The sequence below is a fragment of the Curtobacterium pusillum genome (assembly GCF_007680845.1).
Classification (GTDB): domain Bacteria; phylum Actinomycetota; class Actinomycetes; order Actinomycetales; family Microbacteriaceae; genus Curtobacterium; species Curtobacterium pusillum_B.
Genome location: NZ_VEIY01000005.1, coordinates 113,266 through 170,936, shown reverse-complemented (window position 1 = coordinate 170,936; position 57,671 = coordinate 113,266). Strand labels below are relative to the sequence as shown.

Here is a 57,671-nt window from a genome sequence, read left to right as displayed (position 1 = left end):
GCGGCTACGAGACCGTGTTCCGGAGCTTCGTCAACATCATCGCCACGCCGAAGGGCGGCACGCACCAGACCGGGTTCGAGGCCGGGCTCGTGAAGGCCGTGCGCACCCAGGTCGAAGCGAACGCCCGGAAGCTCAAGGTGGGGCAGGACAAGCTCGAGAAGGACGACGTCCTCGCCGGTCTCACCGCCGTGTTGACGGTCCGCCTGCCCGAACCGCAGTTCGAAGGCCAGACGAAGGAGGTCCTCGGCACGCCGGCGGTCCGGAAGATCGTCGACCAGGTCGTGTCGAAGCAGCTCACCGAGATCCTGACGTCGACGCAGCGGACCGAGAAGGCCCAGGCCGCGACGCTGCTCGACAAGGTCGTGCAGGAGATGAAGACACGCATCTCGGCCCGCGCCCACAAGGAGACCCAGCGCCGGAAGAACGCGCTCGAGAACTCCTCGCTGCCGACGAAGCTCGCGGACTGCCGCTCCCAGGACACCGAGGGCACCGAGCTCTTCATCGTCGAGGGCGACTCGGCGCTCGGCACCGCGAAGCTCGCCCGGAACAGCGAGTACCAGGCGCTGCTCCCGATCCGCGGCAAGATCCTCAACGTCCAGAAGGCCTCCGTCTCGGACATGCTCTCGAACGCCGAGTGCGCGTCGATCATCCAGGTCATCGGCGCCGGTTCGGGCCGGACGTTCGAGATCGACCAGGCCCGCTACGGCAAGGTCATCATCATGTCCGACGCCGACGTCGACGGTGCCCACATCCGGACCCTCCTGCTCACCCTGTTCTTCCGGTACATGCGGCCGATGATCGAACAGGGGCGGGTGTTCGCCGCCGTGCCGCCGCTGCACCGGGTCGTCGTGATCAACCGGGGCAAGCCGAACGACACGCTGTACACCTACTCGGAAGCCGAGCTGCAGGCCGTCCTCAAGAAGCTCGAGAAGCAGGGCAAGAAGTACCAGGAGCCGATCCAGCGGTACAAGGGCCTCGGCGAGATGGACGCCGACCAGCTGGCCGAGACCACGATGGACCGGACGCACCGGACCCTCCGCCGGGTGCAGGTGCCCGATGCCGAGAGCGCTGCGAAGGTGTTCGAGCTGCTGATGGGCAACGACGTGGCGCCGCGCAAGGAGTTCATCCTCGCCGGCGAGGGGCTCGACCGCGACCGCATCGACGCGTAGGCGCGCGGTTGCGCCCGCGCGCTGGTCGCTGCGCGGCCGGCGGTGAGTGCTGCGCGCGCATCCGGCTGGCCGGGCGGCCGCGCGGCGCCGAGTCTCGGGCTCAGCGACAGTTCTCGGGCTCCGGGCCACGAGATGTGTCGCTTACGCCGAGTCTCGCCGCCGCCGGGCCGAGTCTCGGTGCCGCGCCGCCTGCCCACCGACGCGCCGGCCCGGGCGCAGCCGCGCCGTCCGGCCGCCGACGGGCCGGCCGGCCGGGCCGGGGTGCAGCGACTCCGTGCCGCGATGGCGACAGGGTGCCGCCACCGGGCGCCGTCCCTTCCGCCAGAGCGACAGAGTCCCGCGAACTGTTCGCGGGACTCTGTCGCTTTCGCGAAACCGCCGCGGCCGCGCGGTGCCTACGCGTCGCCGGCGGTGCCGTCGAGCGCCGCCGCACTCCCGCCGATCGTGCCGATCAGCGCGTCGAGCGGCGCCCCCGACCCGTCCCGCTTCGACAGCCAGTCCGGCAGGGTCCGGGCAGCGCCGTCCGACCCGACCGCGTGCGGGGGAGCGATGCCCGCCCACGCCACGGTGAGGCCGTCCTCGCCCTTGAGGAACGCGTGCGCCCGGACACCTTGGGTCGCACGGCCCTTCGCCGGGAACTCCGACAGTGCGGAGACCTTCGCCCGGCCGGTGTCGGTGCCCGGCAACGCGGTGGAGGACGACGACACGGTGGCGACCACGGCGTCGTCCGACGGGGCGACGGAGCCGAACCAGATCACCGACGCGCCGGCAGCCAGCGCGACGCCGGCGACCCCTCCAGCGGGCAACCCCTGCGGCCGGACGCCGGACGCCGGGAACCGCAGCAGCTGTGCGTTCGAGGTGATGAACACGAGGTCGTCGGACTCCGGTGCCTGCGCGGCCCCGACCACGGCGTCGCCGGGCTTCAGGCCGATCGCGAGGAACTCGGGCTTGTCCGGCCAGGCTCCGGGCACCACGCGCTTGACGGTGCCCTGCACGGTGCCGATGGCGAGGGAGTCCGAGGAGGCGCCGGACAGGTCGACGAGGGCGACGACCTCTTCGCCGCGGGCGACCCCGAGGAAGTCGGTCACCCGGACCCCGGCGTCGAGCCGCACCGAAGCCGGCGGCACCGCGGGGACGTCGACGGGCGACATCCGGAGCACGCGCCCGGTCGAGGTCAGCGCGCCGACCTGCCCGCGGACGCTCGACACCACTGAGGAGCGCACCGCGTCGTGCTTGGAGCGCTTCGGGATCCGGACCACACCGAGGTCCGAGGTGGGGATGTCCACCCGTACCAGCCGCCCGGTCGTCGAGAGCAGCACGCGGCACGGGGCGTCGGCGATCTGCAGCGACTCGGGGTCCACCGCGGCCTTCTTGCCACCGCGGACCGGGGCGTCGGCCTCGGTCAGGAGCGTGCGGCGCGGGGTGGCGAAGCGGTCCGACACCTCGGTCAGCTCGAGCGCCACCTGCGCCCGGAGCCGTTCGTCGGAGGCCAGCAGTTCTTCGAGCGCGGTGATGTCGGCGAGCAGCTGGTCGCGCTCGCCCTCGAGCTCCATCCGCGAGAACTTCGTCAGGCGTCGCAGGCGCAGTTCGAGGATGTACTCGGCCTGCACCTCGGACAGGTCGAACACGTCGCGGAGCCTGGCCCGCGCGGCTTCGGAGTCGTCCGAGGTGCGGATGACCTGGATGACCTCGTCGATGTCGAGGATCGCGATGAGCAACCCCTCGACCAGGTGCAACCGTTCGCGGCGTCGCGCCAACCGGTACTGCGAGCGACGGGTGACGACGGCGAGCCGGTGCTGCACGTACACGTCGAGGAGCTCGCGCAGGCCCAGCGTCCGGGGTGAACCGCCCACGAGTGCGACGTTGTTGATGCCGAAGCCGTCCTCGAGCGGGGTGTGCTTGTAGAGCTGTTCGAGCACCGCGGTCGGGTTGAAGCCGCTCTTGATGCCGATGACGAGCCGGAGCCCGTGGTTGCGGTCGGTGAGGTCGTTCACGTCGGAGATGCCGACGAGCTTCTTCGACTGGACGCCGTCCTTGATCTTCTCGATCACGCGCTCGGGCCCGACGAGGTACGGCAGCTCGGTGACGACGAGGCCGACCTTGCGCGGCGTGAGGTTCTCGACGGTGACCTTCGACCGCGTGCGGAAGGAGCCTCGGCCGCTGGCGTAGGCGTCCCGCACGCCGGACAGCCCGACGATCGTGCCGCCGGAGGGGAGGTCCGGGCCCGGCACGAACTCCATGAGTTCCTCGAGCGTGGCGTGCGGGTTGAGCAGCAGGTGCTTCGCCGCCTCGACCACCTCGCCGAGGTTGTGCGGCGCCATGTTCGTCGCCATGCCGACCGCGATGCCCGACGCCCCGTTCACCAGCAGGTTCGGGAAGGCCGCGGGCAACACGCCCGGCTGCATGATCTGGTTGTCGTAGTTCGGGACGAAGTCGACGACGTCCTCGCCCAGCCCCTCGGTCATCGCCATCGAGGGCTCGGCCAGTCGGGCCTCGGTGTACCGGGCGGCGGCCGGCCCGTCGTCCAGCGAACCGAAGTTGCCGTGCCCGTCGACCAGGGGGACGCGCATCGTGAACGGCTGCGCCATGCGCACGAGGGCGTCGTAGATCGCGCCGTCGCCGTGCGGGTGCAGCTTGCCCATCACCTCACCCGTGACGCGCGCGCTCTTCACGTGCCCGCGGTCGGGACGCAGCCCCATCTCCGACATCTGGTAGAGGATGCGCCGCTGCACCGGCTTCAGGCCGTCGCGCGCGTCGGGGAGTGCCCGGGAGTAGATGACGGAGTACGCGTACTCGAGGAAGGAGCCCTGCATCTCTTCCGAGACGTCGACGTCCTCGATGCGTTCACCGTCGGGCAGGCCGACTGCTTCCGTGCGTGCCATGGCACCCTTCTGCGAGACTGGGGGAGATGGGAACAAGCGTACCGACGGCCCCCGACGCCACCGCGAACCTCGCCGACGTCTTCCCGAGTTGCCTCGTCGCGCTCGGGGCTGCGGACGACGCGTGGCTGCGTTCCACCGGACTGGAGGCGCGGATCACCCTCCGTCACGCCCGTTCCGCGATCGTCGTGCTGGTCGACGGCCTCGGTTCGGGTGCGCTGTCGGCTCGCGCCGGGCACGCGCGCTGGCTCACCGCCGCGAAGGGGACCGGCACGCTGAAGCGACTCCGGAGCGGGTTCCCGACGACGACGGCGGCGGCGCTGACGACCCTGACGACCGGACGGTCGCCCGGGACCCACGGCGTGGTCGGCTACAGCGGCTGGAACCCGGACACCGGCCGCGTGATGAACCTGCTCAGCGGGTGGGACGACCAGGTCCCCGCCGGCTGGCTCCTCGCTCCGACCCTGTTCTCCGGGGCCCCGGCGCTCGGCATCGACCCCGTCGTGGTCGGACCGGGCCGGTACCGCGCCTCGGGCATGACCGCGAACGTCCTCGGGGGAGCGCGCTACGTCTCGGCGGACTCGATCGCCCAGCGCGTCGACGCCGCTCTCGCCGAGACGGCTTCGGGCCGGTCGCTCGTGTACCTCTACGTCCCCGAGCTCGACTCGATCGGGCACAAGCACGGGTGGCAGTCCGACCGGTGGACGGCGTCGCTGGAGACCCTCGACGGCGAACTCGCCCGCCTCGACGCGCGCTCGGCCGGGGACGTCGGGATCGTCGTCACGGCGGACCACGGGGTGCTGGACGTCCCCGACCACGCGAACATCGCCATCGATCCGCTGCTGCTCGAGGACGTCGTCGGTGTCGCCGGCGACCCGCGCTGCCGCCAGCTCTCCGTCGCCCCGGGGACGGACGTCCGCGGGCTGGTCGGGGCGTTCCGGGCGCGGTACGGCAAGAAGGCGTACGTCGCCAGCCGCGACGAGGCGATCGAGGCCGGGTGGTTCGGGGCGGTCGTCCCCGAGGTCGTGGACCGCATCGGCGACGTCGTCCTCGTGGCGCGGAGCTCGTGGGCGTTCAACGACGACCGGGCGCTCCGCGACGGCGAGGACCCGAAGCGGATGATCGGGCAGCACGGCGCGATGACCGACGACGAGACGATGGTGCCGCTCCGACTCTCGGGCGCGTTCGCGAGCTGAGGGCCCGGGACGGACGGACCCCGGGACGCGAGGATGCGTACCGGGGCCGAGCCGCGCCTCCCGTCAGAGGCGGTGGGGACCGATCAGGCCGGGTCGTCGTCCGGACGGGTGCCGAAGACGATCTCGTCCCAGCTCGGCATCGACCGGCGGTTCCGCTTCTTGCGGTCCTGGCGGCCGTTCTCGGCCTCCGGTGCCGAACTCGGGCGGGCGTCCGGTTGCGGGGCGGTGTCGGAGGATTCTTCGAACCCTTGCAGGGGGATGTCGACGACGCTGATCGAGGTGCCGCGCGGCTCCTCCTGCTGCTCGCCGAACGCCGCGGCCTCACGCTCGCCGCGCCGGCGGCGGAGGGCCTCGAGCAGGTCGGCGGTCTCGTTGCCGGGGGCGCGCTCCTCGACGGCGGCGCCGATGCGCGGGAGCGGTGCGCGGAGCGGGCGCTCCTGGACCTCGGGGTTCGTGACGTCCTCGTCCGGCTCGTCGACACGGAACGCGCCGGAGTCGAAGCGGGTGCCGTCGGCGTCCTCGTGGTCGAACTCGACGGCGCGGAGGCGCGGCGCGATGCCCTCGTCCTCGGTGTGCGACAGGCGGTGGGCGTCGCCGTTGTCCGGCGTCAGGGTCGACGTCTTCGGGTCGAACCGCCACTGGGCGTCGTGCTCCACCTCGGCCGCGGTGTAGCGGACGCGCACCTGCCAGCCGCTCTCGACGTGCTTCCACGAGCCCCACGCGATCGCCGAGGCCTCGCCGGCCTCGAGCTTCGCCGTGATGGCGTCCCCGAAGGTGTCGGGCGACTCGGCGTCGACCGGGGTCACGGGGACGCGGTGCGCGGCGTCGAGGATGAACGCACGCTCGGCGAGCACGGGGCCCTCGAAGCGGCGGACGTACTCGACGTCGACGTCGAGCGCCGCAGCGACCTCGGCGGCGTCGGCTCCACCGCGGATGCGGGCCTGGACGTCCTTCGGCGACACGCGTTTCTGCGGTCCGGACTCGGGGTTCGCCTGCCGCACCTGACCCGGAAGCGACGAGGTGACGGGCAGCCGGAACTCGGTCCCGCCGTCGGTCGCGAGGAGGAGTGCCCCGGACTCCACTCCGATGACTCTCACGTCTTGCATGGTTCCGCCTTCCGAGCGTCGCGTACGGTCGTGCGTCGTACCCCGGAAGTATGCAGCCGCCTGGGCCCGATCCAGCGGAGGCGCACGGGCGTGCCGTGGACTGTCGGACGAACGTTTCCGCACGACGGGAATGGACGGGCGACGTCGCGGGTTGCAGCGCCATGACGACCCGCCGGACACCTCGGTTTGCGCTCTGGCGGGACGTGGTGCAAACTGTCGCCGCCGATCACCGGCGACGACCTCTCGATACGAGAAATGGATGGGCATGGCCACCGATTACGACGCCCCCCGGAAGACCGACGACAACTCTGACTCGGAGTCGATCGAGGCCCTCAAGGAGCGCGTTCCCGACAAGATGTCGGGGGTCGTCGATGATGATTCCGACAACCCCGGCAGCTTCGAGCTGGCCGGACAGGACCTCAGCGACGTCGACCTCGACGTCGTCGTGCTCCCGCCCCAGGTCGACGAGTTCACCTGTGTCGAGTGCTTCCTCGTGAAGCACCGCTCGCAGCTCGACCACGAGTCGAAGCTCGGTCCGGTCTGCGCGGAGTGCGCAGCGCTCTAGGGACGCACGAGACACGCTCGGCCCGCTGCTCTTCGGAGCGGCGGGCCGTTCGTCTTGCCCGGGGGCCGGCGGTTCTGCGTGCGGGGCGGGGCCGGGCCCCGGGGGCGCCGGGCGGAATCGGGCGTACCTGGTGGAATCGGGCGTACCCGGTCGGAACTTCTCGCCCGGTACGCCCGATCCGACCAGGTACAGCCCGCGCCGGGACGCCCTGCGCCCGCGCCGCGCCTCCCCGCGCGGATCAGGACTGCAGCGCCGCCACCACCGCGGACGGGTTCCGGACGCTGACCAACCAGTACGGCGTCGGGTCGGCGGCGTCCGTGACCTCGACGCGCACCACGCCGCGCACGTACCCGCGGAAGAGCGTCCACGCCCGGGCGTCGAGCTTCGGCCCGCGCTGGGTCGTGGCCTCGGCACCGTCGAACCCGGCGACCTCGCCCACCAGGGTGCGGGGAAGGTGCGCCCGTCCGGCGCGGAACTCGGTCTCGGTGACCTCGATCGTCGGGGCGAGCGCCCACAGCAGCACGATCACGCCGAGCTCCATGCCGATGGCGACGAGCACCCCGGTGAGCACGCTGATGGGCAGGAACACGAGGAGGCTCGCGGGGATGACGAGCGCGGTCGCCAGGTAGAGGACGGGCGGAGCCCACAGTCGTTCGCGGTACAGGGTCACGACACCATTCGACCACGACTCGGGGCAGGTCACGGAACGATCACGGTCTGCACTACCCTCAACACGTGACCGAACCAGTCGACGTGCTCTGGACCGGGGAGAACGCTCCCGGCTACGCCCATCCCGGCGACGCCGGTGCCGACCTCGTGTCCACCGAGGCCTTCGTCCTCGAACCCGGCGAGCGGCGCCTCGTCGGCACCGGCCTGCGGATCGCGCTGCCGGAGGGGTACGCCGCGTTCGTCGTCCCGCGCAGCGGTCTCGCGGCGAAGCACGGGATCACGATCGTGAACTCGCCCGGCACGGTCGACTCGGGCTACCGCGGGGAGCTCAAGGTCTCGCTGCTCAACACCGACCGGACCGAGCCGTACGAGGTGCACGTCGGCGACCGCATCGCCCAGATGATCGTCATGCCGGTCCCTCGTGTCGCCTTCACCCGCGTGGACGAGCTGCCCGACAGCGTCCGCGGCCAGGGCGGGTTCGGTTCGTCGGGCTACGGTGACCGGAGCGGCGCCGCCAGCGGTGCCGCCGACAACGCTCAGGAAGGAACGCGCGCATGAAGTTCGGCCGACGCAAGCGCGACGAGGTCGAGGTGGCGGAAGCCGTCGTCGACGACGTCGAGGTCGCTGACACCACGCCGGAGGTCGACATCGCGACCGACGCCGACGCAGACCTCGACGAGGTCGACGCCGTCGCGCCGACCGACAAGTCCGCCCCCGAGGACCGTTCCGAGAGCGGCCCGCACGACGAGACCGAGGCGAACCTGGTCCGCCCGTACGTCGACCTCGGCGGCGTGAAGGTCCTCCCGCGGGAGGGCCTGCACCTCCGGCTCGAGGTCGAGGAGGGCTCGCAGCGCGTCGTCGCGGTCGGGCTCGACTACGACGAGTCGACGCTCCAGGTCCAGCCGTTCGCCGCCCCGCGGTCCACCGGCCTGTGGCACGAGATCCGCGGCCAGATCGCCGAGCAGATCGAGCGCCAGGGCGGTGTCGTGACCGAGGTCGACGGCCCGTTCGGCCCCGAGCTCCGCGCCCAGGTCCCCGTCGTCACGGACGGCAGCGGCGTCACCGACGGTGCCCGCCCGGCACGCTTCATCGGCGTCGACGGCCCGCGCTGGTTCCTGCGCGGCGTGATCGCCGGCAAGGCCGCCGAGCAGCCCGACGACGCCAGCGAGATCGAGGACCTGTTCCGCAGCGTCGTCGTGGTCCGCGGGACCACGCCGATGCCGCCGCGCGACCTCATCCCGCTGCACATGCCGAAGTCGACGCAGTCGGCCATCTGAGCCTGGAGGCACGGTGCCGGACCACGACGACACCACCCGTCCCGACGGGGTCGCGTCGGACGCGACCCCGTCCTTCAACGACCAGTTCCGTGCGGCGGTCGCGAACACCGGTCTCGGCAAGGTCGCACCGGGTGAGGCGCCGTCCGGACAGGCCCTCGTCGCGGCCATCGGCGGCGTCCGCGGGCTCGTCGAGTCGGTGCTCCCGGGTCTGGCCTTCCTCGTCGTGTACGCGATCACGAAGGCCGTCGTCCCGAGCGTCCTGATCCCGGTCGCGATCGGCGTCGTCTTCGTGGTGCTCCGCCTGGTGCAGCGGCAGTCGATCGTGATGTCCTTCGCCGGCATCCTCGGCGTGGCCATCTCCGCCGGGCTGGCGCTCATCACCGGCCGGGCCGAGAGCAACTTCATCCCCGGCATCGTCATCAACGCCGTGTGGCTCGTCGGACTGCTCGTGACGCTCGCGGTCCGCCGCCCGCTCATCGGGGTCATCGTCGGGTTCCTGCTGCCGCCGGACGCGGACGGCACGCCCCAGGACTGGCGGGCGGACCCGGCCAAGCGCCGCGTGCTCACCGTCGCGACCTGGCTCTGGGTGGGGCTCTTCGCGATCCGGCTGCTCATCGAGGTCCCGCTGTACCTGACGGCCCAGGTCGAGCTGCTCGCCGGCATCAAGCTGATCACCGGCGTGCCGCTCTACGCGGCGTTGCTCTGGGTCACCTGGCTGCTCGTCCGGACGGTGTTCAAGCGCGAGGTCGACGCTCCCGCGGTGTAGAGTTGTCTCGACATCGAGACAATTTCCCACGGCCCTTCCCGGGCTGGCGGGATTAGGTTTGCCTTGCTGGTGGGACGCCCTGCGCCCCGCTTTGATGGGGGCACACCGATCAACCAGGGAGGCGGCACAGTGGCTGCAGTCAACAGCTTCGGCTCGAAGGACACGCTGAGCGTTGGGGGTGTCGACTACGCGATCCACCGGATCGACACCGTGCCCGGGCACGAGAAGCTCCCGTACAGCCTCAAGGTGCTGCTCGAGAACCTCCTCCGCACCGAAGACGGCAAGAACGTCACCGAGGAACAGATCCGGGCCCTCGGCTCCTGGCGGCCCGACGCCGAGCCGGACACCGAGATCCAGTTCTCGCCGGCGCGCGTCGTCATGCAGGACTTCACGGGCGTGCCGTGCATCGTCGACCTCGCCACCATGCGTGAGGCGATGGCCGACATCGGCGGCGACCCGAACAAGATCAACCCGTTGTCGCCGGCCGAGATGGTCATCGACCACTCCGTCATCGCCGACCTCTTCGGTCGGGAAGACGCCCTGCAGCGCAACACGGACCTCGAGTACGAGCGGAACGGTGAGCGCTACCAGTTCCTCCGCTGGGGCCAGACCGCGTTCGAGGACTTCAAGGTCGTCCCGCCGGGGACCGGGATCGTCCACCAGGTCAACATCGAGTACCTGGCGAAGGTCACGTACACGCGCGAGTTCGACGGCGAGCTCTTCGCGTACCCGGACACCCTCGTCGGCACCGACTCGCACACCACGATGGTGAACGGCCTCGGCGTGCTCGGCTGGGGCGTCGGCGGCATCGAGGCCGAGGCGGCCATGCTCGGTCAGCCCGTGTCGATGCTCATCCCGAAGGTCGTCGGCTTCAAGCTCTCCGGGTCGATCCCGGCCGGCGTGACCGCGACCGACGTGGTGCTCACCATCACGCAGGAACTCCGCAAGCACGGCGTCGTCGGCAAGTTCGTCGAGTTCTACGGCGAAGGCGTCGGCGAGGTCCCGCTCGCGAACCGCGCCACCATCGGCAACATGTCGCCGGAGTTCGGCTCCACCGCGGCGATGTTCCCGGTCGACGACGTCACGCTCGACTACCTCCGCCTGACCGGCCGTTCGGACGACCAGATCGCCCTCGTCGAGGCGTACGCCAAGGCCCAGGGACTCTGGCACGACGCGTCGGTCGAGCCGAACTACTCCGAGTACATGGAGCTCGACCTCTCCACGGTCGTCCCGTCCATCTCCGGCCCGAAGCGCCCCCAGGACCGCATCGAGCTGTCGAAGGCGAAGGACCAGTTCGAGGTCGACCTCGCCAACTACACCGAGCCGGCCGGCCAGACCGACCTCGACGACGCGGTGGAGGAGACCTTCCCGGCCTCCGACCCGATCGCCGCCGGGTCCACCACGGGCGACCTCACCACGCACCACCACGACTTCGTGTCGAGCGCCCCGTCGCACGCCTCGCAGCCGACGAAGGTCGCGATGGACGGGGCCGACCCGTTCACGATCGACCACGGCGCCGTCGCGATCGCCGCGATCACCTCGTGCACGAACACGTCGAACCCCTCGGTCATGATGGCCGCCGGCATCCTCGCCCGGAACGCCGCGAAGAAGGGCCTCAAGGCCAAGCCGTGGGTCAAGACCACCCTCGCGCCCGGGTCCAAGGTCGTCACGGACTACTACGAGAAGGCCGGCCTGACGACCTACCTCGAAGAGCTCGGCTTCTACACGGTGGGCTACGGCTGCACCACCTGCATCGGCAACTCGGGTCCGCTGCCCGACGAGATCTCGCAGGCCGTGCAGGACAACGACCTCGCCGTCACCGCGGTGCTCTCCGGCAACCGCAACTTCGAGGGGCGCATCAACCCCGACGTGAAGATGAACTACCTGGCGTCCCCGCCGCTGGTCATCGCCTACGCCCTCGCCGGGTCGATGCACTTCGACTTCGACAAGGACGCCCTGGGCAAGGACTCGGACGGCAACGACGTCTTCCTCCAGGACATCTGGCCCGACGCGGCCGAGGTGCAGCAGGTCATCGACACCTCGATCGACACCGAGATGTTCACCCACGAGTACGGCTCCGTGTTCGAGGGCGACGACCGCTGGAAGAACCTGCCCACCCCGACCGGTGACACCTTCGAGTGGGACCAGCAGTCGACCTACGTCCGGAAGCCCCCGTACTTCGAGGGCATGACGATGCAGCCCGACGCGGTGTCGGACATCTCCGGTGCCCGGGTGCTCGCGAAGCTCGGCGACTCGGTCACCACCGACCACATCTCGCCCGCCGGTTCCATCAAGGCCGACAGCCCCGCCGGCAAGTACCTCGCCGAGCACGGCGTCGACCGGAAGGACTTCAACTCCTACGGCTCGCGTCGCGGCAACCACGAGGTCATGATCCGCGGCACGTTCGCGAACATCCGTCTGCGCAACCAGCTGCTCGACGGCGTGGAAGGCGGCTACACCCGCGACTTCACGACGCCGGACGGTGCGCAGTCGTTCATCTACGACGCCTCGCAGCACTACCAGGAGCAGGGCATCCCGCTCGTCATCTTCGGCGGCAAGGAGTACGGCTCCGGCTCGTCCCGTGACTGGGCGGCGAAGGGCACCAACCTGCTCGGCGTCCGCGCGGTCATCACCGAGAGCTTCGAGCGCATCCACCGCTCGAACCTCATCGGCATGGGCGTCGTCCCGCTGCAGTTCCCGGCCGGCGAGTCGGTCGAGTCGCTCGGGCTCGACGGCACCGAGGTCGTCTCGATCTCGGGCCTCACCGAGCTCAACGAGGGGCGCACCCCGAAGACGGTGCACGTCACCGCCGAGCCGAGCGAGCACTCGCCCGCCGGCAAGCAGACGATCGAGTTCGACGCGGTCGTCCGCATCGACACCCCCGGTGAAGCGGACTACTACCGCAACGGCGGCATCCTGCAGTACGTGCTGCGGTCGCTCGTCTGACGCACCCAGAAGGCGGACGGGAGGCGCGGTGCCAGCTGGCACCGCGCCTCCCGTCCGTTGTCGGGTCGCGCGGATATGGTGGGCCGACAGCCCCACGAAAGGAGCGCCCGTGAGTCTGCTCTCGAGCATCACGTCGCCGCGCGACCTCAAGCGCCTGTCCGACCAGCAGATGACGGAACTGGCGGCGGAGATCCGGCGGTTCCTCGTGGCGGAGGTCGCGAAGACCGGCGGGCACCTCGGACCGAACCTCGGCGTCGTCGAGCTCACGCTCGCGATGCACCGGGTGTTCGACTCGCCGCACGACCCGATGGTCTTCGACACCGGGCACCAGTCGTACGTGCACAAGCTCGTGACGGGGCGGCAGGACTTCTCGCACCTGCGCGAGCGCGGGGGTCTGGCCGGCTACCCGCAGCGGAGCGAGTCGGAGCACGACATCGTGGAGTCCTCGCACGCGTCCTCGTCGCTGTCCTGGGCGGACGGCATCTCCCGCGCGTTCGTGCAGACCGGACAGGCCGACCGCACCGTGGTGGCCGTCGTCGGCGACGGTGCCCTCACCGGCGGGATGACCTGGGAAGCGCTCAACAACATCTCGGACGGCAACGACCGTCGCCTCGTGATCGTCGTGAACGACAACGGGCGCTCCTACGCGCCGACCATCGGGGGCATGGCGCGCTTCCTCAGCTCGGTGCGGACCCGTCGCGAGTACCGCGCCCTGTTCGAGAAGTCGCAGGCCGCGGCCGCACGGTTCGGTGCCCCGGGACGCGCCTTCTACCGCGGGGTCCGCGGTGGCCTGCACGGGTTCCTGTCGCGGTTCACGAACAACGAGGCCCTGTACTCGAACCTCGACATCAAGTACATCGGTCCGGTGAACGGGCACGACCAGCGCGCGATGGAAGCTGCACTCCGGCAGGCCAAGGAGTACGGCGCGCCGACGATCGTGCACGCCATCACCGAGAAGGGGCACGGTTTCGAGCCGGCGCTCCGCGACCAGGCGGACCAGTTCCACGCCGTCGGGCACATCGACCCGGAGACCGGTGAGTCGCTCGACGTGTCGTCGGGGCCGTCGTGGACGTCGGTGTTCGCGTCGACGCTCGCGGACGTCGGGGCGTCGGACCAGCGGATCGTGGCCATCACCGCTGCGATGCTCCGTCCGACCGGGCTGCACCTGTTCCAGGAGCGGCACCCGTCGCGCGTGATCGACGTCGGGATCGCCGAGCAGCACGCCGTGACGACCGCGGCCGGGCTCGCGTACGGGGGACTGCACCCCGTGGTCGCCCTCTACGCCACGTTCCTCAACCGCGCGTTCGACCAGGTGCTCATGGACGTCGCGCTGCACAAGGCGGGCGTCACGTTCGTCCTCGACCGCGCCGGCATCACCGGACCGGACGGGCCGTCACACCACGGCATGTGGGACCTCGCACTCCTCCAGGTCGTCCCGGGCATCCGGATCGCGGCGCCCCGGGACGCGGCGACACTGCGCGAGGAGTTCCACGAGGCCGTGGCCGTCGACGACGCCCCGACCGTCCTCCGCTGGTCGAAGGGTTCCGTCGGGCCGGACGTCCCCGCGCTCCGCCGGCTGCCCGACGGCGTCGACGTGCTGCGGGACGCGGAGTCGTCGCCGGACGTGCTGTTCGTCGCGGTCGGGTCGATGGTGCCCGTCGCGCTCGACGCGGCGGAGTTGCTGGAGGGGCAGGGCATCGGCGTGACCGTCGTCGACCCGCGATGGGTGGTGCCGATCCCGGCGTCGCTCATCGACCTCTCGAGGGACCACCGGCTCGTGATCACGATCGAGGACGGGGTCCGGGTCGGCGGGGTCGGCACGCGGCTGCGTCAGGACCTCCGGGCGGCCGGCGTCGACACCGGCGTGAACGAGCTCGGCCTGCCGGACGAGTTCATCGAGCACGCGTCGCGGTCGCAGATCCTCGCGGACGTCGGGCTCACGGCGCAGGCGATCGCGCGGGACGTCATCGACCAGGTCGTCGGGACGAAGTTGCCACAGGCGAAGCCGGCGCGGTCGCGGGAGTCCGCGGACCGCTGACGCGCGCGGCGCGGCTGACGCGCGGCGCTGGCGCGCGGGCGCGGCGGCTCGGCGCCCGGGCGTCGAACCACGGATGCGACGTCGAACCGGGCCGCGGGCGCCGTTCGACGTCGGTTCCGTGGTTCCACGCGCCGCGCCCGCGCCCCGACGTTCGGCGCGCGCGGCTCCGCGCGGGGACGGGCCTCCCGGTAGCGGCGACGCGACGAGGTCAGGCGGACGGCGCGGTCGGAGCGCCCGACCGCAGTCCGGCGAGGATCGCCCGGGCCATCGGCGTGACCCAGAGCACCTGGCCGTAGGACAGGCCGTCGCGACCCTCGCGGAGGATCTCCACCCGAGCGCTCGTCGCCGTCTCCCGGTGGAAGGCGAACACGATGTTCTCGGCGCGGAGGGCGAACGAGGTGCGTCGGCCGACGACGGCACCGTCCGGCCGGATCTCCATCGCGGCAGCCCCGGGCACGGCGTCCACGGCCCGCTGCAGGAGCGCCGGGACGTCGGCGAGCGGGACCGGCACCACGACGCTGGGACGGTCCGTCGAGGGCCTCGGTGCCCACCACTCCTGCGTCATGCTTGCACGCTACGCCTCGCGGCCCGGTCGCCGACGTCCGGGTCGAACCACGGAACCGACGTCGAACCGGGCGGTGTGCCTGGTTCGACGTCGGTTCCGTGGCGCGGAGCGACCAGCGCAGAGCGCCGGGCGACCAGCGCCGGGCGGCCAGCGCCGAGCGCCGCGTCAGCGCGAGGCGGGGCCGACGATCAGCGGGTCGTGGAACGAACCGCCGAACACGCGCTCGGACGCACCCGAGCGGTCGAGGTACGGGCTGATCCCGCCCGCCTGGAACGGGTAGCCGGCGCCGAGGATGAGACCGAGGTCGATCTCCTCCACGTGCTGCACCACCCCGTCGGCGAGCATCCGGTGCAGCTCGTCCGCGAGGGCGTCCTCGAACCGCTGCTGCATCGTCGCCGCGTCCACCGGCGAGGCGTCACGGCGAGCCGGCGCGACGAGCTTCACGGCAGCGGGGTCGTACCCGGTCGCGTTGCCCTTCTTGTCGCGCGTGAGGATGTGCCCGTACTCGGCGATCTTCTTCAGCCCGTCACCGGGGTAGAAGCGCTCCGGCCACGCGGCGTGGTGCGAGTCGAGCACGTGCGCGCCGACGGGGAGCCCGACGAGTTCGAGCAGCTCGAACGGCGACATCGGCAGACCGAGCGGCGCCGCACCCTGGGCGACGACGTCGAACGGGGTGCCCTCCTCGACGCCGCGCATCGCTTCGCCGAGGACGCGGGCGAGCACCCGGTTCACGACGAAGCCTGGCTGGTCGGCGGTGATGATCGCGGTCTTCTTGAGGGTCTTCGCCACGGCGAGGGCGGTCACGAGGGCCTCGTCCGAGGTCTTCGACGCCTGCACGACCTCGAGCAGCGGCATGACCGCGACCGGGTTGAAGAAGTGGAAGCCGACGAGGCGTTCCGGGTTCGTCAGCACCGACGCCATCTCGTCCACCGAGAGGGACGACGTGTTCGTGGCGAGGATCGCGTCGGGCGCGATGACCGCCTCGATCCGACGGAGGACGTCCTGCTTGACGGTCATCTCCTCGAACACGGCCTCGATCACCCAGTCGGCGTCCGCGAACGCGTCGTACGACACGGATCCGGACACGAGGGCGGTGATGCGGTTCGCGTCGTCGGGGGAGATGCGGCCCTTCGTCAGGAGCTCCTGGACGGACGCGCCGATCCGGGCGACCCCGGCGTCGACCCGCTCCTGCGAGACGTCGGTGATCACGACGGGGACACCGAGCCGCCGGGCGAAGAGCAGCGCGAACTGCGACGCCATGAGTCCGGCGCCGAGGACGCCGACCTTCGTGATCTTCTTCGGCTCGACCCCCTCGGGAGCACCGACCGGACGCTTCGCGCGCTTCTGCACGAGGTCGAAGGCGTACATCGACGCCGCGAACTGGTCGCCGGAGATGAGGTCGGCGAGGGCGTCGTCCTCGTCGGCGAAGCGGTCGTCGAGGGACCCCGACTTGGCCGAGGCGACGAGGTCGAGCGCCCGGAACGGCGACTTCGGGACGGTGCCGATCTTCGACGCCACCTGTCCGCGGGCGACCTTGACGACCGTGCCCCACGCGGCCTTCTCGAGCACGCCGGGCTCGTTCTTCCGGACGACCTTGGTCCGGCCGCTGACGACGCCGTCGGCCCACGCCACAGCCGAGGGCAGGAACGTCACCGACGGGATGAGGGCGTCGCCGATGCCGAGCTCGACCGCAGCCGGACCGTCCAGCAGCCGGTTGTTCTTGAGCGGGTTCTCGACGATGACGCGCAGCGCCTTCTCGGGGCCGATCAACCGGGGGAGCAGCGTCGCGCCGCCCCAGCCGGGGATGATGCCGAGGAAGACCTCCGGCAGACCGATGCCCTGCGCCGCCGAGGAGAACACGCGGTAGGTGCAGTGCAGGCCGATCTCGAGGCCGCCGCCGAGCGCGATCCCGTTGATGAACGCGAACGACGGGACACCGAGGTCGGAGAGCTTCCGGAGCGTGGCGTGGCCCAGGGCGGCCAGGTCGTGCGCGACTTCCCGCGACGGCACGGCGGCCGCCTGCGAGAGGTCCGCGCCGGCGGCGAAGCAGTACTCCTTGCCGGTGATCGCGACCGCCTGGACCGTGCCGGCCGCCGCTTCGGTCTTCAGGGTGTCCAGCACCCCGGACAGCTCGTGCAGCGTGCGCGGCCCGAGGGTCGACGGTCGCTTGTAGTCCTTGCCGTTGTCGAGCGTGATGAGCGCGAGCGTCCCGCCGGAGGGCAGGGCGACGTGCTTGACGTACGAGTGGGTGACGACCTCGTCCTCGCTGAGCGCGAGGAGCCGGTCGTTGTCGACGATGGTCATGCTCACGCCGCCTTCCGTGCTGCGGACTTGCTGAAGTTCGGGTTCTCCCAGATCACGGTGCCGCCCTGGCCGAGACCGATGCACATCGTGGTGATGCCGTACTTGACGTCGGGACGCTCGGCGAACTGCGCCGCGAGCTGGTTCATCAGGCGGACGCCGCTCGACGCCAGCGGGTGCCCGACGGCGATCGCGCCGCCCCAGGCGTTCACGTTCGCGGAGTCCTGGGCGATGCCGTAGTTGTCGAGGAAGGCGAGCACCTGGACGGCGAACGCCTCGTTGATCTCGAACAGCCCGATGTCGTCGATCGACAGTCCGGCCTTCGCGAGGGCCTTGTCGGTCGCGGGGACGGGACCGATGCCCATCACCTCGGGGTCCACGCCGGCGAACGCGAAGGAGACCATGCGCATCTTCGTCGGCAGGCCGTGCTGCTTCGCACCGTCCTCCGACGCGAGCAGGCTCATCGTGGCGCCGTCGTTGAGGCCCGCCGCGTTGCCGGCGGTGATCCGTCCGTGGGGCCGGAACGGCGTCTTCAAGGCGGCCAGCGCCTCCAGGGTGGTGCCGGGCCGGGGCGGCTCGTCACTGGACACGATGTCCCAGCCTTCACCGGTGTTCACCTCGACCGGGACGACGTCCGGCTGCAGCTTGCCCGCTGCCCACGCGGCGGCGTAGCGCTGCTGCGACTGGACGGCGAACGCGTCCGTGCGGTCCTTCGTGATCGCGGGGAAGCGGTCGTGCAGCCGCTCCGCCGTCTTGCCCATGACGAGGGCGTCGCCGTTCACCAGACGCTCCGCGACGAAGCGCGGGTTCGGGTCGGCGTTGAAGCCCATCGGGTGTCGGCCCATGTGCTCGACACCGCCGGCGATCGCGACGTCCGCGGCGCCGAAGGCGATCGCACCGGCGAGCGTGGTGACGCTCGTCATGGCGCCGGCGCACATCCGGTCGATGGCGTAGCCGGGGACGGTCTTCGGGAGGCCCGCGAGCATCCCGACGGTCCGGCCGAGCGTGAGCCCCTGGTCGCCTTGCTGGGTCGTCGCGGCGACGGCGACGTCGTCGACCGCTGCCCCGTCCAGCGAGCTGTTCCGGTCGAGGAGTCCGCGCATCGCGTGCACCGCGAGGTCGTCCGCGCGGGTCTTCCAGAACACCCCCTTCTCACCGGCTCGTCCGAACGGTGTCCGGACACCGTCCACGAAGACGACGTCTGCTGCCTTGGGCAATCTGGGCCTCCAGATCCTCATCGATCAGGTCGGGGCACGTTCCACCCCGACCGGCCGGGTTCCCCCGGCGACGGACACGACGCTATGCCCTCAGCCTGGGCGGACGCATGCCGGTTGGGGCGTTCCTACGACTGCGTGTTGCTCTCGGCAGCAGGGTCCTGTGCAGCAGCGACAAAGGCGTGCGCGATGATCGACGCCGTCTCCTCGACCTGCCACGGACGGGCGTCGTGCGCGGCGAGCACGGCGCCGACCGTCTCCGTCGCGATCGGCGTCGGCGGCTCCCACGCGACCGTGCGGAGGGTGTCCGGCGTGAGGAGGTTCTCGACGGGGAGGTCGAGCTCCTCGGCGCGGGCGACGACCGCGGCACGGGCGGCCTTGTAGCGCCGGTCGGCGGCCGGGTTGCGGTCGGCCCAGGCGCGGGGCGGTGGCAGCGTGGCCTCGCCGGCGCCGCGGAGCTTCGGGAGGTCCTCGGTCGTGCGACCCTCCTCGACGGCGGCCCACCACCGGTCGAGCTCGGAGCGGCTGGCGCGGCCGGTGAACGCCTTGACGCCGCTCAGCTCGCCCTTCGATGCGGGGTTGGCCGCAGCCGCCGCGACGATCGCGGCGTCGGGGACGGTCCGGCCCGGGGCGATGTCGGCCTCGCGGGCGTACGTGTCGCGTGCGGTCCAGAGGGAGCGGGCGATCGCGAGGGCACGGGCGCCGCGGAGCGCGTGCATGCCGGAGAGCCGGCGCCAGGGCTCGGCACGCGGCGGCTTCGGCGCCCGGTGCAGCACGGCGTCGAACTCCTCCTGGGCGATGCGGGTCTTGCCCGCCTCCTCCAGCACTGCCGCGAGGGCGTCCCGGAGGTCGGGGAGGAGCTCGACGTCCAGCGACGCGTACACGAGCCACGACTGGGGGAGCGGACGGGTCGACCAGTCCGCGGCCGAGTGCGCCTTCGCGAGCGTGATCCCGAGCAGCTGCTCGACGACCGCGCCGAGACCGACCCGCGGGAACCCGGCGATGCGGGCCCCGAGCTCGGTGTCGAAGATGCGGGTCGGGACGAGGCCGACCTCCTGCAGGCACGGGAGGTCCTGCGATGCCGCGTGGAAGAGCCACTCCTCGTCGACGATGGCGTCCTGCAGCTCGGTGAAGTCGCCGATCGGGATCGGGTCGAAGAGGAACGCGCCGGCACCGCGGCGGAACACCTGGATGAGGTAGGCGCGCTGCGAGTACCGGTAGCCGCTGGCGCGCTCGGCGTCGAGGGCGACCGGGCCGTGTCCGGCGGCGATCGCGGCGACCGCCTCCAGGTACTCCTCGCGCGTGTCGATGACCTTGACGGCCTCGTGCGACGCCTCGAACGCCGGCGCGGCCGGAGCCGCCGGCGCGGCCGGAGCCGCCGACGCGGCCGGAGCCGCCGACGCGGCCACGCCGTCCGGGGTGGTCGCGGCGGCGGCACCGTCGGGACCGGACGAGCCGCCCGCACCGCCCGGCGCCGCGGGGACCGCTGGAACGGCGGGGTCAGTCACGGGCGAGCCTCCTCGGGGCCAACAGGGTCACGCCATCCGACGCGGGCGGCAGACCGGCGAGCATCGCGACGATCTCCTCCCAGGCCTCGACGTGGGCGGTCAGGTCCGCGTCCCGCGGCGTCCACGACGCGCGCAGCTCGAGCTGCGCCCCGTCGCCCTGCGCCGCGAGGTCGCCGTACCCCCGCGAGATGATCTTGGTCGCCGTGCCGGAGGCGTGGTCGTACGCGGCCCCGTGCGCCGCGAGTGCGTCCACGAGCCAGCTCCACGTCACGTCGGCGACGAACTCGTCGACACCGATCTCCGGCTCGAGCGGTGCCTGGGCGAAGCTGACGATGCGGAACGCGCCGCCCCACCCCTCCGGTTCGTCGGGGTCGTGCAGGGCGATGAAGCGCCCGGTCCCCAGGTCGGAGTCGATGCCGTGCGCTGCACCCGAGACGTCCGCCGCCAGGGCGATCGAGAACGGCGCGATGCGCGACGGCGAGGGGATCTCGGTGATCGTCGTCTCGGCGCGGGTACCCCCCGACGCCACGAACGCACGGAGCCGCGCGAAGGCGTCGGGCTCTCGGGTTTCGGACACGAATGCAGACTAGGCTCCGGACCATGTCCCGATCCGCGCGACCCGCCGAGGACGTCCTCCAGGAGACCGCACGATCGGCCGGGTTGGTCGCCCTCGGGGCGGGTGTCGCGGCGGCCGCGGTCACCACGGCGGTCGTCGGTGGCTTCGTCGCAGCGGTCGCCCGCGCGGTCGTCACACCGGACCGGAAGCGCACCGAACGGGTGCCGATCCACGCCGTCGACCCGATCCGGATGACCGTCACGCTCGAACGCACCGCGGACACCGAGCTGCAGGGCCGGTACAGCCTCTGGTTCGGTGGCGGCACCGGACACATGCGCGTCGGCGAGGTCCTCGGGACGACCGACACCTCCGTCACGCGACGCATCATCGCGATCGACGCCGGCGACCCCACCGCTGCCCGTCGCGGCCGGTGGGGTGGCTGGTTCTACCTCACCCCCGGGGAGCTCGACGTCCCGGTGGAGGACGTCGACGTCCCCACCCCGAACGGTCCGGCGCCCGCGTGGATCATCCGTGCCGACGACCCGGACGCACCCTGGGCCGTCCTCGTGCACGGTCGTGGCGTGACCCGCGCCGAGACCATCCGCGCGGTGCCGGTCTTCCGCGCCGCCGGGTACTCCGTGGTGCTGGCGAGCTGGCGGAACGACGGCGTCGCCCCGCGCAGCGCCGACGGCCGCTACGGCCTCGGTAGCACCGAGTGGGAGGACATCGACGCGGTCCTCCGCTGGCTCGCCGGTCGGGGCGCGACGAGCGTCGTGCTGATGGGGTGGTCGATGGGCGGGGCCGTCGTGCTGCAGACCCTCGTCCGGTCGCGGTTCGCCGACCTCGTCGACGGGATCGTCCTCGAGTCGCCCGTGGTCGACTGGCACGCCGTCCTCAAGTCGCAGAGCCAGCTGCTCCGCCTGCCGCGCCCGGTCCGGAAGGTCGCGCAGCGACTCCTCCGCACGCCGGTGCTGCACCGGCTTACCGGGCTCCGGCAGCCCCTGGACCTGCGAGAGCTCGACATGGTCGCGCGCGCCGACGAACTGCACGTGCCGATCCTCCTCATGCACAGCGACGACGACGGCTTCGTGCCGTCCTCGGCGTCGCACGCCCTCGCCGAGGCCCGACCGGACCTCGTCCGGCTCGAGATCCAGACGACCGCGCGGCACACCAAGCTCTGGAACCACGATGCGGACTGGTTCGACGCGCGGATCATCGCGTGGCTCACCGAAGTGGTGCAGACATCGAAGGCGACGCGCGCGCAGTAGACGCACGGCAGACGGACTGGAGGTGGGCCGCACCAGCCGGTACCGGCGCACCGCTCCAGCGGGGTGACGGCCGTGCCTGGGGGGGACGGTGCCAGCTGGCCCCGCGCGCTCCCGTCCGCTCGTGGTGCGGCCCGGGCACCGCCAGACGCCGAACGGTTCGGCCGACGTGGGGGTGGGGTGACACCGGAGGTCGTCGTACGGCGGAAGCCACGGTTCAAGCCGTGATGGGCACGGACCGCGTTCTCCAGGACGATCGGTGAATCGATCGTGAGTCGCGGGACCTCGGTCGCCTCGCGTCCTTCGGCTCGGCGTGCTCTCGTCCCGTCGAAGTCGGTCACCTGCACTCCGTCGTGATCGTCTGATTCGAAGCTGAACGCCGCCAAGAACCGTCGCCGATCCGGCCCGCGGTTGCCACAATCCGCCACGTGCCGGGCTGGGATCGAGCATCGAACGTGATCCGGGCTATGAGCGGAGGCGCTGCGGCGACGTTGCTGAGGTCCAGGTCCTGAAGAGCGTCTTCGGGCACTGTCAGATCGAGGACGATGGCGTAGAACGCGCTCTTGTGCTTGCCGATGACGTATCCGAGTGCGGCTCGCCCGTCGCCGAGGGGGATGGCGAACACGTCGCCGATCTCGACCCTGGAGACCTGTTGCTTCGCACTCAACGCGGACTTCCTCGCTCGCACTTGACCCTGCACGGCAGGAGTTGCCGTTGAGTGCGGCCGCCCGGACACGGTCGGATGCGGTCGTGCGGAGGCGATTCGCTTTCTTTTCCTTACTGAGCCATTTGGATATCGTCCGGTGGGCTCCACCTCGACGCGGACTTCCTCCCGCCGCGCAGTAAGATTCTTTTGCTCATCTGATGCCGATCATCAGACATGGAGACTCACTCTGTTCGCGCCACTGGGCCTGCGAAGGAGCAGTTTTGTGTTGGTTGCGGACGTGGGCGCCCCCTTCGGCCGCTTTCCGGAGACAGCTACGTGCTTGAATCAGGTCGGAAATCCGCGGATGTGCAAGACAGCCAGGATCTCTGATCGGTCTTCGCGGACGCCGATGATGAGCGCGCCATCCGGCGCGGGCAGGTCCAACAAGAGAACTGCCTCGCCGTTCTGGTCTCGCAGGGCGAGAACGAACGCATCGAGTCCTCGGACATCAACGCCGCTCCGAATGGCGGCGGAGTACTTCTGTTCGAACGTCCGTGCGGTCCGAGTTGCGTCTTGGCGGTGCAACGCGAATTCTGCTTCGGGGGAGAGGTCTTGCAGCGCATCTTCGGCGACACTGCGATTGGGAACGTTCGATCGATGCAGCAGCTGTTCGAGTTGTGCGCGCTCGAGGGTGCTTTGTGGCTCGCCTCGATCGTGTACGAATGCGCTGACAACGGTGGGTGTCGTCGCTGCGAGGACCACCAGCAGGACGTTCCCGTTTGCTTCTGCTCGGCACAGACGCACCAACTCGCCATCGAATGCTCGAACTTCGTCCGCGACTCGTGCCAGTCCTTCTGTAGAACGGGCGTACGTCTTGTCGATCATCTTCGCCAGTGAGGCCGCTGGCATCGCGACGACATCGACCGACGCGTCCACAGCCACCAGACGGTCGATCGCGTGGAGGACCTCGCGCGGTACCGGTTCGACACCACGAGCGAGCATCGTTCGGAGCTCGGCTGCGGTCATGGACGGTGCATCAGTCACTGGCCGTACCTTTCTACCTTCACGTCAGAGACCACGCCTCGGATGAGTACCTCAGATTCTCCGAGGGCGTCTGGACCGGGAACGATCCGATGGGCGTGCTCCTCCATGGTCGTACTCAGGATCACCCCACGACCTCCAGGAGTGAGAACTCCCTGACCGCTGCCGTCCGAAGCGAAGCGCTCCGCCACAGAGCGATTGGTCGTCCAACTGGTCAGGTTGCTGTCTTCGGTCATACCGAGAGCGTGCGCTCGGCCGTCGCTGTGCCCCAAGATGTCGCCGGGCCAGGCAGAACCTTCGGTGGCGGCTTCGTAGGCGTGATGGCTCTCGTTCACGCCCCTGTAGATCGAAGTGGGGGGTGTGGCCGCTTCGTCGCCGAGCTTCGCCACGGAGGTCGGCAGGTGAACCTTCGACATCATGCCGCCGGTCGCAGCGGAGGTCGCCGCACCCTCGGCAGCATTCCTGAGCAGGCCTCCGGGCGTGACCGGTTGCCCACTCACCGCGTAGTTCGCGATGTTCTCGACCGCGCCCTCGGCCGCGTTGCCGAGCAGGTGCTTCCCGATCAGCGCGGCCGCGCCACCACCCACGGCGCCGAACGCCCCACTGACGGCGACCTGCCCCCAGTTCACCTCGCCGGTGGTGGCCTTCTGGACGATGGTGTCCGCGCCGGCGCTGATGAGCATCATGCCGACGGGACCGCCGACGCCGGTGGCGACGAGGACCCCACCCGCGACCACCATGGCGCCTCCGGCGACGTACTCCCAGTTGTCCGCGAACCAGTCGCCGGTGGCCGCCGCAGCACGTGCGAGCGGCCCCTGCTGTGCCGCCGCGTAGGCCTCGAGCTCGGCGTCCGTGATCGGCGCGAGTCCGAGCGGGTCGATGGCGTGCAGCGGATCGTTGCCGGCGAACGAGTACGGGTTGCCGGCCCAGGTGGCACCTGCGGGAGCGCTGACCGGGTCGACGGACAGGAACCCGCGCGACGACGAGTCGTAAGCGCGAGCACCCATCCACTCGAGTCCAGCGACCTGCAGCGCTCCGTCCGTGCCGATGGCGATGCCGCTGGGCAGGCCGACCCCATCGAGGTCTGCGAGCGTCCGCCAGGGGTCGGCGTCGTCGGTGGCTCTCGTCGTCCGTCGGCCGCTGGCGGTCCAACGCGCGTCGACGCCGGTGAGCCCGCCGGGAGCACGGACGACCGGTGTGCCTCCGACGGCGAGCAGCGTCGGGGCGAACGCCGCGGTGTCCCAGTCCATCGGGACCCCGTCGACGTGGGCGAGGTCGCCGAGTGCGTCGACGTGCAGCTCCGTCGTGGAGCTGCCAGCCGCGGTGGTATGCGTCACGCTGGTGAGCTGACCTCGCGAGGTCCAGCCGTAGGTGGTCGTGACCCCATCCGCTCGGATCGCCCGCACCCGACGACCCGCGCCGTCGTGGACGTACTGTGCTTCGGGCGAGCCCTCTGCGGTGTCGACGCGGTCGAGCTGCCCGGCAGCGTCGTACGCGAATCGCCGGGTTCCGGGATCAGTCCGCTCCTCGACCAGGCGCCCGGCGGTGTCGTAGACCCAGTCCGTCCGTCGGCCGTCCGGCACGGCCGCGACCAGCTGCGCGGCGTCGTCGTGCTCGTACGTGGTGCTGCTGCGGGGGCCGTGAACACCGGTGATCCGGCCGTCCACGTCGCGCGCGATCGTGCTGACGTGCGTGCCGTCCGCGTCGATGCGTGTGTGTCGGACGACGTGTCCGTTCGCGTACTCCCAGGTCTGCAGACACTCGCTCGTACGGGCCTGCAGGAGCCGCCCGGCCGCGTCGTGTTCGTACCGGACCTCGCCGAAGGCGGAGTGCTCGACGCGGGAGATGCGGCCCGCAGCGTCGTGCTCGTACCGGGTCGTCGAGCCGTCCGGCGCGTCGAGGGAGGTGCGGAGGCCGTCGGCGTCGTGGGTCCAACGGGTCTCGCGAGCGCCGGTGGAACGGCGGACGAGCTGCCCCAGGCGGCTGAACTCGAGGACGTGGGCTGTGGGGGAGCCCGGACGGGTGTCGTCGGTGATCGTCACCGTGCGGGCGCGGGCGTCGCGGTCTATGCGGCCGATCAGCCGGTCGCCCGCGTACTGCGCGGATTCGCGACCGGCCGCGTCGTACTCCCACCGCAGCACGGTGCCGTCCGGGTCGGTCTGAGTGAGCTGACGTCCCGCAGCGTCGTAGGTCGCGGTGGTCGTCCGTCCGAGCTGGTCGGTGGAGGACGCCACCTTGTCGAGCTGCGTGTACGTCCGGACGGTCACCCCGCCCAGCGGATCCACGGTGCGGACGAGCCGCCCGCGTGCGTCGTACTCGTAGCGGGTGGCGCCCCCGAGCCCGTTCACGGCCGCGACGAGCTGTCCGGCGGCGTCGTACCGGAAGGCCCGCTGGCCGAAGCGGGTGTCCTGCGCCGACACCACGCGTCCGACGCGGTCGTACCGGTACCGTGCGCTACCGACTCCGGGGATGTCCGCGAACACGACCCGACCTTGGCGGTCGTACCCAGTCCGGGCGACCTCGCCGGTCGGTAGGGTGCGAGCGACGACCCGCGAGTCTGCGTCGTAGGTCAGTGTGGTGCGAGCGCCGGCGGGGTCGATGGCTGAGACCGGTCGGCCGCACGCGTCGTACTCGTACCGGGTGGTGCGTCCCGCCGGGGTGGTGACCCCGACGACGCGTCCGGCGAGGTCGCGCTCGATCCGGGTGAGGCCGCCGTCCGCGTCGAGGAGTTCGATCGGTCGACCGCAAGCGTCGTACGTCGTGAGTTCCGCGGACGCATCCGCGTGCTCGAGCCTGGTCGGACGCCCGAACTCGTCGGTCGTCACGGACACGGCTTCGAAGGCGTCACGAACCGTGGACACGCCGTCGGGCCGCGATCGGTGCTGTTCGGTGCGGACACCCGTCGGGTCGACGGCGGCACCGAATGCGCCGACCGCGTCGTACTCGCGCGTCCAGGTGCCGCCGGCCGGGTCCACCACCGCCCCGAGGCGGGAGAGCGCATCGTGCACGAACGTCCACTCGGCGCCGTCGGGCAGCGTCATCGTCGACACGTTCCCGAACGCGTCGAACCCCTTCGTGATGACACGACCGAGCGGATCCGTGGTCGACACGACCTCGCCGTGCGGTCCGTGCGCGAACTCGGTGCGGGCGCCCGTCGGGTCGATCGTCGCGGTGACCCGGCCTCCGGCACCGTGCTCGAACCTCCAGACGGACCCGTCCGGGTCCTCCTTGGTGGTCAGCAGGCCCGCGTCGTCGTGGTGGAAACGGGTCCGATTGCCGAGCGGCGTGACGGCCTCGGTGATCCGGCCGGCGTCGTCGCGGAGGAACCGGGCGGTGTCACCGATGGCGTTCTCGATGCCGACGACCTCGCCGTCGGCGTCGTGGTGGAACGTGAGGACGACGCCGGTCGGGTCGGTCGTCCGGATGAGCAGGCCGTCGCGCCACTCGAGCACGGTGCGTCCGCCGACGGGGTCGTCGACGACGGAGGGGTTCCGGTCCTCGCCGGTGTACTCGTACGCGACGACCCCACCGTCCGCGGTGACCACGGTCGTCAACCGGTCCTGCTCGTCGTACCCGAACGTAAGGTCTGCGTTCTCCGGCGTGATCGTGCGGATCCGACGCCCGCGGTCGTCGTAGCCGTGCACGGTCACCTGACCATCGCGCTCGACCACCGACACGAGGTTGCCGTGCCGGTCGTACGACATGCTCTGACGCCGACCGTCGGCGTCGACGATCCCGACGACACGGCCCTTGCGGTCAGCGATCCAGGTGTTGTCGTGGGCGCCGTCGACGTCGGACACCGAGGTGACCCGGCCCGGCAGGTACGCGAACCGCACCCGCCGTCCGAACGGCGTGCGCTGCTCCACGACCCGTCCACGGCTGTCGTAGGTGTTCTCGCACTCCACCACACCGGTCGACGCGGTCACCCGGTCGATGAGTCCTTCGTCGTTCCAGCGGTACCGCCGATCGCCGACGAGGTCCCCCACGCGAACGAGTCGGCGGGCGGCGTCGTAGTGGTACTCCACTCGTCTCCCGTCCGACGCGGTCGCCGACACCACGCGGTCTTCGGAGTACTCGACGTCGACGAACCGCCCGTGGGCGTGCGTGAGCCGAGTGATCCGGTCCTGTTCATCGCGCCGCACGGTGACGGTGGTGCCCGCTCCGCGGTCGCTGCCGAGCCAGCGTCCGGACGGCGAGAACGCCCACCGACCGCCGGCGTTGTCCGACACGACGAGTGAGCTCCCTTCGGCTCGGAGCCACATGTCGTCATCGACCGCACGACTCCAACCGTCGCCTCGTCGGGGGAAGTCCACCTGCCGGCCGTCGTCGAACACGACCGACGCCGCGTCGTCGCTGAGCTCGAGGTGGACGTCGAGGATCGAGGACCACCCGAGCCCGAACACCCCGACTCGACTGTCGAGCGAGTTGTACATGCGGGTGAACAGCAGCGACGAGGCCTGGCCCGCGAAGGACAGATCCGTCTCAGGCTCGAGGAAGTTCCCGGTCGCCGTGTTCACCGGGTCGTCCGCGAACCCGTTCGTCGGTGGGGTGCCCATCGCGGAGAACGGACCGATGGTGAAGTCGTCGCGGCCGACCTCGATCCCAGCAGCGGCGAGGGCTGCCGCGATCGAGGCGTCGGACAGTGTCGCAGGGCCCGCACCGCCACCCGCTGCTTCGAACTGCGCGGCGACGGTGTCGGCCCACGAGGCGTCGGTCCCGTTCGCCGTCAGCCAGTCCTGGACCGCGGTGACCAGGGACTGCGCGTGCAGCGTTCCCCAGCACGGGTTGCAGTCCGACTCGTAGTCGGACAGCGCCCTCCGGAGGGACGTGACGGCCCCGGCCAGGGAGGCGTCCGTCCCGCGTACGACCGAGGCGAACGAGCGCAGATCGGCCGAGGTCGCCGACGACGTTCCACCGCCACCGCCTCCAGCAGCGGGGATGGTACGTCCACGCACCGAGACCTCGTCGGCCTGCAAACGCGGCTCGGGTTCGGGATCGCGGGGCTTCGGGTCGTCTTCGGCGCCGAACCAGGTCGACACCTCGTGAGCGGCTCCCACGAAGAAGTTCTGCTCGCGCTCACGTTTCCGTGCCTCCCACGCCTTGGCGTCCGCCCGGCGCTGGTCCTCTTGCTCGGCGGCGTCGCGGAGCTCCCCGACGAACCCGACGAGGGACCGCAGCGCGTCGGCGAGCTTGCCCGCACTCCGACTCGCCACGTCGGCGTTGTTCGAGAACGCCTCCGCGAAGTACCCGCGGAACTCGCGCTTCGCGGTCGTCACCGCCGAGGCGCGGGATGCCGTCTGCTCGCCGATCGAGGCAGCGAGTGCGCGGGATGCGGCCTTGAGCGCGTCCGCCGATGCGTACGAGTAGCCGGTCGGATCGTTGCCGTGGATCTTCGCCATGTCGTCTTCCGTTCCCCCAGATGGTGACGACGCCATCCTGGCACGATCTCCGGTGACATTCCAGATGGAGGACGGGACCGTCGACGGACGGGAGGCGCGGTGCCAGCTGGCGCCGCGCCTCCAGTCCGTACCGGTGTGGGTCTACGCGACCGCGGCCAGCGCTGCGACCTGTCGCTGCACCCGGCCGAGCATCCCGACCATGCCGCGGATGCGCAGCGGGCTGACCGCCTCGTTCAGCCCGATCGTCAGCGGGTAGTCCGCCGGCACGGCGAGCACCTGCTCGACCGTCAGTCCGGAGAGTCCCTGCGCGAGGATCGACGCGAACCCGCGCGTGGTGGGCGCCTCGCGCGGCGCGGTGGCGTGCATCCGGACGATGCCGGGTGCGTCGCCGTCGGCACCCACGGTGACCGTGATGAAGACGGGGGACTGGCACTCCTCGACGCGTTCGAGCTCGTCCTCGTGTCCCTGGAGCCGCTCGGGCAGGGCCGGCAGCTCGTTCGAGAACTCGAGGAGGAGCTGCAGGCGGTCCGGCTGCGAGAGCTCGAGGAAGTCGTCCCGGATCTCGGCGAGGACGGTGGGGAGTGGTGCGTCGGTCATCGGTTCGGGATCGTACCCGGCTCGGCGCCCTGCACGATCGGGACGCGGACGGCGCTGCCCCACTCGGTCCACGAGCCGTCGTAGTTGCGGACGCTGTCGTAGCCGAGGAGGTGCTGCAGCACGAACCAGGTGTGGCTCGACCGCTCGCCGATGCGGCAGTAGGCGATGACCTCGTCGGCGTCGCCGATGCCGGCGCCCTCGCGGTAGATCGCGTCGAGCTCGGCGCGGCTCTTGAAGGTGCCGTCGGGTGCGGCGGCGGTCGCCCACGGGATGTTGACGGCGGTGGGGACGTGGCCGCCGCGCAGGGCGCCCTCTTCCGGGTAGTCCGGTGCAGTGGTGCGGTCGCCGGAGTACTCGGGTGCGCTGCGCACGTCGATGAGGGGCTTGCCGAGGTGGGCGAGCACGTCGTCCTTGTAGGCGCGGATCTCGGTGTCGATGCGGTCGACGATCGGGTACTCGGCCGGGGTGACGACGGTCTGGTCGGTGGTGAGCGCACGGTCCTCGGCGATCCACTTCGCCCGACCGCCGTCGAGCAGGCGGACGTCCTCGTGGCCGAACAGGGAGAAGACCCAGAGGGCGTAGGTGGCCCACCAGTTGTTCTTGTCGCCGTAGATGACGACAGTGGTCTCGCGGCCGATGCCCTTGCTGCCGAGGAGCTCGGCGAACGCCTCGCCGTCGATGTAGTCGCGCTGCACCGGGTCGTTGAGGTCGGTGTGCCAGTCGATCTTCACAGCGCCGGGGATGTGCCCGGTCTCGTAGAGGAGGACGTCCTCGTCGGACTCGACGACCACGAGGTCCGGGGTCCCGGCGTCGAGCTGTTCCTGCAGCCACTCGGTGGAGACGAGGCGCTCGGGGTGCGCGTAGGCGGTGAACTTCTCGGACGGGTCGACGGGTGCGGTCATCGCGGGTACCTCCAGGTGGTCGTCCGGCACCGGACTAGGATCGGTCGCCGGTGCCTGCGGGCAACGGTACGCGGACGCACCGTTCGCCTCCTGCAACGTGACACCGCACGACATGCTTCCCGGAAGGGTCCTCTTGCCTGAACACCTCGTCGACCGCGATCCGCAGGTGACCCCGCAGCAGATGGCGGCCGCGCTCGTGCCGCCGCCGCAGTTCGCGGACGCCTCGTTCGACTCGTACCGGCCGGACCCGGACTACCCGTCCCAGGCGTCGGTGCGGGACGCCGTCGCGGCGTTCGTGGCCGCCGGTCCCGAGTCGGCCGCGCCGCGCCGGGGGCTGTTCGGGCGGCGTCGTGCCGCTGTGTCGGACACGGCCGCGAAGTCCGGCGTCTACCTCGACGGCGGGTTCGGCGTCGGCAAGACGCACCTGCTCGCCGCCGCCTACCACGCCGCCTCCGGCCGGAAGACGTTCGGCACCTTCATCGAGTACACGGCCCTCGTCGGGGCCCTCGGGTTCCAGGGCACCGTCGACCTGCTGCGCGGCACCGCCCTGGTGTGCATCGACGAGTTCGAGCTCGACGACCCGGGCGACACCATGGTGATGACACGGCTCATCAAGGAGCTTACCGAGACCGGCACGCGGTTCGCCGCCACGTCGAACACCCCACCGGGTGCGCTCGGCGAGGGCCGGTTCGCGGCGCAGGACTTCCTCCGCGAGATCCAGGCGATGTCCGACCGCTTCGACACCATGCGGATCGACGGCCTCGACTACCGCCGCCGAGCGGTCGACGAGTCAGCGGGAACGGTGTCCGACGTCGCTGTGGCACTGCCTGCCGGGTCCGTCACGCTCGACGACTTCCGCGCCGTGGTCGCGCACCTCGGATCGGTGCACCCGTCGAAGTACGTCGCCCTGGTGGAGGGGCTCGATGCCGTGGGACTGACCGACGTCGGGGCCTTCACCGACCAGACCGACGCCCTGCGCTGGGTCGCGTTGGTCGACCGGCTCTACGACGCCCAGGTCCGGATCGTCGCGTCCGGCACGCCGCTCGACCAGGTGTACCCCGAGTCGATGCTCAACGGCGGCTACCGGAAGAAGTACCTCCGTGCTGCCAGCCGCGTGGTGGCGCTGACGCGAGCCGCTTGAGGGACTCGCGGCCCCCGTCCAGGGGACTGCCCGGCAGCCGAAACACGACGTTTACACAACGGGCCGTCGCGTTACACCCGCGAAACACTTCGTGCTCCCTCGTGAAACCTCGCATCGCCAGACTCGGTGGCACCCGACGCGGACCAAGAGCCGCTGGTTGCAATCGAGAGGTGAACAATGCTTGATCAGGGCCAAACCGGCTTCCTGTTGATCATGGCGGCACTCGTGCTGTTCATGACACCGGGCCTGGCGTTCTTCTACGGCGGTCTGGTGAAGGCCAAGTCCGTCATCAGCATGATGATGATGTCCTTCGGAGCGATCGCCCTGGTGGCGGTGCTCTGGGTGGTCTACGGCTACGCGATCGCGTTCGCCAACCACGGCGACGGCACGGCGGTCTCCGGCGTCGTCGGGTTCTTCAGCATCGACTGGAACCAGATCGGCCTCGGCCAGGCGTTCGAGGAGGCCAAGGCCTCCACGATCCACGCGGCGTACCCGTCGATGGCGTTCGTCGGGTTCCAGGCGACGTTCGCGATCATCACGGTCGCGCTCATCTCCGGCGCCATCGCCGACCGCGCCAAGTTCGGCGCGTGGATGGTCTTCGCCGGCATCTGGGTCACGGTGGTCTACTTCCCGGTCGCCTCGTGGGTGTTCAACCTCACGTCCGGCTGGGCCGCCACGTGGGGCGTCATCGACTTCGCCGGTGGCACCGCGGTGCACATCAACGCCGGTGCGGCCGGTCTGGCCCTGGCGCTCGTCCTCGGCAAGCGCGTCGGCTTCGCCAAGGGTGCGCACAAGCCGCACAACCCGCCCTTCGTCCTCCTCGGCGCGGCGATCCTCTGGTTCGGCTGGTTCGGCTTCAACGCCGGGTCCGAGGGTGCTGCTGACGGCATCGCCTCGATCGCCTGGGTGAACACCCTCGCCGCCCCGGCCGCCGCGATCCTCGGCTGGCTGCTCGTCGAGAAGCTCAAGGACGGCAAGGCCACCTCGGTCGGCGCCGCCTCGGGTGCCGTCACCGGTCTCGTCGCGATCACCCCCGCGTGTGCCGCACTGACCCCGGGCTGGGGCATCCTGCTCGGCTTCGTCGCCGGCATCATCTGCTGCTTCGCGATCGACTGGAAGTACCGTCTCGGCTTCGACGACTCGCTCGACGTCGTGGGCGTCCACCTCGTCGGCGGCATCGTCGGCACGCTCTACCTCGGCTTCTTCGCCAACGACACCGGCCTCATCTACTCGGGCTCGTTCGCGCAGCTCGGCAAGCAGGCCGCCGCGGCCGGTGCCGTCGGTGCGTACTCGTTCGTGCTCGCCTTCATCATCGGGTTCATCATCGAGAAGACGATGGGCTTCCGCGTGAAGACCGAGGACGAGGTCGCCGGCATCGACACCGCGGTCCACGGCGAAGAGGGCTACGTCCTCTACGAGGACCGCGACTCCACCCCGGTCTCCGTCCGGTAGCGAGTCCGCTCCGGCTCCGGCTCTGGCTCCGGCCGACACGACGACGGGTCCCGCGCAGACAGCAGCGCGGGGCCCGTCGGCGTGTGCGGGGCTGCGGCTGCGGCGCGGCGCCGCCGCGCGCGGCGCGCGGCGCGCAGGGCCGCGGGGGCGCGGGCGGGCGGGTCGCGGCCGCCGGCGCCGGCGCCGGCGCTCGGGTCGAACCACGGGAACGACGTCGAACCAGCCGCCGCGCCTGGTTCGACGTCGTCTTCGTGGTTCGATCCCCGCCAGGGGTCGCCGCGCCGCCGGGGGCCGCCGCGCCGCCGCCGTGCGCGCCCCGCCGGCCCGCCGAACGGGCAAAGTGGGACCATGACGACGACGTCGAGCGCACTCACCAACCTCCGTCCCGTCGGGGGACCGGCACTGCAGGCCTCCCGCCGCCGCACCGTCTACCGCGCGAACACCGAACAGGTCGGCCCGGACGCCTACCCGCCGGGACTCGCCGCCGTCGTCGACCTCCGCCGCGAGGACGAGACCACCGCCCTCCCGCACCCCCTCGCCGACACCGACGCGTACCGGTCCGTGCCGCTCTTCGACCCCTCGTCCCCCGTCGAGGCCGACCCCGCCGCCGTCCAGCTCGAGGAGCAGTACACCGACTGGCTCGACCGGCACCGCCCCGGGATCGCTTCGGCCCTCCGCACGATCGCGGCCACCGACGGGGACGTCCTCGTCTGCTGCTCCGCGGGCAAGGACCGCACCGGCATCGTCAGCGCGCTGCTCGCCCGGCACTGGGGAGCGGACCTCGACGCCGTCGGAGCCGACTACGCCGCGAGCGCAGACGGGCTCGCGGAGCGCTTCGCCGCCGAACGGGCCGCGAGCCGTGACCCCGAGGCGACGGCGATCGCACAGCGGTGCGTGCCCGAGATCATGACGACGGTGATCGAGCACGTCGAACGGCGGTGGGGTTCCGTCGACGCCTACCTCCGGAGCGCCGGGCTGCGCGACGAGGAGATCGCGGCCCTCTGAGCGAAGGCGGGTCGCGTCGTGGACGTGACGACCGACGGGAGGCGCGGTGCGGGTCGGACCTGCACCGCGCCTCCCGTCGGATGGTCGCGTCAGCGACGCACTGGTCGCGCCGTCAGCGCGTCACCAGGCGTAGTCCTCCGGCGAGGTCTTGTGCCCCGGGAAGATCTCGTCGAGCCGGTCGAGTGCGCGCTGGTCGAGGCGGATGTCGACGGCGCGGACCGCGGACTCCCACTGCTCCATCGTGCGGGGGCCGGTGATCGGCGCGGTGACGCCGGGCTGGTGGAGCAGCCACGCGAGGGCGAGCTCGCCCGGCGTGTGGCCGAGCTCCTTCGCGAAGGACTCGTAGGCCGTGAGTTGGTCGCGGTGCCCCTCGACGTACTCGGCGCTGCGGCCGGAGAGTCGACGGGAGCCGTTCTCGGTCTTCTCGATGACGCCGCCGAGCAGACCGCCCTGGAGCGGCGACCACGGGATGACGCCGAGGCCGTACTCGCGGGCGGCGGGCAGGACGTCCCGCTCGACGTCGCGGACGACGAGGTTGTAGATCGACTGCTCGCTGACGAGGCCGAGGGTGTGGCGGCGCTTCGCGGCTTCTTGTGCCTGGGCGATGTGCCAACCGGCGAAGTTCGACGAGCCGACGTAGAGCACCTTGCCCTGCTGGACGGCGACGTCGATGGCCTGCCAGATCTCGTCCCAGGGGGTCGCCCGGTCGACGTGGTGGAACTGGTAGAGGTCGATGTGGTCCGTCTGCAGACGACGGAGGCTCGCGTCGAGCGCCTGCCGGATGTTGTACGCGCTGAGCTTCCCGCCGTTCGGCCAGTCGATCATGTCGCCGTAGACCTTCGTCGCGAGGACGGTCTTCTCGCGGCGGCCGCCGCCCTTCGCGAACCAGCGGCCGATGATCTCCTCGGTGGCGCCCTTGCCCACCGAGCCGCCGTAGCCGTTGGCGGTGTCGAAGAAGTTCACGCCGAGCTCGTGCGCCCGGTCCATGATCGCGTGCGAGTCGTCCTCGCTCGTCTCCGGTCCGAAGTTCATGGTGCCGAGCACTGCCCGAGAGACGGACAGCCCTGTCCTGCCGAGGTGTGTGTAGTCCATGGTCCTGGTCTACGCGGTCTTCGCGCCGTGCGGGGGTCGGAGACAGGCCCTGTGAGTACCGGCCTCGGACCGGGTGCTTGTGGAGGACGAACCCTTGCTCCGCGCCGGGGCGCATGCCGAGTCGGGCATGGACCGGTCCCCGGGAGGAGTAGCGTGCCGTCTCGTGAACACCCCAGCTCTCCGTGGCAGCCGGATCCTCGGGTTCGGCCACCACCAGCCATCACGCATCCTGACCAACGCCGAGCTCTCGACCATGGTCGACACGAACGACGAGTGGATCCGCACGCGCACCGGGATCGAGACCCGACACATCGCGGGTCCCTCCGACACGGTGACGTCCATGGCGATCGAAGCCGCCCGGAACGCCATCGCCGACGCCGGCATCGCAGCGTCGGACGTCGGTCTGGTGATCGTCGCGTCGACCACGCACAAGGACCGTGCGCCCTACACCGCCGGCCGGGTCGCCGCCGCACTCGGGCTCTCGCCGTCCGTCGCGCCCATCGACATCAACACCGCCTGCTCCGGGTTCGAGTACGGCGTCGCGCTGGCCGACCAGGCGATCCGGGTCGGTTCGACGGACATCGCCGTGGTGATCGGTTCCGAGGTCCTCTCGGGCATCGTCGACTGGACCGACCGCACGACGTGCGTGCTCGTCGGCGACGGAGCCGGAGCCGCCGTGCTCGGGGTGTCCGACACGGCGCAGATCGGGCCGGTGTCGTGGGGGAGCGTGCCGCACCTCGAGGAGGCCGTCCTCGTCTCCGGCGACCCCGAGCGCTTCACCCAGGAGGGTCGCTCCATCTACCGCTGGGCCATCACCGAGGCTGCCGACCACGCCCGGGCCGCCGTGGCCGCCGCCGGGTTGACGCTCGACGACATCGAGGTGTTCGCGTTCCACCAGGCGAACCTGCGGATCATCGAGCCGCTCGTCACGGCGCTCGGTGGGGAGTCGAAGTTCGTGGTGCGCGACGTCGTCGAGTCGGGGAACACCTCGGCGGCGAGTGTGCCGCTCGGGCTGTCGAAAGCGTGGGCCCGGGGGGATCTGCCCGAAGGGGTGCCGGCGTTGCTGTTCGGGTTCGGGGGCGGGTTCGCGCACGCGGGGCAAGTCGTGACGACGCCGGTGCGGGCGCGCTGAGGCGGTCTGTTCCGAGCGGTCTGGAGGCGCGGTGCCGGTCGGTACCGCGCCTCCGGTCCGTTGCGTGGTGGGTCCACAGCTCGTGCGGTCCGGTCCGGCGGGTGTGCGGTGCGCGGTCTGTCTCGCGGGTGGTGCGGTGTGCCGGGGTCGGGCCCGGTCCGTCAGACGGTGTCGTCGGTGTGGTCGGGAGTGTCGGCCCAGAGGTCCTCGCGCCCCTTGCGCCGGGGGAGCGCGCGGCGTTCCTTCGGCGTCTTCGTCTGCTTCGGCGCCTTGACCTGCTTCGGTGCCTTGCCGTCCTTCGGTTCGAGCACGATCGGGAAGGACGCCGGCGGCAGCCCGAAGCCCGTGCGGGAGGCCTGGATCACCTTCCGCCCGAGCGCGTGGTTCCCGAGGCCGCCGACCGCAGCGCCGATGCCGAACGGCAGTGCGCGTCCGAGGATCGTCGTCCCCTGCCGCGCCGCGAACCGCTTGATGAACTGGTCACGCACCTGGCCACCGATGCCGTTCACGACCTGCTTCGGGAGCGAGGACGTCACCATCTCGCCCCAGAACGCCGTGCGGACCTGCCCGCCGCCGATCTGCCCGGCGAGCTGGTTGATGAGCTGGGTGCCCGGCGTGCCGAGGATCATCGCCATCACGAGCATCCGAGCCCGTTCGGGGTCGTCGAGCGCGATGCCGTGGACCTCGGTCACCGACTGCGCGAACAGGGCCGTGGTCTCGAGGAACCCGACCGTCTCCGCGCCGCTCAGGCCGAGGGCCGCCGCCATGCCGACGCCCGGGATGACGGCACTGGCGCCCACCGCCGCGCCGCCGGTCGTCACCGCGGCGAGGTACTGCCGCTCGAGCGTCTGGATGATCTCCGCCGGTGAGGCGTCGGGGTGCCGTCGTCGGAGCGACTTCACGTGGGCGACCACGACGGGGCGCTGCACGCTGAGGACGCGGTCGAGCATCTTCACCCAGCCGGCGGACTGCTCGGGGGTGCGCGTGGACGGGTCAGTGGGGGTGGAGGGCACAGGCGCTGCCGGCATGGGCACGATCGCCTGGTCCTTCTGCTCTCGGGCCATGCACCAGACGTTACGCGGGGCCGGTGGGAGTGACGTGGGCAGCGGACGGGCACTGCGCTTCCGGGCCGAGCCGCTCCGTGCCCTCGTGGTCCGGGCGTCCCGGCAGGCTCCGGCGGTGTCATCGACACGGGATCCCCGCACGCACGAGGGCGACGCGCACCCGCTCGGGGTCCGTGAGGTCGGCCCAGGTGAACCGGACGACGGTCCGCACCTCGGGGAACGACCGGATGAAGTCCTCGCGCTGCTTCTCCTGCCAGTGGGCGTCCGCTGTCGTCCGCCCGTCGAGCATCGCGGCGTCCTCGTACTTGGCGCGCCCGTCGACCTCGACCACGACGCCCTGCTCCGGGAACCAGAAGTCCACCACCGCCGTGCGGCCTCCGGTGCGCGCGAAGGCATGCTGCTGCACGGGTTCGGGAATGCGGAGCTGCCGGAACACGACCCGGGCGACCGACTCCGCAGCGGACCCTGACAGCGCCGACCCCATCCCCACGGCCACGGCCGCCTTGTCCGTGCCCTTCCGAGGCCGGTTCGCGAGCTCGTCGGCGAGCATCTCCGGGAGGAGCCGTCGGTCGCGCAACGCTGCGTCCACCATCGGGAGCGCGTCGCGGAGCGGTGTCGAGGAAGCGACGTCGACGAGCGTCCGGACGAGGGACGTCGTGGCCGCACCCGCGAAGTCGACGGGCTTCGTCGGCGGAAGATCCGCCCACCGATCGGGTCGGCGGAACGCACCACTGTCGCCGTGGACGCGGAGGAGCGCGGTCGTCTCCGTCCGTTCGCGCCGCGGATCGGCGGCCTCGACCCGCTCCGGCACCGCGCCGACGAACGGCAGCCCGTAGACCGCGGCCGCCGTGCGGTGGGACAGCAGGACCGGGGGACGGATCGACGGAGCCGTCGCTCGGGTGAGGAGCAGGTGCCGATGCTCCGGCCACAGTCCCTCGAGCGCTTCCGGCTGCACGAGGACGCCGGGGCGGACGGCTACGAGATCGCCTCGGTGCACCCGTCGTTGCAGTGCTCGTCGTTCCGCGCTGGTGTGGCCACCGGTGCGAATGAGTGGGATGGCGAGGACGCGTTCGTGCATGCCGCAACGATGCCCGCACTGGAACCGGCCGATGGTCGACCGGACTCGATCTGTGGAGGACGAGCCGCGCCTCCTGGGCGGTGCAGGGGAAGCGCGTGCGCAAGGTGCGACAAGGTCGTTGTCGCACGACACCGGACTTGTCGCTGCAGCGCGCCTGCAACTGTTGCGGACGTGGGGGAGCGACATCCCCGGTGTCGTACGACAGCGGGGGTGTCGTTCCGAGTCGGCAGGGGTGGGCGGCCGGGCGGGGGCGGGCGGGCGGCGCCGCGCCCGCGCGCGCTCAGCGCCGCGCGAGCTCCGCGCGCAGCGGCAGGTCCTGCCCCTCGAGGATGAGCTGGGCACCGGCCGCGGTCCGCGCGTTCACGACGATCGGCGCGAGCAGGTTCACCGTCGTGCCGGACTCGCCGGGGTTCGCGACGACGAGCAGCATCGCCTCCTCGGCGCTGGTGAGCTCGAGCCCGGCCGCCTGCTCATCCGTGAGCTCGGGGGAGTACGACGGCAGGTGCACCGCGGCGTCGAGCACGAACAGCCGGGCGTCGTCGCCGACCAGCGTGAAGAGCCCCTCGGCGCCGTCGACGGGCGTCAGCGTGAACACGTCGGCCGCGGCGAGGCCGAACGGCGGGACGGCGAAGGTCAGGTCGATGCTCATGACAGGTAGTCCATCAGGGTCGGCTGCAGGACCTTCGCGGTGACGGCGAGGGCTGCCTGGTAGTTGGTCTGCTGCACCTGCAGGTCGAGGACGGCCTTCGCGAGGTCCTTGTCCTCGATGCCGGCGCGCCGGTTCTCGAGCGAGACGGTCGCGCTCTTCAGCGAGTCCTGGGCGGACAGCGCGGCGGCGTGCCGGACACCGACGTCCGCCTGCGCACCGCGGACCGTGGCGATCGCGGCGTCGACGTCGTTGATGCGCGGGTTCGTGTTCGTGCCGCTCTGCAGGTCGCCGACGATCGAGTCGATCATCGCGAAGACGGAGGTGCTGCCCGAGCCGAACACGTCGGCACCGGGGGTGTCGACCCGGACGGTGGTGCCGTCGCCGACGCGCCGGGTGACGTCGGTGCCCGCTGCGGCCCACCCCGTCGTCGGGTCGTACGCGGCCGACGCGGTGGACGAGCCGGCGAACACGGAGCGGGTGCCGTACGTGGTGTTCGCCCGCGCCTCGAGCTCGGTCTTCAGCGACTGGAACTGCGTGACGAACGCGTCCCGGTCGGTGTCGCTCATGGTGCCGCTGTTCGCCGCCTGGACGGTGAGGTCGCGCACGCTGTTGAGGACCGAGTACACGCTCGACAGGGTGCTGTCGGTCGTCGCGAGCCACCCGACGGCGTCGCTCGCGTTGCGGGTGTACTGCGCGGCGGCGGCCTGCTCCTTGCGGACCTGCATCGACGACACGGTGCCCGCCGGGTCGTCGGACGGCCGCGAGATGTTCTGCAGCGTGGTCGCCTGCTCGGTGAGCTGCGCGAGCTTCGCCGCTCCGGCCTGCAGGCGGGCGCTGGCGGCCGTCATGGACATCTGGGTGGTCACTCGGGTGATCACGGTCAGCCCCTCCCGACGAGTCCGACGCGGTTGATGATGGTGTCGAGCATCTCGTCGACGGCGGTCAGGACGCGCGCGGCGCCCTGGTACGCGTGCTGGTAGCTGAGCAGGTTCACGTTCTCCTCGTCGAGGTCGACCCCCGCGCCCGACTGCTGCTGCGTGCGCGCGTTGGTGAGGGCGAGTCCGGTGAGCGTCGATTCCGACGCGGCGGTCCTGGAGGCGCTGCCCGCCCCCGCCACGAACGTCGCCCAGGCGCGGTCGGCACCGTCGGAGGCCGTGCCGAGTCGCGAGAGCGCGTCCGTGAACGAGTCGTCGAGTTCCCCCGCCGCGTTCCGCGTCGCCAGGCCGCTCGCGTCCGTCGGGACGACGCCGAGGCCCTGCGCGGCCGGGACACCGGCGGCGAGCGAGAAGAACGGGGCGCCGGTGGCACCGGTCGGCGTGGTGCCGGTCGCGTGCACGGCGTTCACCGCGGACGCGAGCTTCGTCGCGACCTGGTCGTACGACGCGGAGGCCTCGGCGAGGGCACCGCCCGTGCCGTCCGTCGTGGCCGGGGCGAGCAGCGAGAGGTTCCCGCCGATCGAGCCGCCGGAGAGCGCCACCGCACCGGCCGTGCCGGAGGTCCAGGTCAGGGTGACGGGGGCGCCGTCGGCGAGCCGTGCACCACCGCCGAGGGCCACCGAGCGGGCGTCGCTGCCCTGCACGATCGCGTTGCCGCCGATGAGGACGTCGACGGTGCCGTCGGTGTTCGCCCGGACGGTGCCGCCGGCGAGCGTCGCGATCTGCTCGGTGAGCTGGTCGCGCTGGTCGATCAGCTCGTTCGCGTTCCCGCCCGAGCCGAGTGCGGTGCGGATCCGGCCGTTGAGGTCGGCGACCTGCTTCGCCGCATCGTTGAGCTGCGCCACCTGGCCCTGCACCGTGCCGCGGACCGCGGTCCACTGGGCGTCGACCGCCTTCGAGCCGCTCGCGAGCGTCGACGCCACGGTCTTCGCGGCGCCGATCACCGCGCTGGCGGCACCGGGGTCGTTCGGGTGCGTGGAGAGTTCGCTCCACGAGGACCAGAACGCGTCGAGCTTCGTCGCGAGGCCGTCGTCGCCCGGCTCGTTCAGCCCGGTCTCGAGCGCGGAGAGCGCCGTGGCGCGGGCGTCGGCGTAGGCCGAGGACTCGGCGGCGACACGGACGCCGGCGTCGAGCGTGAGCGAACCGAGCCGGGCGATGCCGTCGACCGAGACGCCCTGGCCGGCGAGGGCGGCGGTGCCCCGCATGAACCCGGTCTGCGCGGCCGGGATCGAGGACTGCGTCACGCGCTGCCGGGTGTACCCGGTGGTGCCGGCGTTGGCGATGTTCTGCCCGGTGACGTCGATGCCGGCGCGGGCGGCGGCGAGGCCGGAGTAGGCGGTGGAGAGGGAGCCGAAGGTGCTGACCACGGTGCTACAGCGTCCCCTCGAAGAGGCGTGCCCCGTCGGCGCCGCTGCCCGAGGTCCCCGAGGCGTCGTACGTGGCGGCCCCGGTGACCGAGCCGGCGAGGGTCTCCTCGGTGGCCTGCGCCGCGGTCCGGAGGAACCGGTCGTTCTCGTCGCGCAGCGCCCCGATCTGCGTGGTCAGCTCGACCATCGCGGTGAGGTGCGACGCGAGGATCTCGCCCCACGGGCCGTTCGGTGCGGCGGCGACGACCTCGCGGAGGGGAGCGTCGGCGGGCACGCCCCACTCCTCGGCGACCTCGGCGCTCGACGCGGCGCGCTCCAGTCCGGTGCTGCGGAGCCGTTCGAGGACCTGTTCCACCTCGCGGCTGGCGTGGGAGACCCAGCGGGAGCGGCCGGCGGCGAGCAGCAGCTGCTCCTCCTCGAGCTTGAAGGTGAGCAGCTCGAGCAGTTCGCGTTCGCGCCAGAGCACGGCGGACAGTTCGTTCACGCTCATCAGCTCCTCCCTGGTGGGTTCGTGTCGGTCATCCTGCGGACACCGGGACCTATCGGCCTGCGGTGGTCGGACGTAAGCACCCGGAGCGGTGCCGCGCGGGGCGGACAGGAGCCGCGCCTCCCGGAATCCACCCCACCCGGGGGACAAGAACGCTCGTTCCCCATGCTGGGTCCCCCAAAATGACGACCGGGAAAACGCCCGCACACCCCCGCATTGGGGACGGATGTGCACTCACTCAGGGCATTGCCAGCCGATACATTCGGAACCGCAGCGGGGGACATCCCGCACCGCGTCGAGGGACGCGGAGCGCACCGCCCGGAGGGACCCGGGTGGTACTTCGGCGTACGCACCGGCCGACCGAGGCCGGCGTCCGTCGCGCCCACGGACGGGTCACGCAGTCAGGCGACCAGGGGAAGAGCATGGACCGGAACGACCGCAACGCGATGATCGTGGAGCACCTCCCGCTCGTGGGCTACATCGTCGCCGACGTCCGGGCGCGAGCCACGCACCTCGACCGCGACGACCTCGCCGCTGTCGGTTCGCTCGCGCTCGTCGCCGCGGCCGAAGCGTTCGACCCCGACCTGGGCGTCCCGTTCGGTGCCTACGCCCGGACCCGGATCACCGGCGCGATCGCGGACGACATGCGCTCGGCCGACTGGGCCTCCCGCGGCACCCGGAAGCGCATCCGCGAGACGCTCGCGACGCAGGAGGCGCTGTCCGCCCGACTCGGTCGGAGCGTCGGCGTGCAGGAGATCGCGGACGCGATGGGCGTGGACCGCCAGTCGGCCGCCGACGCGATGAGCGACGCCGCCCGCACGGTGAGCCCCATCGACGAGACGGTGCACGACGTGCTCGCCGCCGACCTGCCGCTGCCGGGCGAGGACCTGCTGGAGGCGGAGAAGCGCCGCTACCTCCGCGCCGCGGTCGACGCGCTGCCCGAACGGATGCGGTACATCGTCCAGAACGTCTACTTCGGTGACCGCTCCGTGACCGAGGTCGCCGCCGAGCTCGGGATCACGCACTCCGCGGTCTCGCAGCAGCGGTCCGAGGCGATGCGGCTGCTCCGCGACGGGCTCTCGGCGCACTACGGCGACGAGGGAGCGGTCGTCGAACCGGCCTCGAGGACCACCGCCGCACGCCGGAGCGCCTACCTGGCGCGGGTCGCCGCGAACGCCGCAGCCGGCGTCGCGCGGGCCGTGCAGGACGTCGCGAACAGCCCGGTCGTGGCGGCGAGCTAGGAGTTCGACCGGGAAATCCGGTCGATCCACTAACGGCTCCGGCCGACCGGTCGAGAGTCACCCATGTCAGCCCACGGACGGGCAGACGTACGACCCAGATTTCACGGAGGAAACCACCATGGGTATGTCCATCAACACCAACCTCTCGGCACTCAACACGTACCGGAACCTCAACTCGACGCAGAACGACCTGTCGAAGTCCCTCGAGAAGCTCTCGAGCGGCCTCCGCATCAACCGTGCTGCCGACGACGCGGCCGGTCTGTCGATCTCCGAGGGGCTGAAGTCCCAGGTCGGTGGCCTCACGGTCGCCGCCCGCAACGCGCAGGACGGCATCTCCGTCGTGCAGACCGCTGAAGGTGGGCTCACCGAGACCCACTCGATCCTCCAGCGCATGCGCGACCTGGCCGTCCAGGCCGGCAACGACTCGAACAACTCGGACTCCCGCACGGCGATCTCGACCGAGGTCGGCCAGCTCCAGCAGGAGCTCGTGCGGATCTCGAAGTCGACGAACTTCAACGGCACGTCGCTGCTCAACAACAACGACACCCTGAAGTTCCAGGTCGGGGCCAACGCAGGCACGGACAGTCAGATCTCGGTCGACCTCTCCGGAGCGAACGTCTCGGCGATCGCCTCGAAGCTGACGGTCGGGACGAGCGGTTCGACCGGTACGCAGTTCACGATCGCCGACGTCGCCGACCTCGGCGGCAAGGACCAGGAGTTCAGCGTCACGAGCGGCAACGAGACCAAGAAGGTCTCGGTCACCGGTCTCGCGGCGTCGTACGACAGCGTGGACAAGTACGCCGAGGACCTGTCGAAGAACGCCGACTTCTCGGCGAACTTCAGCGTCTCGGTCGAGCACGACGCCAACGGCAAGGGCACCGGCATCGTGGTGTCCGCCATCAACGGCGGCACCGTCCAGAACACCGTCGCGACCGGCAACGGTCTCGCTGGTGGGACGGTCGGGACCGCTGCTGCCGACGGCGCGATCTCCTTCGCTGACGCGGACTCCGCGCAGAAGGCGATCACGGTCATCGACCAGCAGATCAAGGCCGTCTCGACCGCTCGGTCGAACCTCGGTGCGATCCAGAACCGCTTCGACCACGCCATCAACGTGACGAACGTGGCCAAGGAGAACCTCACCGCTGCGCAGTCCCGCATCACGGATGTCGACATGGCGGAGGAGATGGTCAAGTACACGCGCGACAACATCCTCAGCCAGGCCGGCACCTCGATGCTCGCGCAGGCGAACCAGAGCACGCAGGGTGTGCTCTCGCTCCTGCGCTAAGCACCACCTGACGCCGTCGTCCGGGACCGCTCGGGTGTCCCGGACGGCGGCGTCACCCACACCTGACCACCACTTCCGACGGCAGGGAGCCCTCGATGTCGTCCGTGTCATCGGCCAGCAGCCTCGCGATCGACGGCCTCGTCAGCGGGCTGAAGACCACCGACCTCATCAACTCGTTGATGACCGTCGAGGGTGTCCCGCAGACGCTCCTCAAGAACAAGCTCACGAGCACCAACTCGTTCATCTCGTCCCTGCAGACGATCAACGGTCTGGTGCAGACCCTCGCCACGAGGGCGTCCGCAGCTGCGAAACCCACCTCGCTCGACGTGTTCACGGCAAGCAGTTCGACGTCCGGGGTCACCGCGAGTGCTGGGTCGAACGCCTCCGTCGGGTCGATCTCGTTCACCGTGGACGCGACCGCGACCGCACAGGTCGGGGTGACGGCCGCGATGTCGACCTGGGCCGCAGATGCGCAGCCGCTCACCCTCGTCGGCGCCGACGGCACGAAGACCACGGTGACGCCGGCCTCCGGATCGCTCGACGACACCGTGTCCGCGATCAACAAGTCCGTCGCCGGCGTCACGGCGACCAAGGTCGCCGCGGGGACCGATGCGAACGGCACCAAGCTCTACCGCCTGCAGCTCACCTCGGCGAAGACCGGGGCGGGTGGCGCGTTCGAGGTCTATCGAGGGAGCACCGATCAGGTCACCGCCGGTACCGCGACGAACGTCCTCGGCGAGGTCGGCGCCGCCAAGGTCGCCCAGGCCGCGGACGCAAGCGTCACGCTCTGGGCCGGTACCCCTGCCGCGCAGACGGTGACGAGTGCGACGAACACCTTCAGCGATCTCCTCCCCGGGTTGAGCGTCAGTGTGACCAAGGCGTCAACGGACCCGGTCACGGTCGGCGTCGCGCAGGACAGCACCAAGGCCCAGGCAGTCGCGTCCGGACTGGTCGACGCGATGAACGCCATCTCGTCGTACTACTCGTCCAACGCTGCGGTGACGAGCACGACGAGCCCGACCGACGGCACGACGACCACCACGGCCGGGGTGCTCATGGGCGACGCGACCACGAGGGACGTTACACAGCGGCTGTCCAGCACCATGTCCTCCCCGGTGAACGGCAAGTCCCCGTCGACGATCGGCATCGTCATCACGAAGGACGGCGACTTCACGTTCGACGCCGACGTCTTCCAGAAGGCCCTCGCCGCAGACCCGCAGGGCACACAGGCGATCCTGTCCGGCGTCGCGGCGAACGTCGGGGCCACCGCCACCACCGCTTCCGACAAGTACACGGGATCCATCACCACGTCGATCACCGGGCAGCAGTCCGTCGCGAAGGACCTCAATACGCAGATCGACAGCTGGACGGATCGACTCACCGCCCGGCGAGCGTCACTGCAGACCCTCTACGCCTCCCTCGAGACCAGCCTCAGCAAGCTCCAGTCCCAGTCGAGCTGGCTCGCCAGTCAGCTCGCGTCGACCTCGAGCTGACAGGAACGACCATGAACGCCTTCGACCTCCAGTCCGCCGCCTTCCGCCAGGCCGCGCAGCCCCGCACGGTCACCGACCAGCGCCGTGCCCAGTACACGAACGAGGCCGTGCTCTCCGCGACCCCGGCCCAGCTCGTCACGATGCTGTACGACCGGCTCCTGCTCGACCTGCACCGCGCCGAGGCCGCGCAGACCACCGCCGACTGGGACGCCGCGCGCGAGCAGCTCCTGCACGCCCAGGCCATCGTCGGCGAGCTCTCCTCGACGCTGCGGATCGACGTGTGGGACGGCGGCGAGGGCCTGCTCGCGATCTACAACTACGCCTCGACGTCGCTCATCACGGCGAACGTGCACCGCGACGTGCAGGCCACGCGGGACTGCATCCGGATCCTCGAGCCGCTCCGGCAGTCCTGGCACGACGCCGCCGCGTCGCTCCCGGCCACCCCGACCGTCCAGCAGTCGGCGGGCGGTGCGCTCGGTGTCGCCTGACGTCGTGTCGCCTGACGACGTGTCGCCCCACCGCGACCGCCGCTCCGCGTGGGAGGCGCTGCTCGCGTCCCTGGAGCAGGACGCGGTCCGCGAGACGGGTACCGCGTGGTCGGAGCCGGCCGGGCTGGGACCGGTGCCGCGGGAGCTGGTGGGGCGCGCCTCCCGGCTGCTCGCCGCGCAGCGGGACCGGATCCAGGCGCTCGAGGCGGACCGGCGTTCGACCGCGGAGCACCTCGGCGCGCTGCGGGCCGTGGACGCGACGCGGGAGCCGCGCGGGTCGGTGTACCTCGACGCGTCCGCCTGACCGGGCCGGCGCCGGGTCTACCGACTCGATGCGACACTGTGGCCGTCGTACGACAGCCGTGTTGTCGCAATCGAGCGCGCACAACAGCCGGCGTCCGCAACGAACGACATCGTGGTCGTCGTACGACAGCGACATTGTCGTACCGAGTCGGCGGGCCAGACCCCCCGCCGCACGGCACCGCCCCCCGTTCGGGGCGACGCCTAACGTGCCCCGGGGCCCGGCCGACAGCGCCCCCTGAGCACGGATCGCTCACCAGTTCGGCCACGGATCGGCCACCGCCATCGGGCGCGTCACCAGGGGGTGGTGCGCCGATCGAGGGGACGGTCCTCCCGTGTTCGATTCCGTGACGAGTGTCGCACTGCAGAGTGCGCTCGACGGGCTCTCGCTCCGTCAGAAGACGATCGCGAACAACATCGCGAACATCAACACGCCGAACTACCACGCCGAGAAGGTCCAGTTCGAGGACGCCCTGGCGAAGTCGATCGTCGACGGCGACGGCAGCACCACGCCGACCGTCGCACGGAGCCTCGAGCCGACGAACACCAACGGCAACAACGTGAACCTCGACGAGGAGACGCTCTCCAACGTCGACACGGTGCTCCGGTACCAGTTCGCCACGCAGGCGATGAACTCCGAGCTCACCAGCGTCCGTGCGGCGATGCGGACGACCTCGTGACCACGTTCGACGCGATCGGCATCGCGAGCACCGGGATGACGGTGCACCGGAAGTGGCTCGACGCCATCTCGGACAACATCGCCAACGTGAACACGGTGAAGTCGATGGACGACTCCGCGTTCCAGGCCCGCTACGTCGAGGTGCAGGAGGGCGCCGGCGTCTCCGGCGCCTACGTCAAGGGCGCTTCGTTCGGCAGTGCCGCCGGCCGGGTGACGTACGACCCGGACAACCCGCTCGCGAACGCCGAGGGCTACGTCCGGATGCCGGACATCGACCTCGGGACGCAGATGGCGGACCTCATCATGGCCCAGCGCGGCTACCAGGCGAACGCCTCGGTGGTCGACCGCGCGAAGACCGCCTACGAGGCGGCCCTGCAGATCGGGAAGAACTGATGCCCATCGACGCCGTGAACGGTGTGACCACCAACGCCATGACGAACGCGCTCACCAGCGTGAGCGGGACGTCGAGCGACGTCGGGACGAGTGCGACGAGCGCCGCGACCGGCACCGACGGATCCGGGTTCGCCGCGAGCCTCGGCAACGCGGTCGACGGGCTCCAGGCGCTGCAGAGCGACTCGAAGACCCTCGCGCTCAAGGCCGTCACCGGCAACCTCGACGACATCCACGACGCCACGATCGCCGCCACCCGCGCGCAGGTCACGCTCGAGCTCGTCTCCGCCGTCCGCAACAAGGGCGTCGACGCCTTCAACGAGATCATGAGGATGCAGGCCTGATGCCGGTCGCCGTCAAGAACGTGTTCGCGCGCCTCGCCGCCTACGTCAAGGGCTTCAGCGCCGCGCAGCGCACCATCGCGATCCTCGTCGTCGCCGCGCTCGTGCTCGGCGGGTTCGCCCTCGCCAGCTGGCTCGGCAAGGCGTCGTACGCGCCCCTCTTCACCGGGCTCGCCGCGGCCGACGCGAGCTCGGTCACCGACCAGCTCACGACCGACGGGGTCCCCTACCAACTCACCGACGGGGGAGCCACGATCCTCGTGCCGCAGGGGTCGGTGTACTCGGAGCGCCTCAAGGCCGCGTCGAACGGGCTGCCGTCGTCGAACGAGGGCGGGTACTCGCTCCTCGACAAGATGGGCGTGACGAGCTCCGAGTTCCAGCAGGACGTCACCTACAAGCGCGCGATGGAGGGCGAACTCGCGAAGACCATCGGCGCGATGGACGGCGTGCAGACCGCCACGGTCCAGCTCGCGATCCCCGAGAAGACCGTGTTCGTGTCCGAGGAGAAGGACCCGACCGCGTCGGTGTTCATCGCGACGAAGAACGGCGCACAGCTCAGCACCGACCAGGTCCAGGCGATCGTGCACCTCACCAGCGCCGCGGTCGAGGGCATGCAGCCCACCGACGTCTCGGTCGTCGATGCGAAGGGGCAGACGCTCTCCGCGGTCGGCACCGGCGCGACCGGCAGCGGCGCGGACCAGGCGGCCGACTACGACGCCGCGACGAGCAAGAAGATCCAGGACCTCCTCGACACCACGCTCGGCGTCGGCAACGCGACGGTCGTGGTCTCCGCGACCATGAACCAGAACACCGGCACGAAGACGAGCGAGTCCTACACGGCGCCGACGACCGGTCCGGTGGCGCTCAACGAGTCGAGCACGACCGAGCAGTACGGCTCCGGTTCGGGTGCGTCGAGCGGCGCCACGGGCGTCCTCGGTCCGGACAACATCGCCGTCCCGAACGGCACCGCCACCAGCGGCACCGGCGACGACGGGTACAAGAACGAGTCCGCGACGAAGAACAACGCCGTCGACCACACCACCGAGACGACGCAGATCCCCGCGGGTACGCTGCAGAACCAGTCGGTGTCCGTCGCCCTGAACGCGAAGGCCGACACCGTCAAGAACGCCAACCTGCAGAGCGTCAACGACCTCGTGTCCAGGGCCGCGAACTTGGACACGGCGCGTGGCGACAAGGTCGCGGTCGCCGTGATGGACTTCGACACCAGCGCCGCCGACAAGGCCACCAAGGCGCTCGAGGCGCAGGAGAAGGCGGACCAGCAGGAGTCCCTGTGGTCGGCGATCCGCACCGCGGGCATCGTCGTCGGCAGCCTGCTCGCGCTCATCGCGATCATGGTCTTCCTCGCCCGCCGCAGCCGTCGGCAGGAGCGGGAGGCGGTCGACCTCGGCGAGCTCGACGCCTTCGCCGGCGAGACGTTCCAGCTGCCGCTCGCCGTCGATGACGCCGACCGGGACGCGCTGCAGGCCGGTCCCGCGCCGACGGTCGCCCTGCCGACGATCCCGCACGACGACGCGCCGACCGAGGTCCTCACCACCGAGGAGATCACCGCCGAACGCCGGCGCCAGGACATCTCCGCGCTGGCCGAACGCGACCCGAAGCGCACGGCCGAGCTCCTCCGCGGGCTCCTCGACGACCGGGCCCCGGTGTGAGCGCCCTGATGTCGAGCGTCGGCGGCACCCCCGACCGTCCGCTCACCGGCGCCCAGAAGGTCGCGCTCATCCTCATGCAGATGGAGACCGAGCGCGCTGCCGAGGTGATGAAGCAGTTCACCGAGATCGAGGCCGAGGAGATCTCCGCCGAGATCGTCCGGATGCGCCGCGTCGAGGACACCGTCGTGGACCGCACCCTCAGCGAGTTCCACCGGATGACGCTCAGCGGCCGCACGCAGAAGCGCGGTGGCAAGGAGACCGCCCTCGGGCTCCTCGAGGCGTCGTTCGGCGCCGAGCGCGCCGCCGGCGTCATGGACCGGCTCGCCTCGAACCTCGCCGGCCAGTCGTTCGACTTCCTCGACGACGCCGAGCCCGGGCAGGTCGTCAGCCTGCTCGAGGGCGAGCTCCCGCAGACCATCGCCCTCGTGCTCGCCCACCTCTCGCCCGCGCAGGCCAGCGCCGTGCTCGCCGGTGTCGACGAGCGGGCCCGGACCGACGTCGCGCAGGCGTTCGCCACCATGGGCTCGGCCACCCCCGAAGCCGTCGGGATCGTCGCCGGCGTGCTCCGCCAGCGCGCCGGGGCCGTGGTGTCCCCGCGCGAGAGCATCGAGGTCGTCGGCGGGATCGCCCCGCTCGTCGACATCATCAACCGGTCCGACGTCGCCACCGAGAAGGCCGTGCTCGACGGGCTCGAGGCACGCGACCCCGAGCTCGCCGAGGACATCCGCTCCCGGATGCTCACGTTCGAGGACATCGTCAAGCTCGAGTCGCGGGACATCCAGCAGGTGCTCCGCGGCATCGACTCGAAGCTCCTCGCGACCGCCATGAAGGGCGCGGCCGCCCCGGTGGTCGAGACGATCCGCGCGAACGTGTCCGAGCGCAACCGCGAGCTCCTCGACGACGAGCTGCAGGCCATGGGCCCGGTCCGGGTCTCGCAGGTCGAGGAGGCCCGCGCCGAGGTCGTCCGCTCCGTGCGCGAACTCGAGGCGCAGGGCGTCATCACCGTCCACCGCGCCGAGGAGGACGAGCTCGTTGACTGACCGCACCGTGCAGCGCGTCGCGTTCCCCGTCATCAGCGACGCGGTCGTGCGCGAGCGAGCCGCCGGCGCCGACGTGCGCGGGCACGCCGCCGGGTACGCGGCCGGCCTCCGCGCCGCCCAGGCGGAGACGGACGCCCTGCGCGCCCGCCTCGAGGCCGAGCAGGCCGCGCGCCTGGCCTCGATGCACGCCGACACCGCGCGCCGCATCGCGGTGCTCGACGCGGCCACGAACGCGATGCTCTCGCAGGTCGCGCCCGTCCTCGACACCGCGGAGCAGTCCGTCGCCGACGCGGCCATCGACCTGGCCGAAGCGGTCGTCGGGTACGCGATCCGCGCCTCCAGGCAGTCCGATGGAGCGTCCGCCGGACCGGCGGACGGCAGTGACAGCCGGGAGGAACGGCGCGGGTCCGGTGCGGAGGCGACCGTCCGGCGGGCGCTCGCGTCCATCGACCGGACCATCCCCGTCACCGTCCGGCTGAGCGTCGCCGACGCCGCGCGCGTGGCGGACCTCGACCTGGCGGTCCCGGTGGTGGCCGACCCGTCGCTCCGCGACGGCGACGCCGTCGTCGACCTGCCGGACGGCATGCTCGACGCGCGGATCGCGACGGCGCTCGACCGGGCCCGCACGGCGCTGGGGGTCGTTTCGTGACCGCCACGCTGCAGCGCCCGCTGCTCCGCCCCCGCGGGCTCGACGAGGCGATCCGGCAGGCCGCACCGCAGCGCGTCGGGGTCGTCACGAGCGCCGTCGGACTCGGGCTCACCGTCGCCGGGCTCGACGCGCACGTCGGCGAGGTCGTCTCCGTCGGCGCCGAGGGTGCGCCGCAGACTCTCGTCGAGGTCGTCGCCACTGACGCCGCCGGGGTCCGGTGCATGCCGCTCGGCCGCCTCAACGGCGTCACCGCGGGGACTCCGGCGCGGCCGACCGGACGCCCGGTGCTCGTGCCGACCGGCGCCGGACTCTTCGGGCGGGTGCTCGACGGGCTCGGGCGGCCGATCGACGACCGCGGTCCGCTCGTCGGCGCTGACGGTGGAGCCGTCGACTGGGTGCCGCTCGACCACGCGACGCCGAACGCCATGGCCCGCACCCGGATCGACACGCCGATGCAGCTCGGCGTCCGGGTGCTCGACACCCTCACCACCGTGGGCCGAGGGCAGCGCATGGGGCTCTTCGCGGGCTCCGGCGTCGGCAAGTCCTCGCTGCTGTCGATGATCGCCCGGGGGAGCGACGCCGCGGTGAACGTGATCGCCCTCGTCGGGGAGCGTGGCCGCGAGGTCCGTGAGTTCCTCGAGGACGACCTCGGGCCGGAGGGTCTCGCCCGCTCGATCGTCGTCGTGTCCACCTCCGACGAGCCCGCGCTGATGCGCCTGCGTGCGGCGTTCGTCGCGACCCGCATCGCCGAGTCGTTCCGCGACGCCGGCCAGGACGTCGTGCTCATGATGGACTCGCTCACCCGGGTCGCGATGGCGCAGCGGGAGATCGGGCTGTCGGTGGGGGAGCCGCCCGCCACCAGGGGCTACCCGCCGTCGACGTTCTCGGTGCTCGCCGGGCTGCTCGAGCGTGCCGGGACCGACCGGGTCGGCAGCATCACCGGGCTCTACACCGTGCTCGTCGACGGGGACGACCACAACGAGCCGATCGCCGACGCCGCCCGCAGCATCCTCGACGGGCACGTGGTGCTCGACCGGAAGCTCGCGATCACCGGGCACTTCCCGTCCGTCGACGCGCTCGGCTCGGTGTCCCGGGTCGCCTCGAAGGTGACGACGCCCGAGCAGCGCGGTGCCGCGACGACCCTGCGGAAGGTCATGGCCGCACGGAAGGCGGCGCAGGACCTGCTCGACGTCGGCGCGTACCAGCGCGGGACGAACCCGCTCGTGGACGCCGCCGTCGACCACCAGGACGCCATCGACGCCTTCCTCCGACAGGGCATGGACGAGCGTGCGACCGCGCCGGCGTCCTGGCACGCGCTCGGTGGGCTCGTCGCCACGCTCGGCGCGGGGGGTGTCGCCTGATGGCCCGCCGCTTCCCGCTGGCCGGGCTCCTCCGGCTCCGGCACGCCGAGCAGGACCGGGCGGCTGCGTCCCTCGCCGCCGCGAACGAACGAGTGCGCGACGCCGCGGACGCCCGCATCGCCGCCCGCCGGAGCCTCGCCGACGCCGAGGGACCGCAGCCGATCCAGGACGCCGCGACCCTCAGCGCCGTCGCCGCCGCCCGGGCCGCCACCCGCGGGATGCTCGAGGAACTCGACGCCGTGGTCCGGAGCCGCCGCGCCGACGCCGACCAGGCCCAGGACGAGTACAACGGCGCCCGACGATCGGCCCTCGGCCTGGAGAAGCTCGAGGCGCAGCACCGCGAGCAGCAGACCGCCGAGGAGCTCCGCACCGAACAGAACGCCCTCGACGAGATCGCGGCCCGACGCCGCACGGAAGGTGGTGCCCGATGAGCGTGGACGCCGTGCTCACCCGGATCTCCGAGATCCGGACGCAGATCGACGCCCTGCGCACCGGCGCTGGTGCGGCGGCTGCGACGACGTCAGCCGCGTCCGGTTCGGCCGACTCGGCCGCCAGCGTCGCGAACTCCACCGCGTTCGCCGACGCGCTGGCCACCGCGACCGGCACGGCGACGGCCACCGGTGCCACGTCCGCCGCCGCGACCTCGGTCGACGCCGGAGCCGGCACCATCGCGACGGGCAGCGGCGCCACCGGGTCCGACGTCGTCGCGGACGCGAAGAAGTACCTCGGCGTGCCGTACGTGTTCGGCGGCACCACGACGAGCGGCATGGACTGCTCGGGTCTCGTGCAGACCGTGTTCAAGGACCTCGGGGTCACCATGCCCCGGGTCGTGCCGGACCAGGCGAAGATGGGCGTCGAGGTGGGGTCGCTCAAGGACGCACAGCCCGGGGACCTCATCATCCCCAAGGGCGAGGGACACGTCGTCATCTACGTCGGCGACGGCAAGGTGCTGCACGCACCGCACCCGGGCAAGGACGTCCGGATCGTCGACAACTGGTACAAGGACTCCGACATCGCCACCATCCGGAGGATCGTGCCGGCGCAGGCGTCGGCGACGACCGCGAGCTCGGTGGCGGCGCAGGGCACCGACCTGCAGACCGCGGCCCTGATGTCGCTGCTGCAGAGTGGGAGCGCAGCATGAGCCTGACCATCGCCACAGCCCCGACGGCGCCGAGCGCCCCGGGTGCGTCGTCCGCGTCCCGTCGTCCGGCGTCCGCCGACTCGTTCGACGCGGCCATGACCGCTGTCGGCGCCCCGGATCGCCGGACGCCGACCGGGACCCCGCAGCGCGAACGGGCGCGGGCCGGGGAGCGGGCCGATGAGCGGGACGGCCGGGACACGACCGACGCCTCGGCCCCCGGGACGCCACCGGGCAGCGCGGCCGTCGACGCCCCGGCCCCTGCACCGGCGCCTGCTTCCGTGCCGGGGTTGCCGCTCCCGAACGCCGTGACGGGTGCGCTCTCGACCCCGCCGTCCGTCGTGCCGTCGGAGGACCCGGCCTCGGACGCGCCCGCGGCGAACACCACGTCCTCGGTGGGACCGGCGCTGATCGCCGGTGCCGGGTCGACCGCGGGAACGGTGGCGACGCCGAGCGGGAGCACCCTCTCGTCCGCGACGACGACACCGGCGGGCACGAGGGCCGCGGCGAACCCGGGCGCCCTCGACGCTGCCGCACCGACGGCACCGGGAGTCGCCGGGACCGCGGACCTCCGGGACGCCGCGGCAACGACCGGCACCGCGACGGCTCCGGCCGCGACCGCGCCGACCCCCGCCGGGGTCGCACCCGCAGCCGCGACCGCTCAGGCTCCGGCGGCGCCGGAATCCGCCGGCCTTGAGGTCGCGGCCGGAACCACCGCCACCCGCTCGACTCCGAACGTGAACCCGCCGGCCGCCGACGCCGTGAGCACCGCCGTGGCCGGTCCCACGGACGGACCCGTCGCGACGGGCGGGAGCAGCGTCACCGGCGTGACCGGCCCGACCGCCGTGACCGGCCCGACCAGCGTGACCAGCCCGACCGGCGTGACCAGCCCGACCGGCGTGACCGGCCCGACTGGCGTGACGAGCCCGACCGGCGTGACCGGCGTGACCGGCGTGACCGGCCCGACCGGCGGCACCGGCCCGGACACCGGCTCCCAGACCGGCCACGGGACGGACCGGGGGACGACCGGGCAGGACGAGCCGCGCCTCCAGTCCGTCACCGCACCCCGCGGCGGCGAGACGCCCTTCGCCGTGCCGACCACGTCGCCGACCCTCGCGCCGGCGGCGCCGGCCACGTCGGCGACCGCACCCGGCGCGACCACCGCGAACGCACCAGCGCCGCTCGCCCAGCAGCTGAGCCGACCGCTGTTCACGCTCGCGCAGGCCGGCCCGGGCGAGCACGTCGTCACCGTCCAGGTGACGCCCGACGCGCTCGGCCCGGTCACGCTCCGGGCACACGTCACGGCGCACGGGATGCACGTCGAGCTGTTCGCCGCCTCCGACGCGGGACGGGACGCGGTGCGGCAGGTCATGCCGGACCTCCGCCGCGACGCGGCCGGGTCGGGGCCGTCGACGACCCTGGACCTCTCGTCGCAGAACCACCCGGGCGATGCTCCGGCCCGTGAGCAGCGACAGCCCGACGGGAGCCGTCCCGACACCGGACCCACCGGCTCCACCGGCCTGGAGGCGCGGCACACCCCGCGCAGACCCGGCACCACCCACACGCCCACCGTCCGCACCGCCGGACTCGACGTCCTCGCCTGAGCGACGACACCCCGACCCAGGCAGAACCGAAGGGAACGACCATGCCGATCGACGGCATCACCGGAAGCGTGGACCAGGCCGCGCAGGCTGCGGCCCTCGCCGCGAACAGCGCCTCGCAGAAGTCCCAGACGATGGACTCCGAGGTGTTCATGAAGCTCCTCGTCACGCAGCTGCAGAACCAGGACCCGTCGTCGCCGATGGACACCAACCAGATGATCAGCCAGCAGACGCAGCTCGCGATGATGGAGCAGATGACCAACCAGACGACGACCGCGAACGAGAACTTCTCGTTGCAGATGCGGATCGCCGCCGCCAACCTCGTCGGGAAGCAGGTCGGCTACACCGACGCCGTCACGGGGAAGTCCGTGACCGGGACCGCCTCCGCCGTCTCGTACGCGAACAGCGTCCCCACCGTGACCGTGAACGGGAAGGAGGTCGCCCTCGACGTGATCTCCGGCATCAGCACCACGGTTCCCACCTCCTGACCCCCTGACTTCTTCTTCTTCGTCGTCGTTCCACGAAAGGACGCACCATGCTCCGCTCGCTCTACTCCGGGATCTCCGGCCTCCGTTCGCACCAGCAGATGCTGGACGTGACGGGCAACAACATCGCCAACGTCAACACGGTCGGCTTCAAGGCCTCGTCGACGGTCTTCCAGGACACCCTGTCGCAGATGACCCAGGGCGCCGGTGGGCCGCAGACCGGCATCGGCGGCACGAACCCGGCGCAGATCGGCCTCGGCGTGCAGGTCGCCGGCGTGTCCACGAACTTCGCCCAGGGCTCCGCCCAGGCCACCGGCAAGGCCACCGACCTGATGATCTCGGGTGACGGGTTCTTCGTGACGCGCCTCGGCAACGACACGGTGTACACCCGTGCCGGTGCGTTCGACTTCGACGCCGACGGTCGACTCGTCACCGCCGACGGCAAGATCGTGCAGGGCTACCCGGCCACGAACGGCGTCGTCAACGAGAACGGCGGGCTGTCCGACATCGTCCTGCCGCTCGACGCCGCCGCACCCGCGGTCCGCACCACCACCGCCGGCGTCACCGGCAACCTGCCGTCCGAGACCGCCGTCGGCACCACGATCACCCGCGACGCGACGGTGTACGACGCGTCCGGTGCGAAGCACACCATGTCCCTCGCCTACACCCGCACCGCCGCGGGCTGGGACGTCGCGGCGACGAACGGTCAGGGCGCCTCGGCGACGACGTCGCTCACCTTCGGTGCCGACGGCTCGCTCACCGGCGGCGGCGCCGTCACGGTCGGCGGCATCGCGGTCGACATGACGCAGCTCACGGGGTTCGCGTCGCTCAACACGGCGTCGATCGCGTCGCAGAACGGTCACGAGGCCGGGTCCCTGCAGGGCTACTCGATCTCGAAGGACGGCACCGTCGTCGGGACGTTCTCGAACGGGGCGTCGCTCGCCATCGGCCGGATCGCGCTCGCGACGTTCGCCAACCCGGCGGGCCTCGAGAAGACCGGCGCCTCGGGCTACCGGGCCACCGGGAACTCGGGCAACGCGTCCGTCGGCGCTCCGGGATCGGCCGGCGTGGGGCAGCTCGCGTCGGGCACGCTCGAGATGTCGAACGTCGACCTGTCGCAGGAGTTCACGAACCTCATCGTGGCGCAGCGCGGGTTCCAGGCGAACGCGCGGATCATCACGACGTCGGACGAGGTGCTGCAGGAGCTGACGAACCTGAAGCGGTAGGGGTCCGGCGGCGGCGCGGCGTCGGCGGTGCCCGACTGTGACGTGTTCACAGCGATCGGTGTCTTCGGACCCAGTCGCCGACGCATGCCCCACGGATGCCGGACGCTTTCCTCTCGGAACTCGCAGAGGTCACCGGCGGCGGCGGCAGCTCGACGAAGAACGCCCCGTCCACGTCTCGTGGTCGGGGCGTTGGCGTGACCCCTGCTGTCAGCCGATGGTGACGGGCACGGCGTACGAGGGCGTGCCCTTCCCGGCGGCGTTGACGGCAGTGATCTCG

General features: G+C 71.4%; 51 protein-coding genes (2 of these 51 only partly in view). 30 read left to right on the top strand and 21 right to left on the bottom strand.

Annotated elements, in window-relative coordinates:
* Positions 1-1,169 carry the 3' portion of a DNA gyrase/topoisomerase IV subunit B gene (locus FS825_RS12540; protein ID WP_144713488.1) on the top strand. The gene continues 958 nt to the left of window position 1, outside the view, so only the last 1,169 of its 2,127 coding nucleotides appear in the window; its start codon lies off the left edge, out of view; the stop codon is at positions 1,167-1,169.
* A gap of 395 nt (positions 1,170-1,564) precedes the next feature.
* Here the strand turns inward: FS825_RS12540 and FS825_RS12535 are convergent, their stop codons facing one another.
* Positions 1,565-4,051 (bottom strand): DNA gyrase/topoisomerase IV subunit A, encoded by a 2,487-nt coding sequence (locus FS825_RS12535; protein ID WP_144713485.1) that lies wholly within the window; start codon positions 4,049-4,051, stop codon positions 1,565-1,567.
* Between the two features lie 26 nt (positions 4,052-4,077).
* On the opposite strand from FS825_RS12535, the gene FS825_RS12530 reads away from it, so the two are divergent.
* On the top strand, positions 4,078-5,244 hold the full coding sequence (locus FS825_RS12530) for an alkaline phosphatase family protein (protein WP_144713483.1): 1,167 nt from the start codon (positions 4,078-4,080) through the stop codon (positions 5,242-5,244).
* Positions 5,245-5,327: 83 nt separating this feature from the next.
* Here the strand turns inward: FS825_RS12530 and sepH are convergent, their stop codons facing one another.
* A complete protein-coding gene (sepH, locus tag FS825_RS12525; protein ID WP_186377224.1) occupies positions 5,328-6,341 on the bottom strand; it encodes a septation protein SepH in 1,014 nt (337 codons plus the stop codon).
* A 274-nt stretch (positions 6,342-6,615) separates the two neighbouring features.
* Between sepH and FS825_RS12520 the strand changes: the two genes are divergently transcribed.
* The gene (locus FS825_RS12520) at positions 6,616-6,915 is read left to right on the top strand and encodes a DUF4193 domain-containing protein (protein ID WP_031263038.1); all 300 of its coding nucleotides are present in this window, start codon (positions 6,616-6,618) and stop codon (positions 6,913-6,915) included.
* Positions 6,916-7,153: 238 nt separating this feature from the next.
* Here the strand turns inward: FS825_RS12520 and FS825_RS12515 are convergent, their stop codons facing one another.
* On the bottom strand, positions 7,154-7,585 hold the full coding sequence (locus tag FS825_RS12515; protein WP_144713479.1) for a DUF3093 domain-containing protein: 432 nt from the start codon (positions 7,583-7,585) through the stop codon (positions 7,154-7,156).
* A gap of 65 nt (positions 7,586-7,650) precedes the next feature.
* Here FS825_RS12515 and dut point away from each other — a divergent pair, with 65 nt between their 5' ends.
* The 5 genes from dut (at position 7,651) to dxs (ending at position 14,611) form a co-directional block, all read left to right on the top strand.
* Positions 7,651-8,142 carry a dUTP diphosphatase gene (dut, locus tag FS825_RS12510; protein WP_144713477.1) on the top strand — a complete coding sequence of 164 codons (492 nt, stop codon included), beginning with the start codon at positions 7,651-7,653 and terminating at the stop codon, positions 8,140-8,142.
* Entirely contained in the window at positions 8,139-8,861 is a 723-nt protein-coding gene (locus FS825_RS12505) for a DUF3710 domain-containing protein (protein ID WP_260981158.1), read from the top strand. The genes dut and FS825_RS12505 overlap by 4 nt, the downstream gene beginning before the upstream one ends.
* A gap of 13 nt (positions 8,862-8,874) precedes the next feature.
* A complete protein-coding gene (locus FS825_RS12500; protein ID WP_144713475.1) occupies positions 8,875-9,627 on the top strand; it encodes a DUF3159 domain-containing protein in 753 nt (250 codons plus the stop codon).
* A gap of 129 nt (positions 9,628-9,756) precedes the next feature.
* Positions 9,757-12,573, top strand: coding sequence for an aconitate hydratase AcnA (gene acnA, locus FS825_RS12495; RefSeq protein WP_144713473.1), 2,817 nt, complete (start codon positions 9,757-9,759; stop codon positions 12,571-12,573).
* Between the two features lie 109 nt (positions 12,574-12,682).
* Positions 12,683-14,611: a 1-deoxy-D-xylulose-5-phosphate synthase gene (dxs, locus tag FS825_RS12490; protein WP_144713471.1), complete on the top strand. Its 1,929-nt coding sequence runs from the start codon at positions 12,683-12,685 to the stop codon at positions 14,609-14,611.
* A 208-nt stretch (positions 14,612-14,819) separates the two neighbouring features.
* Here the strand turns inward: dxs and FS825_RS12485 are convergent, their stop codons facing one another.
* The 5 genes from FS825_RS12485 to FS825_RS12465 all read right to left on the bottom strand — a co-directional run bounded on the left by FS825_RS12485 (position 14,820) and on the right by FS825_RS12465 (position 20,776).
* Positions 14,820-15,176: a hypothetical protein gene (locus FS825_RS12485; protein ID WP_144713469.1), complete on the bottom strand. Its 357-nt coding sequence runs from the start codon at positions 15,174-15,176 to the stop codon at positions 14,820-14,822.
* A 165-nt stretch (positions 15,177-15,341) separates the two neighbouring features.
* Positions 15,342-17,480 carry a 3-hydroxyacyl-CoA dehydrogenase NAD-binding domain-containing protein gene (locus tag FS825_RS12480; protein WP_144713758.1) on the bottom strand — a complete coding sequence of 713 codons (2,139 nt, stop codon included), beginning with the start codon at positions 17,478-17,480 and terminating at the stop codon, positions 15,342-15,344.
* A 2-nt stretch (positions 17,481-17,482) separates the two neighbouring features.
* Positions 17,483-18,715 (bottom strand): thiolase family protein, encoded by a 1,233-nt coding sequence (locus FS825_RS12475; protein WP_222126933.1) that lies wholly within the window; start codon positions 18,713-18,715, stop codon positions 17,483-17,485.
* Between the two features lie 104 nt (positions 18,716-18,819).
* Entirely contained in the window at positions 18,820-20,199 is a 1,380-nt protein-coding gene (locus FS825_RS12470) for an HRDC domain-containing protein (RefSeq protein WP_395886142.1), read from the bottom strand.
* Complete coding sequence (locus FS825_RS12465) at positions 20,192-20,776, bottom strand: DUF3000 domain-containing protein (RefSeq protein ID WP_144713465.1); 585 nt, start codon at positions 20,774-20,776, stop codon at positions 20,192-20,194. The genes FS825_RS12470 and FS825_RS12465 overlap by 8 nt, the downstream gene beginning before the upstream one ends.
* Before the next feature lie 23 nt (positions 20,777-20,799).
* Between FS825_RS12465 and FS825_RS12460 the strand changes: the two genes are divergently transcribed.
* Complete coding sequence (locus FS825_RS12460; RefSeq protein WP_186377223.1) at positions 20,800-22,023, top strand: alpha/beta hydrolase family protein; 1,224 nt, start codon at positions 20,800-20,802, stop codon at positions 22,021-22,023.
* A gap of 334 nt (positions 22,024-22,357) precedes the next feature.
* On the opposite strand, the gene FS825_RS12455 is transcribed toward FS825_RS12460, so the two are convergent.
* The 5 genes from FS825_RS12455 to FS825_RS12435 all read right to left on the bottom strand — a co-directional run bounded on the left by FS825_RS12455 (position 22,358) and on the right by FS825_RS12435 (position 30,605).
* Positions 22,358-22,687, bottom strand: coding sequence for an Imm26 family immunity protein (locus FS825_RS12455; RefSeq protein WP_186377222.1), 330 nt, complete (start codon positions 22,685-22,687; stop codon positions 22,358-22,360).
* A gap of 324 nt (positions 22,688-23,011) precedes the next feature.
* The gene (locus FS825_RS12450; protein WP_144713459.1) at positions 23,012-23,692 is read right to left on the bottom strand and encodes a hypothetical protein; all 681 of its coding nucleotides are present in this window, start codon (positions 23,690-23,692) and stop codon (positions 23,012-23,014) included.
* A gap of 14 nt (positions 23,693-23,706) precedes the next feature.
* The gene (locus tag FS825_RS12445; RefSeq protein ID WP_186377221.1) at positions 23,707-29,106 is read right to left on the bottom strand and encodes a DUF6531 domain-containing protein; all 5,400 of its coding nucleotides are present in this window, start codon (positions 29,104-29,106) and stop codon (positions 23,707-23,709) included.
* A 141-nt stretch (positions 29,107-29,247) separates the two neighbouring features.
* Positions 29,248-29,703 carry a SufE family protein gene (locus FS825_RS12440; protein ID WP_144713455.1) on the bottom strand — a complete coding sequence of 152 codons (456 nt, stop codon included), beginning with the start codon at positions 29,701-29,703 and terminating at the stop codon, positions 29,248-29,250.
* Positions 29,700-30,605 carry a sulfurtransferase gene (locus FS825_RS12435; RefSeq protein WP_144713453.1) on the bottom strand — a complete coding sequence of 302 codons (906 nt, stop codon included), beginning with the start codon at positions 30,603-30,605 and terminating at the stop codon, positions 29,700-29,702. Before FS825_RS12435 ends, FS825_RS12440 begins: the two co-directional genes overlap by 4 nt.
* A 181-nt stretch (positions 30,606-30,786) precedes the next feature.
* Between FS825_RS12435 and zapE the strand changes: the two genes are divergently transcribed.
* The 3 genes from zapE (at position 30,787) to FS825_RS12420 (ending at position 34,203) form a co-directional block, all read left to right on the top strand.
* Positions 30,787-31,746, top strand: coding sequence for a cell division protein ZapE (zapE, locus tag FS825_RS12430; RefSeq protein WP_260981171.1), 960 nt, complete (start codon positions 30,787-30,789; stop codon positions 31,744-31,746).
* Positions 31,747-31,923: 177 nt separating this feature from the next.
* A complete protein-coding gene (locus tag FS825_RS12425; protein WP_144713449.1) occupies positions 31,924-33,198 on the top strand; it encodes an ammonium transporter in 1,275 nt (424 codons plus the stop codon).
* 348 nt (positions 33,199-33,546) lie between these two features.
* Positions 33,547-34,203 (top strand): tyrosine-protein phosphatase, encoded by a 657-nt coding sequence (locus FS825_RS12420; RefSeq protein ID WP_144713447.1) that lies wholly within the window; start codon positions 33,547-33,549, stop codon positions 34,201-34,203.
* A 120-nt stretch (positions 34,204-34,323) separates the two neighbouring features.
* Here the strand turns inward: FS825_RS12420 and FS825_RS12415 are convergent, their stop codons facing one another.
* Positions 34,324-35,295, bottom strand: coding sequence for an aldo/keto reductase (locus FS825_RS12415; RefSeq protein WP_144713445.1), 972 nt, complete (start codon positions 35,293-35,295; stop codon positions 34,324-34,326).
* 163 nt (positions 35,296-35,458) lie between these two features.
* On the opposite strand from FS825_RS12415, the gene FS825_RS12410 reads away from it, so the two are divergent.
* Positions 35,459-36,427 carry a beta-ketoacyl-ACP synthase 3 gene (locus FS825_RS12410; RefSeq protein ID WP_260981157.1) on the top strand — a complete coding sequence of 323 codons (969 nt, stop codon included), beginning with the start codon at positions 35,459-35,461 and terminating at the stop codon, positions 36,425-36,427.
* A gap of 161 nt (positions 36,428-36,588) precedes the next feature.
* Here the strand turns inward: FS825_RS12410 and FS825_RS12405 are convergent, their stop codons facing one another.
* The 6 genes from FS825_RS12405 to FS825_RS12380 form a co-directional block, all read right to left on the bottom strand.
* Positions 36,589-37,491 (bottom strand): hypothetical protein, encoded by a 903-nt coding sequence (locus FS825_RS12405; protein ID WP_186377220.1) that lies wholly within the window; start codon positions 37,489-37,491, stop codon positions 36,589-36,591.
* Between the two features lie 118 nt (positions 37,492-37,609).
* The gene (locus FS825_RS12400) at positions 37,610-38,569 is read right to left on the bottom strand and encodes a PDDEXK family nuclease (protein WP_144713441.1); all 960 of its coding nucleotides are present in this window, start codon (positions 38,567-38,569) and stop codon (positions 37,610-37,612) included.
* A 280-nt stretch (positions 38,570-38,849) separates the two neighbouring features.
* Positions 38,850-39,218, bottom strand: a complete 369-nt coding sequence (fliW, locus tag FS825_RS12395) for a flagellar assembly protein FliW (RefSeq protein WP_144713439.1) — start codon at positions 39,216-39,218, stop codon at positions 38,850-38,852.
* Entirely contained in the window at positions 39,215-40,096 is an 882-nt protein-coding gene (gene flgL, locus FS825_RS12390) for a flagellar hook-associated protein FlgL (protein ID WP_144713437.1), read from the bottom strand. The genes fliW and flgL overlap by 4 nt, the downstream gene beginning before the upstream one ends.
* A gap of 2 nt (positions 40,097-40,098) precedes the next feature.
* Complete coding sequence (gene flgK, locus FS825_RS12385) at positions 40,099-41,520, bottom strand: flagellar hook-associated protein FlgK (RefSeq protein WP_144713435.1); 1,422 nt, start codon at positions 41,518-41,520, stop codon at positions 40,099-40,101.
* 4 nt (positions 41,521-41,524) lie between these two features.
* Positions 41,525-42,010: a flagellar protein FlgN gene (locus FS825_RS12380; protein WP_144713433.1), complete on the bottom strand. Its 486-nt coding sequence runs from the start codon at positions 42,008-42,010 to the stop codon at positions 41,525-41,527.
* A 419-nt stretch (positions 42,011-42,429) separates the two neighbouring features.
* On the opposite strand from FS825_RS12380, the gene FS825_RS12375 reads away from it, so the two are divergent.
* From FS825_RS12375 to FS825_RS12295, 17 genes are all read left to right on the top strand, one after another.
* On the top strand, positions 42,430-43,248 hold the full coding sequence (locus tag FS825_RS12375) for a sigma-70 family RNA polymerase sigma factor (RefSeq protein ID WP_144713431.1): 819 nt from the start codon (positions 42,430-42,432) through the stop codon (positions 43,246-43,248).
* Positions 43,249-43,366: 118 nt separating this feature from the next.
* Positions 43,367-44,533 (top strand): flagellin N-terminal helical domain-containing protein, encoded by a 1,167-nt coding sequence (locus FS825_RS12370; RefSeq protein WP_144713429.1) that lies wholly within the window; start codon positions 43,367-43,369, stop codon positions 44,531-44,533.
* Positions 44,534-44,628: 95 nt separating this feature from the next.
* Positions 44,629-46,026 (top strand): flagellar filament capping protein FliD, encoded by a 1,398-nt coding sequence (gene fliD, locus FS825_RS12365; RefSeq protein ID WP_144713428.1) that lies wholly within the window; start codon positions 44,629-44,631, stop codon positions 46,024-46,026.
* A gap of 11 nt (positions 46,027-46,037) precedes the next feature.
* Positions 46,038-46,514 (top strand): flagellar export chaperone FliS, encoded by a 477-nt coding sequence (locus tag FS825_RS12360; RefSeq protein ID WP_144713426.1) that lies wholly within the window; start codon positions 46,038-46,040, stop codon positions 46,512-46,514.
* A gap of 4 nt (positions 46,515-46,518) precedes the next feature.
* A complete protein-coding gene (locus FS825_RS12355) occupies positions 46,519-46,818 on the top strand; it encodes a hypothetical protein (protein WP_144713424.1) in 300 nt (99 codons plus the stop codon).
* 331 nt (positions 46,819-47,149) lie between these two features.
* Positions 47,150-47,494: a flagellar basal body rod protein FlgB gene (locus FS825_RS12350; protein WP_144713422.1), complete on the top strand. Its 345-nt coding sequence runs from the start codon at positions 47,150-47,152 to the stop codon at positions 47,492-47,494.
* A complete protein-coding gene (locus FS825_RS12345) occupies positions 47,491-47,886 on the top strand; it encodes a flagellar basal body rod protein FlgC (RefSeq protein ID WP_144713420.1) in 396 nt (131 codons plus the stop codon). The genes FS825_RS12350 and FS825_RS12345 overlap by 4 nt, the downstream gene beginning before the upstream one ends.
* The gene (fliE, locus tag FS825_RS12340) at positions 47,886-48,227 is read left to right on the top strand and encodes a flagellar hook-basal body complex protein FliE (protein ID WP_144713419.1); all 342 of its coding nucleotides are present in this window, start codon (positions 47,886-47,888) and stop codon (positions 48,225-48,227) included. Before FS825_RS12345 ends, fliE begins: the two co-directional genes overlap by 1 nt.
* A complete protein-coding gene (fliF, locus tag FS825_RS12335) occupies positions 48,227-49,894 on the top strand; it encodes a flagellar basal-body MS-ring/collar protein FliF (protein WP_144713416.1) in 1,668 nt (555 codons plus the stop codon). The genes fliE and fliF overlap by 1 nt, the downstream gene beginning before the upstream one ends.
* Before the next feature lie 8 nt (positions 49,895-49,902).
* Positions 49,903-50,934: a flagellar motor switch protein FliG gene (fliG, locus tag FS825_RS12330; RefSeq protein WP_144713752.1), complete on the top strand. Its 1,032-nt coding sequence runs from the start codon at positions 49,903-49,905 to the stop codon at positions 50,932-50,934.
* Positions 50,927-51,583 (top strand): FliH/SctL family protein, encoded by a 657-nt coding sequence (locus FS825_RS12325; RefSeq protein WP_144713414.1) that lies wholly within the window; start codon positions 50,927-50,929, stop codon positions 51,581-51,583. The genes fliG and FS825_RS12325 overlap by 8 nt, the downstream gene beginning before the upstream one ends.
* An 8-nt stretch (positions 51,584-51,591) precedes the next feature.
* Positions 51,592-52,944, top strand: a complete 1,353-nt coding sequence (locus FS825_RS12320; RefSeq protein ID WP_260981170.1) for a FliI/YscN family ATPase — start codon at positions 51,592-51,594, stop codon at positions 52,942-52,944.
* The gene (locus FS825_RS12315) at positions 52,944-53,375 is read left to right on the top strand and encodes a flagellar FliJ family protein (protein ID WP_144713408.1); all 432 of its coding nucleotides are present in this window, start codon (positions 52,944-52,946) and stop codon (positions 53,373-53,375) included. The genes FS825_RS12320 and FS825_RS12315 overlap by 1 nt, the downstream gene beginning before the upstream one ends.
* Positions 53,372-54,085 (top strand): C40 family peptidase, encoded by a 714-nt coding sequence (locus tag FS825_RS12310; RefSeq protein ID WP_144713406.1) that lies wholly within the window; start codon positions 53,372-53,374, stop codon positions 54,083-54,085. The genes FS825_RS12315 and FS825_RS12310 overlap by 4 nt, the downstream gene beginning before the upstream one ends.
* Entirely contained in the window at positions 54,082-55,686 is a 1,605-nt protein-coding gene (locus FS825_RS12305; RefSeq protein WP_144713404.1) for a flagellar hook-length control protein FliK, read from the top strand. The genes FS825_RS12310 and FS825_RS12305 overlap by 4 nt, the downstream gene beginning before the upstream one ends.
* Positions 55,687-55,727: 41 nt before the next feature.
* The gene (locus tag FS825_RS12300) at positions 55,728-56,171 is read left to right on the top strand and encodes a flagellar hook assembly protein FlgD (RefSeq protein ID WP_144713402.1); all 444 of its coding nucleotides are present in this window, start codon (positions 55,728-55,730) and stop codon (positions 56,169-56,171) included.
* A 47-nt stretch (positions 56,172-56,218) separates the two neighbouring features.
* Positions 56,219-57,394, top strand: a complete 1,176-nt coding sequence (locus FS825_RS12295; protein WP_144713400.1) for a flagellar hook protein FlgE — start codon at positions 56,219-56,221, stop codon at positions 57,392-57,394.
* Positions 57,395-57,601: 207 nt separating this feature from the next.
* Here the strand turns inward: FS825_RS12295 and FS825_RS12290 are convergent, their stop codons facing one another.
* Positions 57,602-57,671, bottom strand: partial view of a choice-of-anchor D domain-containing protein gene (locus FS825_RS12290; RefSeq protein ID WP_144713398.1) — the 3' end only. It continues 1,709 nt past the right edge of the window; 70 of the gene's 1,779 nt are visible here — the last part of the coding sequence; the start codon falls outside the window, past its right edge; its stop codon occupies positions 57,602-57,604.

Coding starts and splice junctions, on each gene's coding strand:
- FS825_RS12530 (WP_144713483.1), top strand. CDS start 4,078: ATGGGAACAAGCGTACCGACGGCCCCCGACGCCACCGCGAACCTCGCC.
- fliW (WP_144713439.1), bottom strand. CDS start 39,218: ATGAGCATCGACCTGACCTTCGCCGTCCCGCCGTTCGGCCTCGCCGCG.
- fliG (WP_144713752.1), top strand. CDS start 49,903: ATGTCGAGCGTCGGCGGCACCCCCGACCGTCCGCTCACCGGCGCCCAG.
- FS825_RS12425 (WP_144713449.1), top strand. CDS start 31,924: ATGCTTGATCAGGGCCAAACCGGCTTCCTGTTGATCATGGCGGCACTC.
- zapE (WP_260981171.1), top strand. CDS start 30,787: ATGGCGGCCGCGCTCGTGCCGCCGCCGCAGTTCGCGGACGCCTCGTTC.
- FS825_RS12380 (WP_144713433.1), bottom strand. CDS start 42,010: ATGAGCGTGAACGAACTGTCCGCCGTGCTCTGGCGCGAACGCGAACTG.
- FS825_RS12295 (WP_144713400.1), top strand. CDS start 56,219: ATGCTCCGCTCGCTCTACTCCGGGATCTCCGGCCTCCGTTCGCACCAG.
- FS825_RS12300 (WP_144713402.1), top strand. CDS start 55,728: ATGCCGATCGACGGCATCACCGGAAGCGTGGACCAGGCCGCGCAGGCT.
- FS825_RS12485 (WP_144713469.1), bottom strand. CDS start 15,176: ATGACGCAGGAGTGGTGGGCACCGAGGCCCTCGACGGACCGTCCCAGC.
- FS825_RS12535 (WP_144713485.1), bottom strand. CDS start 4,051: ATGGCACGCACGGAAGCAGTCGGCCTGCCCGACGGTGAACGCATCGAG.
- FS825_RS12480 (WP_144713758.1), bottom strand. CDS start 17,480: ATGACCATCGTCGACAACGACCGGCTCCTCGCGCTCAGCGAGGACGAG.
- FS825_RS12445 (WP_186377221.1), bottom strand. CDS start 29,106: ATGGCGAAGATCCACGGCAACGATCCGACCGGCTACTCGTACGCATCG.
- FS825_RS12360 (WP_144713426.1), top strand. CDS start 46,038: ATGAACGCCTTCGACCTCCAGTCCGCCGCCTTCCGCCAGGCCGCGCAG.
- FS825_RS12460 (WP_186377223.1), top strand. CDS start 20,800: ATGTCCCGATCCGCGCGACCCGCCGAGGACGTCCTCCAGGAGACCGCA.
- FS825_RS12475 (WP_222126933.1), bottom strand. CDS start 18,715: ATGAGGATCTGGAGGCCCAGATTGCCCAAGGCAGCAGACGTCGTCTTC.
- FS825_RS12310 (WP_144713406.1), top strand. CDS start 53,372: ATGAGCGTGGACGCCGTGCTCACCCGGATCTCCGAGATCCGGACGCAG.
- FS825_RS12420 (WP_144713447.1), top strand. CDS start 33,547: ATGACGACGACGTCGAGCGCACTCACCAACCTCCGTCCCGTCGGGGGA.
- FS825_RS12450 (WP_144713459.1), bottom strand. CDS start 23,692: ATGACCGCAGCCGAGCTCCGAACGATGCTCGCTCGTGGTGTCGAACCG.
- FS825_RS12440 (WP_144713455.1), bottom strand. CDS start 29,703: ATGACCGACGCACCACTCCCCACCGTCCTCGCCGAGATCCGGGACGAC.
- FS825_RS12315 (WP_144713408.1), top strand. CDS start 52,944: ATGGCCCGCCGCTTCCCGCTGGCCGGGCTCCTCCGGCTCCGGCACGCC.
- FS825_RS12520 (WP_031263038.1), top strand. CDS start 6,616: ATGGCCACCGATTACGACGCCCCCCGGAAGACCGACGACAACTCTGAC.
- fliF (WP_144713416.1), top strand. CDS start 48,227: ATGCCGGTCGCCGTCAAGAACGTGTTCGCGCGCCTCGCCGCCTACGTC.
- FS825_RS12435 (WP_144713453.1), bottom strand. CDS start 30,605: ATGACCGCACCCGTCGACCCGTCCGAGAAGTTCACCGCCTACGCGCAC.
- FS825_RS12305 (WP_144713404.1), top strand. CDS start 54,082: ATGAGCCTGACCATCGCCACAGCCCCGACGGCGCCGAGCGCCCCGGGT.
- FS825_RS12375 (WP_144713431.1), top strand. CDS start 42,430: ATGGACCGGAACGACCGCAACGCGATGATCGTGGAGCACCTCCCGCTC.
- FS825_RS12405 (WP_186377220.1), bottom strand. CDS start 37,491: ATGGCCCGAGAGCAGAAGGACCAGGCGATCGTGCCCATGCCGGCAGCG.
- fliE (WP_144713419.1), top strand. CDS start 47,886: ATGCCCATCGACGCCGTGAACGGTGTGACCACCAACGCCATGACGAAC.
- FS825_RS12370 (WP_144713429.1), top strand. CDS start 43,367: ATGGGTATGTCCATCAACACCAACCTCTCGGCACTCAACACGTACCGG.
- FS825_RS12415 (WP_144713445.1), bottom strand. CDS start 35,295: ATGGACTACACACACCTCGGCAGGACAGGGCTGTCCGTCTCTCGGGCA.
- fliD (WP_144713428.1), top strand. CDS start 44,629: ATGTCGTCCGTGTCATCGGCCAGCAGCCTCGCGATCGACGGCCTCGTC.
- FS825_RS12400 (WP_144713441.1), bottom strand. CDS start 38,569: ATGCACGAACGCGTCCTCGCCATCCCACTCATTCGCACCGGTGGCCAC.
- FS825_RS12505 (WP_260981158.1), top strand. CDS start 8,139: ATGAAGTTCGGCCGACGCAAGCGCGACGAGGTCGAGGTGGCGGAAGCC.